The organism is Streptomyces sp. NPDC019890, from assembly GCF_044903445.1.
Taxonomy (GTDB): domain Bacteria; phylum Actinomycetota; class Actinomycetes; order Streptomycetales; family Streptomycetaceae; genus Streptomyces.
The window spans coordinates 453,136-504,326 of record NZ_JBJDQK010000006.1 but is presented as its reverse complement, the minus strand read 5'-3'; the positions used below and the strand labels follow the sequence as shown (position 1 = coordinate 504,326).

At 70.2% G+C, this 51,191-nt stretch carries 52 protein-coding genes (1 of these 52 running past the window's edge); 30 read left to right on the top strand and 22 right to left on the bottom strand.

Annotated features, from left to right (window positions below; all coding sequences use genetic code 11):
* Positions 1-56: 56 nt before the first annotated feature.
* A complete protein-coding gene (locus ACI2LP_RS19940) occupies positions 57-380 on the top strand; it encodes a hypothetical protein (protein WP_404725798.1) in 324 nt (107 codons plus the stop codon).
* A gap of 38 nt (positions 381-418) precedes the next feature.
* Positions 419-688, top strand: a complete 270-nt coding sequence (locus ACI2LP_RS19935; protein WP_404725797.1) for a hypothetical protein — start codon at positions 419-421, stop codon at positions 686-688.
* Positions 689-955: 267 nt separating this feature from the next.
* Here ACI2LP_RS19935 and ACI2LP_RS19930 read toward each other — a convergent pair whose 3' ends face one another.
* Positions 956-1,360, bottom strand: coding sequence for a hypothetical protein (locus ACI2LP_RS19930; protein ID WP_404725796.1), 405 nt, complete (start codon positions 1,358-1,360; stop codon positions 956-958).
* A gap of 829 nt (positions 1,361-2,189) precedes the next feature.
* Here ACI2LP_RS19930 and ACI2LP_RS19925 point away from each other — a divergent pair.
* Positions 2,190-2,906: a hypothetical protein gene (locus ACI2LP_RS19925; protein ID WP_404725795.1), complete on the top strand. Its 717-nt coding sequence runs from the start codon at positions 2,190-2,192 to the stop codon at positions 2,904-2,906.
* A gap of 25 nt (positions 2,907-2,931) precedes the next feature.
* Here the strand turns inward: ACI2LP_RS19925 and ACI2LP_RS19920 are convergent, their stop codons facing one another.
* Together ACI2LP_RS19920 and ACI2LP_RS19915 are read right to left on the bottom strand one after the other, a co-directional pair.
* Positions 2,932-3,705 carry a serine hydrolase gene (locus ACI2LP_RS19920; RefSeq protein ID WP_404725794.1) on the bottom strand — a complete coding sequence of 258 codons (774 nt, stop codon included), beginning with the start codon at positions 3,703-3,705 and terminating at the stop codon, positions 2,932-2,934.
* 597 nt (positions 3,706-4,302) lie between these two features.
* Entirely contained in the window at positions 4,303-4,713 is a 411-nt protein-coding gene (locus ACI2LP_RS19915) for a winged helix-turn-helix transcriptional regulator (protein WP_404725793.1), read from the bottom strand.
* 99 nt (positions 4,714-4,812) lie between these two features.
* Between ACI2LP_RS19915 and ACI2LP_RS19910 the strand changes: the two genes are divergently transcribed.
* The 4 genes from ACI2LP_RS19910 to ACI2LP_RS19895 all read left to right on the top strand — a co-directional run bounded on the left by ACI2LP_RS19910 (position 4,813) and on the right by ACI2LP_RS19895 (position 9,134).
* Positions 4,813-5,697: an alpha/beta fold hydrolase gene (locus ACI2LP_RS19910; RefSeq protein WP_404725792.1), complete on the top strand. Its 885-nt coding sequence runs from the start codon at positions 4,813-4,815 to the stop codon at positions 5,695-5,697.
* 69 nt (positions 5,698-5,766) lie between these two features.
* Positions 5,767-6,762 carry an alcohol dehydrogenase catalytic domain-containing protein gene (locus ACI2LP_RS19905; RefSeq protein WP_404725823.1) on the top strand — a complete coding sequence of 332 codons (996 nt, stop codon included), beginning with the start codon at positions 5,767-5,769 and terminating at the stop codon, positions 6,760-6,762.
* A gap of 185 nt (positions 6,763-6,947) precedes the next feature.
* Entirely contained in the window at positions 6,948-7,319 is a 372-nt protein-coding gene (locus tag ACI2LP_RS19900) for an SH3 domain-containing protein (protein WP_404725791.1), read from the top strand.
* Between the two features lie 213 nt (positions 7,320-7,532).
* On the top strand, positions 7,533-9,134 hold the full coding sequence (locus tag ACI2LP_RS19895) for a hypothetical protein (protein ID WP_404725790.1): 1,602 nt from the start codon (positions 7,533-7,535) through the stop codon (positions 9,132-9,134).
* 51 nt (positions 9,135-9,185) lie between these two features.
* On the opposite strand, the gene ACI2LP_RS19890 is transcribed toward ACI2LP_RS19895, so the two are convergent.
* Positions 9,186-9,686 (bottom strand): DUF1453 domain-containing protein, encoded by a 501-nt coding sequence (locus ACI2LP_RS19890; RefSeq protein WP_404725789.1) that lies wholly within the window; start codon positions 9,684-9,686, stop codon positions 9,186-9,188.
* A gap of 80 nt (positions 9,687-9,766) precedes the next feature.
* Between ACI2LP_RS19890 and ACI2LP_RS19885 the strand changes: the two genes are divergently transcribed.
* Together ACI2LP_RS19885 and ACI2LP_RS19880 are read left to right on the top strand one after the other, a co-directional pair.
* Positions 9,767-10,393: a TetR/AcrR family transcriptional regulator gene (locus tag ACI2LP_RS19885; protein ID WP_404725788.1), complete on the top strand. Its 627-nt coding sequence runs from the start codon at positions 9,767-9,769 to the stop codon at positions 10,391-10,393.
* Positions 10,394-10,440: 47 nt separating this feature from the next.
* On the top strand, positions 10,441-10,812 hold the full coding sequence (locus ACI2LP_RS19880) for a VOC family protein (RefSeq protein WP_404725787.1): 372 nt from the start codon (positions 10,441-10,443) through the stop codon (positions 10,810-10,812).
* 9 nt (positions 10,813-10,821) lie between these two features.
* Here the strand turns inward: ACI2LP_RS19880 and ACI2LP_RS19875 are convergent, their stop codons facing one another.
* Both ACI2LP_RS19875 and ACI2LP_RS19870 read right to left on the bottom strand, forming a co-directional pair.
* A complete protein-coding gene (locus tag ACI2LP_RS19875; protein WP_404725786.1) occupies positions 10,822-11,178 on the bottom strand; it encodes a DUF1330 domain-containing protein in 357 nt (118 codons plus the stop codon).
* A gap of 202 nt (positions 11,179-11,380) precedes the next feature.
* The gene (locus ACI2LP_RS19870; RefSeq protein WP_404725785.1) at positions 11,381-12,424 is read right to left on the bottom strand and encodes an NAD(P)-dependent alcohol dehydrogenase; all 1,044 of its coding nucleotides are present in this window, start codon (positions 12,422-12,424) and stop codon (positions 11,381-11,383) included.
* 117 nt (positions 12,425-12,541) lie between these two features.
* On the opposite strand from ACI2LP_RS19870, the gene ACI2LP_RS19865 reads away from it, so the two are divergent.
* Positions 12,542-13,399, top strand: a complete 858-nt coding sequence (locus ACI2LP_RS19865; protein WP_404725784.1) for a helix-turn-helix transcriptional regulator — start codon at positions 12,542-12,544, stop codon at positions 13,397-13,399.
* A 136-nt stretch (positions 13,400-13,535) separates the two neighbouring features.
* On the opposite strand, the gene ACI2LP_RS19860 is transcribed toward ACI2LP_RS19865, so the two are convergent.
* The gene (locus ACI2LP_RS19860) at positions 13,536-14,798 is read right to left on the bottom strand and encodes an Ig-like domain-containing protein (RefSeq protein ID WP_404725783.1); all 1,263 of its coding nucleotides are present in this window, start codon (positions 14,796-14,798) and stop codon (positions 13,536-13,538) included.
* 171 nt (positions 14,799-14,969) lie between these two features.
* Positions 14,970-15,287 carry a hypothetical protein gene (locus ACI2LP_RS19855; RefSeq protein WP_404725782.1) on the bottom strand — a complete coding sequence of 106 codons (318 nt, stop codon included), beginning with the start codon at positions 15,285-15,287 and terminating at the stop codon, positions 14,970-14,972.
* Positions 15,288-15,395: 108 nt separating this feature from the next.
* Between ACI2LP_RS19855 and ACI2LP_RS19850 the strand changes: the two genes are divergently transcribed.
* Positions 15,396-15,671, top strand: a complete 276-nt coding sequence (locus ACI2LP_RS19850) for a hypothetical protein (RefSeq protein WP_404725781.1) — start codon at positions 15,396-15,398, stop codon at positions 15,669-15,671.
* A 43-nt stretch (positions 15,672-15,714) separates the two neighbouring features.
* Here ACI2LP_RS19850 and hutH read toward each other — a convergent pair whose 3' ends face one another.
* From hutH to ACI2LP_RS19825, 5 genes are all read right to left on the bottom strand, one after another.
* Positions 15,715-17,256: a histidine ammonia-lyase gene (hutH, locus tag ACI2LP_RS19845; RefSeq protein WP_404725822.1), complete on the bottom strand. Its 1,542-nt coding sequence runs from the start codon at positions 17,254-17,256 to the stop codon at positions 15,715-15,717.
* A 131-nt stretch (positions 17,257-17,387) separates the two neighbouring features.
* Complete coding sequence (locus ACI2LP_RS19840) at positions 17,388-18,638, bottom strand: diguanylate cyclase domain-containing protein (RefSeq protein ID WP_404725780.1); 1,251 nt, start codon at positions 18,636-18,638, stop codon at positions 17,388-17,390.
* A gap of 62 nt (positions 18,639-18,700) precedes the next feature.
* The gene (locus ACI2LP_RS19835) at positions 18,701-19,495 is read right to left on the bottom strand and encodes an enoyl-CoA hydratase/isomerase family protein (protein WP_404725779.1); all 795 of its coding nucleotides are present in this window, start codon (positions 19,493-19,495) and stop codon (positions 18,701-18,703) included.
* Positions 19,496-19,601: 106 nt separating this feature from the next.
* Positions 19,602-20,921: an adenylate/guanylate cyclase domain-containing protein gene (locus tag ACI2LP_RS19830; protein WP_404725778.1), complete on the bottom strand. Its 1,320-nt coding sequence runs from the start codon at positions 20,919-20,921 to the stop codon at positions 19,602-19,604.
* A gap of 116 nt (positions 20,922-21,037) precedes the next feature.
* Positions 21,038-21,898 carry a biotin--[acetyl-CoA-carboxylase] ligase gene (locus ACI2LP_RS19825; RefSeq protein WP_404725777.1) on the bottom strand — a complete coding sequence of 287 codons (861 nt, stop codon included), beginning with the start codon at positions 21,896-21,898 and terminating at the stop codon, positions 21,038-21,040.
* A gap of 127 nt (positions 21,899-22,025) precedes the next feature.
* Between ACI2LP_RS19825 and ACI2LP_RS19820 the strand changes: the two genes are divergently transcribed.
* The 5 genes from ACI2LP_RS19820 to ACI2LP_RS19800 all read left to right on the top strand — a co-directional run bounded on the left by ACI2LP_RS19820 (position 22,026) and on the right by ACI2LP_RS19800 (position 25,391).
* Entirely contained in the window at positions 22,026-23,606 is a 1,581-nt protein-coding gene (locus tag ACI2LP_RS19820; protein ID WP_404725776.1) for an acyl-CoA carboxylase subunit beta, read from the top strand.
* 32 nt (positions 23,607-23,638) lie between these two features.
* The gene (locus tag ACI2LP_RS19815; RefSeq protein WP_404725775.1) at positions 23,639-23,845 is read left to right on the top strand and encodes an acyl-CoA carboxylase epsilon subunit; all 207 of its coding nucleotides are present in this window, start codon (positions 23,639-23,641) and stop codon (positions 23,843-23,845) included.
* A 152-nt stretch (positions 23,846-23,997) separates the two neighbouring features.
* On the top strand, positions 23,998-24,126 hold the full coding sequence (gene mmpB / locus ACI2LP_RS19810; RefSeq protein WP_404725774.1) for a morphogenic membrane protein MmpB: 129 nt from the start codon (positions 23,998-24,000) through the stop codon (positions 24,124-24,126).
* A 20-nt stretch (positions 24,127-24,146) separates the two neighbouring features.
* Complete coding sequence (locus ACI2LP_RS19805) at positions 24,147-24,758, top strand: Maf family protein (protein ID WP_404725773.1); 612 nt, start codon at positions 24,147-24,149, stop codon at positions 24,756-24,758.
* Between the two features lie 120 nt (positions 24,759-24,878).
* Positions 24,879-25,391, top strand: a complete 513-nt coding sequence (locus ACI2LP_RS19800) for a hypothetical protein (RefSeq protein WP_404725772.1) — start codon at positions 24,879-24,881, stop codon at positions 25,389-25,391.
* 112 nt (positions 25,392-25,503) lie between these two features.
* On the opposite strand, the gene ACI2LP_RS19795 is transcribed toward ACI2LP_RS19800, so the two are convergent.
* Positions 25,504-25,965, bottom strand: a complete 462-nt coding sequence (locus tag ACI2LP_RS19795; RefSeq protein ID WP_404725771.1) for a hypothetical protein — start codon at positions 25,963-25,965, stop codon at positions 25,504-25,506.
* A gap of 356 nt (positions 25,966-26,321) precedes the next feature.
* On the opposite strand from ACI2LP_RS19795, the gene ACI2LP_RS19790 reads away from it, so the two are divergent.
* Positions 26,322-28,076, top strand: coding sequence for an acetyl/propionyl/methylcrotonyl-CoA carboxylase subunit alpha (locus ACI2LP_RS19790; RefSeq protein ID WP_404725770.1), 1,755 nt, complete (start codon positions 26,322-26,324; stop codon positions 28,074-28,076).
* Positions 28,077-28,212: 136 nt separating this feature from the next.
* Here ACI2LP_RS19790 and ACI2LP_RS19785 read toward each other — a convergent pair whose 3' ends face one another.
* Positions 28,213-29,640 (bottom strand): MFS transporter, encoded by a 1,428-nt coding sequence (locus tag ACI2LP_RS19785; RefSeq protein WP_404725769.1) that lies wholly within the window; start codon positions 29,638-29,640, stop codon positions 28,213-28,215.
* A gap of 129 nt (positions 29,641-29,769) precedes the next feature.
* Between ACI2LP_RS19785 and ACI2LP_RS19780 the strand changes: the two genes are divergently transcribed.
* Positions 29,770-30,387: a TetR/AcrR family transcriptional regulator gene (locus tag ACI2LP_RS19780; protein ID WP_404725821.1), complete on the top strand. Its 618-nt coding sequence runs from the start codon at positions 29,770-29,772 to the stop codon at positions 30,385-30,387.
* Between the two features lie 97 nt (positions 30,388-30,484).
* Here ACI2LP_RS19780 and ACI2LP_RS19775 read toward each other — a convergent pair whose 3' ends face one another.
* The 4 genes from ACI2LP_RS19775 to ACI2LP_RS19760 all read right to left on the bottom strand — a co-directional run bounded on the left by ACI2LP_RS19775 (position 30,485) and on the right by ACI2LP_RS19760 (position 35,608).
* A complete protein-coding gene (locus tag ACI2LP_RS19775) occupies positions 30,485-30,913 on the bottom strand; it encodes a hypothetical protein (RefSeq protein ID WP_404725768.1) in 429 nt (142 codons plus the stop codon).
* A 19-nt stretch (positions 30,914-30,932) separates the two neighbouring features.
* Complete coding sequence (locus tag ACI2LP_RS19770; RefSeq protein WP_404725767.1) at positions 30,933-32,747, bottom strand: hypothetical protein; 1,815 nt, start codon at positions 32,745-32,747, stop codon at positions 30,933-30,935.
* Positions 32,748-33,049: 302 nt separating this feature from the next.
* Entirely contained in the window at positions 33,050-34,015 is a 966-nt protein-coding gene (locus tag ACI2LP_RS19765) for a DeoR/GlpR family DNA-binding transcription regulator (protein ID WP_404725766.1), read from the bottom strand.
* Between the two features lie 153 nt (positions 34,016-34,168).
* Positions 34,169-35,608 carry an NAD(P)H-quinone dehydrogenase gene (locus ACI2LP_RS19760; RefSeq protein ID WP_404725765.1) on the bottom strand — a complete coding sequence of 480 codons (1,440 nt, stop codon included), beginning with the start codon at positions 35,606-35,608 and terminating at the stop codon, positions 34,169-34,171.
* Positions 35,609-35,772: 164 nt separating this feature from the next.
* Between ACI2LP_RS19760 and ACI2LP_RS19755 the strand changes: the two genes are divergently transcribed.
* From ACI2LP_RS19755 to ACI2LP_RS19740, 4 genes are all read left to right on the top strand, one after another.
* A complete protein-coding gene (locus ACI2LP_RS19755; RefSeq protein ID WP_142214025.1) occupies positions 35,773-36,210 on the top strand; it encodes a gamma-glutamylcyclotransferase in 438 nt (145 codons plus the stop codon).
* Between the two features lie 194 nt (positions 36,211-36,404).
* A complete protein-coding gene (locus ACI2LP_RS19750) occupies positions 36,405-37,235 on the top strand; it encodes a purine-nucleoside phosphorylase (protein ID WP_404725764.1) in 831 nt (276 codons plus the stop codon).
* Between the two features lie 566 nt (positions 37,236-37,801).
* The gene (locus ACI2LP_RS19745) at positions 37,802-39,484 is read left to right on the top strand and encodes a phospho-sugar mutase (RefSeq protein ID WP_404725763.1); all 1,683 of its coding nucleotides are present in this window, start codon (positions 37,802-37,804) and stop codon (positions 39,482-39,484) included.
* 110 nt (positions 39,485-39,594) lie between these two features.
* Positions 39,595-40,803 (top strand): hypothetical protein, encoded by a 1,209-nt coding sequence (locus ACI2LP_RS19740; RefSeq protein ID WP_404725762.1) that lies wholly within the window; start codon positions 39,595-39,597, stop codon positions 40,801-40,803.
* Between the two features lie 90 nt (positions 40,804-40,893).
* Here ACI2LP_RS19740 and ACI2LP_RS19735 read toward each other — a convergent pair whose 3' ends face one another.
* Positions 40,894-41,529 carry a PH domain-containing protein gene (locus tag ACI2LP_RS19735; RefSeq protein ID WP_404725761.1) on the bottom strand — a complete coding sequence of 212 codons (636 nt, stop codon included), beginning with the start codon at positions 41,527-41,529 and terminating at the stop codon, positions 40,894-40,896.
* 339 nt (positions 41,530-41,868) lie between these two features.
* Here ACI2LP_RS19735 and deoC point away from each other — a divergent pair, with 339 nt between their 5' ends.
* The 3 genes from deoC to ACI2LP_RS19720 are packed head-to-tail and all read left to right on the top strand — an operon-like array spanning position 41,869 to position 45,156.
* Positions 41,869-42,816 carry a deoxyribose-phosphate aldolase gene (deoC, locus tag ACI2LP_RS19730; RefSeq protein WP_404725820.1) on the top strand — a complete coding sequence of 316 codons (948 nt, stop codon included), beginning with the start codon at positions 41,869-41,871 and terminating at the stop codon, positions 42,814-42,816.
* The gene (locus tag ACI2LP_RS19725) at positions 42,816-44,252 is read left to right on the top strand and encodes an aldehyde dehydrogenase family protein (RefSeq protein ID WP_404725819.1); all 1,437 of its coding nucleotides are present in this window, start codon (positions 42,816-42,818) and stop codon (positions 44,250-44,252) included. The genes deoC and ACI2LP_RS19725 overlap by 1 nt, the downstream gene beginning before the upstream one ends.
* A complete protein-coding gene (locus ACI2LP_RS19720) occupies positions 44,245-45,156 on the top strand; it encodes an aldehyde dehydrogenase family protein (RefSeq protein WP_404725760.1) in 912 nt (303 codons plus the stop codon). Before ACI2LP_RS19725 ends, ACI2LP_RS19720 begins: the two co-directional genes overlap by 8 nt.
* Positions 45,157-45,290: 134 nt before the next feature.
* Here ACI2LP_RS19720 and ACI2LP_RS19715 read toward each other — a convergent pair whose 3' ends face one another.
* On the bottom strand, positions 45,291-45,680 hold the full coding sequence (locus tag ACI2LP_RS19715) for a hypothetical protein (protein WP_404725759.1): 390 nt from the start codon (positions 45,678-45,680) through the stop codon (positions 45,291-45,293).
* A 55-nt stretch (positions 45,681-45,735) separates the two neighbouring features.
* Here ACI2LP_RS19715 and ACI2LP_RS19710 point away from each other — a divergent pair, with 55 nt between their 5' ends.
* Positions 45,736-46,440, top strand: coding sequence for a uridine kinase (locus ACI2LP_RS19710; protein ID WP_404725758.1), 705 nt, complete (start codon positions 45,736-45,738; stop codon positions 46,438-46,440).
* 606 nt (positions 46,441-47,046) lie between these two features.
* On the opposite strand, the gene ACI2LP_RS19705 is transcribed toward ACI2LP_RS19710, so the two are convergent.
* Positions 47,047-47,781 carry a SigE family RNA polymerase sigma factor gene (locus ACI2LP_RS19705; RefSeq protein WP_404725757.1) on the bottom strand — a complete coding sequence of 245 codons (735 nt, stop codon included), beginning with the start codon at positions 47,779-47,781 and terminating at the stop codon, positions 47,047-47,049.
* Between the two features lie 328 nt (positions 47,782-48,109).
* Here ACI2LP_RS19705 and afsQ1 point away from each other — a divergent pair, with 328 nt between their 5' ends.
* The 4 genes from afsQ1 to ACI2LP_RS19685 form a co-directional block, all read left to right on the top strand.
* Positions 48,110-48,787 (top strand): two-component system response regulator AfsQ1, encoded by a 678-nt coding sequence (afsQ1, locus tag ACI2LP_RS19700; protein WP_175257369.1) that lies wholly within the window; start codon positions 48,110-48,112, stop codon positions 48,785-48,787.
* 40 nt (positions 48,788-48,827) lie between these two features.
* On the top strand, positions 48,828-50,417 hold the full coding sequence (locus tag ACI2LP_RS19695; RefSeq protein ID WP_404725756.1) for an ATP-binding protein: 1,590 nt from the start codon (positions 48,828-48,830) through the stop codon (positions 50,415-50,417).
* Complete coding sequence (locus ACI2LP_RS19690; protein ID WP_404725755.1) at positions 50,414-51,040, top strand: hypothetical protein; 627 nt, start codon at positions 50,414-50,416, stop codon at positions 51,038-51,040. The genes ACI2LP_RS19695 and ACI2LP_RS19690 overlap by 4 nt, the downstream gene beginning before the upstream one ends.
* Positions 51,041-51,161: 121 nt before the next feature.
* A protein-coding gene (locus tag ACI2LP_RS19685; RefSeq protein ID WP_404725754.1) for a VanZ family protein crosses the window boundary here: on the top strand, positions 51,162-51,191 show its beginning. 549 nt of this gene lie beyond the right edge of the window; the window shows 30 of its 579 coding nt (coding positions 1-30); it begins with the start codon at positions 51,162-51,164; its stop codon lies beyond the right edge, outside the window.

The following is a 51,191-nucleotide window of genomic DNA, read 5'->3' as shown; positions in this document are numbered from 1 at the left end:
CCGTTGCGTGGAGACACGCACGGCGGGTTCGGCGAGCGGCACGGAGAAACGGACCGGTGGCAACACCGGCACCGCGCTCCGTGCCGACTCAACCCCATCGCTTCGACTTGATCTACCAGTACGACTACACGGCCTCGCTGTCCGATCAAACCGGCGGCTGGATCGGGTCGTGGGGGCCCATCGTGGAGACCTTCCAGACCTCTTACAGCAACACGAACAATTTCGGGGCGCTCAGCACCATGCTGATCACCCGGGACAGCGGCGGGGCCTGGGGTTCGTGGCAGCTGCTCAATTCCACCCAGAGCTACATCCGAACCGACAACGTAGGGTTCAGTCAGGTCTTTCTCGACCCGAACTACGCCTTTGCCGTCGACAGTTGACCCGGCGGTCAGCGGCCAAGGAAGGGACTGGTGCATCCATGTCCGAGCCGCCCGTTCCCCCGAATGACCGACCAGCCGCCCCGGACTCGGACGAGTCTGCACCGATTGCGGACATGCGGGAGAAGTTCGCACGCGAATCCGACCGAGTGGCGCGTGACCCAGAGGCAGAGCGGGCCTTCCTCCAAAACAAGATCGAAATCATCCGTTCCCACCCCACACTGTCCGCGGCCGAGAAGGAGGAAGCCGTCGCTCCCCTGCTGCAGCAACTGCGGCAACTGGACGACGAGACCGGCCGAAAGCACACCTGACACCCTCTGAAAGACAACGGTCGGCGAACATGTGCCAGCGAGGACCGGCGCCGACTGGGGCGGCAGTGGATCGTCCGCACCTGGACGCCAAAGGGCCCCGGACCATGATCGGTCCGGGGCCCTTTCGCTTGTGCCCACGGCGGGATTCGAACCTGCGAAACCCGCTTTAGGAGTTCGATCAGACGAGTGCCCGGTTCCTGGCCAACCAGGCTACGAGACATAAGGGACGAGCGTCAGTCTCAGGTTGAATTGCTGGGATCGCCCGTCTCAGGGTGTATCGGGGACAGAGACGATGAAGGTCTTACTCTTCTGCGATGAATAGTCCGTGTGGACGCCCGCGGTCACCTTGTAGGAGGCCACGACCTCCAGGACATCCCCCTCGTTTGCTGCCCAGACGCCGGGGAAGCTCACCCTTATCTCCTGATTGCGCGAGTTACTCGTTGCGTTGAGCACTTCTCCAAAATTCTGACTGCCCAGAATTGTGCTCTGACTGAGGTTGCGTACGGACACGGACGCATCGTGTCGCCGCACCACCCCCATGAGACTTGAGCCGATCTCGACGTTTGCGATCACGTCGAATGGATCGCCCAGATTGACCGTGTCGGTCGCGAAGAACTGCCCCTGGTCCACAGCATAGAGAAGCTTGAGGTTGGCATCCCATGTTCCTGGCACTTAATTCCCCCCACGTTTCTGGTCTGAACTTCGGCCAAGCATTGGGCATGACGTGGGGGACGACAAGAGGAGCGTGACGGTGTGCGGTAGTGCAAAGTATGTTCGCGTGCGCCCCGGCTCGCCCGGGGCACACGCACAGAAAAAACGTAACTGTTCAGCTCAGGCTGGTGGCCGGCAGCTAGAGCTTGGCAGTGAAAAGTTCACGGAGTGGTTTAAAGGGGCTGATGGGATGCTCCTTGGAGGTCGCGACCGTTGTCCTGATGGGCATCGGCCCGGCTCGGTCCTGCATGGGTGTCACAGTGGCGCGCGCCACTGCCGTGAACCGGGCTGAATGAGACGGAAACTGCGACGTGCCGGGCCGTGCTGGACTGGGCATCGCACAGGGCCAGTAGTGGAATCGGGCCCTTGTGCTTGGGAGCGGGAAGCTCAAGTCGCGGACCAGAGACGGCGGTAGAAGTCGGTCCGGTACGGGTCGGGGGTGATTCCGTAGGCGTCGAGGAGGGTGTCCTCCCAGCCGTGGCCGTAGTTCCACTCGTGCTACCAGCGCACGCACGGCCGTTCCGGGATCTGCCTTCCAACGGGGAGTGACGGCACTCTCGCCGGGAAGCTCATGGGTGACGAGCTCCATCCTGGTCTGAACGGGAGGTCGGTGCAGCGGCTTTGAGCGGGAGTTGCCAGGGGGCGAGAGATCGGGTCCCGTGCGCTGGCCGTGGATCGCGCGGTCCCGCTACGGGCTTGCCCCGGCGCCGCATCCAAGGGGTGAGCAGTCAGTTGCGCTGAGTTCCTCGAGTTCAGGACAGGACGGCCGAGAACCTGTCAAAGTGGTGCGATGCTGCTCGGGAGCTTGGGGGGTGAGGCGATCGCCGTGTTGGTCGGCGCCATCGCCTCGACACTGTCACCGTTCTTCTCGCACTGGCGTGAGCGACGGCTGCGGGACGAGACACAGGAAGAAGCAGATCGTCTGGAGTCGGCGATTTTCTTCACCGCCGACGACGGCGAGTCAGACGCCAAGACCGTCGCACCCAAAGATCCGTCGCAACAGCGATTCGCCAAGCTGTTGGTGCAGTACTACGCGCATGGTCTTGTACAGGCGCGGCGCAGTTTCAGTGTGAGCCTGACGTACTCAGCTCTGGGTGGCCTGGTACTGATCACAGGTGTTGGGCTGGCCATCTTCAGGGCTGAGACGACCGGTGACATGTACGCCTCGGTCACAGCCAGTGTCGCTGGGCTGCTCACCAGCTGCATCAGCATCCTCTTTCATCGACGGGCTGACGCAGCACTCAAGCATCTGGAGAAGCAGGGGGAGAAGCTCCAGCAGGACATGAAGGCAGAGCGCGACGCGGGCCAAGCGGTTCGTCTGTTGGAAGAGGTCGATGACCTCGCGCTCAGAGCCCATCTCCAAGCGGCCCTCATTCTGAAGTTCTCCGCCGCGCAGCTGCCCGAGCTGGACAGTGTCCTGAAGTGGGCAGCCCCGTTGCCGCAGTCGCAGACCTCCAATGGAGCTGTGCCGCATCAACAACCGGAAAGCCCGGCGCCACAACGCTGACCACGCCAAGGTTCACCTGGCTCCTTCACAGGCGGCCGGGATGGCCGGCAGCCCGGGGCGTTTGGTCCGGGTACAGGTCATGGTGGATGGCCTTTGCCACGCCCTCAACCGTAGCCATGCCGTAGTCCCACCCCACCTCCGGCGATTCGCCTTCAGGGACCCTGTTGTTCTCGGTGAGGACCACGAGGCCATAGTCGTAGGCATGGCCGGTGAACGCGCTCATGCTGTTGACCTTCCAATCTCCGCGGTCCCAGGGGTTCTTGAGCCTGGCCCGGGAACGCTGAAGCCACCCGTTCTTGACCTGTACGGCAGCGTCCGAGGGAGCCCCGGCGGGCGTTCCCCACCGCTGATCCTCCTGCACGTCACGCATAAGGCCCAGGATGTAGTTGCGCTCTTCGGCCTTCAGGACCGTGCTGTCCTTGGCGGTGAGCAGCTCAAGCAGTTTGGCCTGGTCCCTTGCGGTGACCTGAGTCAGGCCCATGTAGCCTGCTTCGTCGAGAAAGGTGTTCTTCATTCCGGCCTTGTCCAGGAAATCCTGGATGGTTTTGGGGCCCAGGCTGTCCCACAAGGCGTACGTAGCGTCGTTGTCCGAGCTCACGATCATCTGACTGGCCAGGTCCCGCTCATCCTCGGACAGGTCGACACCTCTCTCCAGGAGCAGAGCCCCCAAAATAATCGGCTTGACCATGCTCGCAGAGTCGTAGTGCTTGTCCGCGCCGTACGTGCAGGAGGTATGGGTGGTTCGGTCATACAGCACCACCGAGGCTTGACTTGCGCGGTTTTCGAGCGACTTCGCCATGTCCCGAGTGAGAGAATTTGCCAGTCCGGGGTTTTCGGACGCGCACTCAATTGGCCCGCCGTTGAGTCGCTTGGATGTGAATTTTATGTTCCGCATCTCGTGCGAGGCGGTTGCCGTGGAAGCAGGAGCGACGGCCGAGGTGGAGACCGCGACGACAACTACTCCTAAAGCCATCTTTGAAGCGATCCTGCTGAGCGTCAATTCCCTTCCCTTTCCCTATTGGACGCGGCAGTAGATCCGGCCCGATCTGATCCACAGCAAGGTTTGGTAGGTCTCGGTCTGGCAATTCGGCGCAGTTCGGCGCCTGTGGACCGACGTTACAAGCTTGGAATGGCCCCGACCTGTCGGGTAAGCCGATAGGCCTACCGGCAGGCCTCCATGGCAGCCGATGAGGTGAAACCAGGTCCTCCGGTTGGGCCGGGCCCGGTTTGGCGTGCGGGTCTGGGCGGTCCTGAGCCTGCCGAAGAAGCAGCGGGCGGCCGTCCTCACCTCGCTGGGCAACATCAAGGAAGCCACCGAACACGAGCATCTGCATGGCACCGGCATGGTCTGAGGCCTTCGCACGGCGGCGGCGCGCCGTGCCCGAAGATGCCCCGCTCAGCCGTCGGCTGCGCCGTGCTCCTCACTGAGTTCGTTGGCCCGGTCGATTTCCGCCATGTGCTCCTCGGCCCATGCCCGGACCGTGGCGAGCGCCACCTCCAACGACAGTCCGAGGTCGGTGAGTTGGTAATAGACGCGCGGCGGAACGGTCGGCTCCACCCGGCGGGTGATCAGGCCGTCACGGCTCAGGCTCCGCAGCGTCACGGAGAGCATCTTCTGCGAGACGCCGGGCATCCTGCGCTGGAGCTCGGCAAAGCGCACCTCGTCCGGGGCAGCCTGGGCCAGCGCTTTGACGGCCATCGACGTCCACTTCGTACCGATCCGGTCCAGCAGCTGACGGGTCGGGCACTGCGGGTCGAAAAGATCACCGCGCGCACTGCCGGAGGCACGTCCGGCCTGGGAAGTCACCTCGAGTTCACCACCTGTGGCGAAAGTACGGTCTTGGCACCCCCACCCTAGTTTCCTAGCGTTTCCTTGTCACCATTGGTAACTGCCGAGGAGGCGTCATTGTCCGGCCCCGCATCCCTGTTCTCAGAAGGTCGCCCCGCCGGAGTCGAGCTGCGCCGTATCCCGACCAACGGCGTTGAGCTCAACGTGGCGATCGCCGGTGACGGACCCGCCGTGCTGCTGCTGCACGGATTCCCGCACACCTGGCAGGTCTGGGGCGAAGTCATCGGCAGGCTCGCCGAGCGGCACCGGGTCATCGCACCGGACATGCGAGGGTTCGGCGCCAGCACCCGGGCGACGGACGGCTACGACGCCGGCAGCCTCGCCATCGACGCCGAAGGCCTCCTGGACGCGCTCGGGGAGACCTCCGCAGCGGTGGTGGGCATCGACGCGGGCTCCCCGCCGGCCTTCCTGCTCGCCATGCGGCGGCCCGGCCTCGTCCGGCGGCTGGTCGTCATGGAGTCACTGCTGGGCAGGCTGCCCGGGGCGGAGGTGTTCCTTGCCGACGGAGCACCGTGGTGGTTCGGCTTCCACGCCGAGCCGGGCCTCGCGGAGTCCGTTCTGGGCGGTCACGAAGCGGAGTACGTCAGCTGGTTCCTCGACTCCGGGACCCGCGGCCGGGGCGTGCGCCCCGAGATTCTCGACGCCTTCGTCAGCGCCTACACCGGTAGCGAGGCTCTGCGCTGCGCCTTCTCGTACTACCGCGCGCTGCGCACCAGTGCCCAGCAGATCCGTGATGCGGTCGAATCGGCCCGGCTCACGGTTCCCACCATGGCAATCGGCGCCCACCCCGTCGGGGCCGCACTCGAAAAGCAGCTGCGGCCCGTCACCGACGACCTCGTCGGTCATATCGTCGAGGACTGTGGCCACATCATCCCGCTGGACCGCCCCGAGGCGCTGCTCGGTCTGTTGGAGCCGTTCCTCATTGCGGACCTGCGGTCATGACTGCGTGCATGACTGCGTGCATGACTGCGTGCATGACTGAAGGAGACTGAGAACGCCGTGGACAGAACGATGCGGGCAGTCGTGCTCGACAAGCCGGGGCCCGTGGACCAACTGCACATCCGCCGGCTCCCCATCCCCGAGCCGCCCCCGGGCTGGGTGCGGATCAAGATCGAGGCGTTCGGCCTCAACCGCTCCGAGCTGCACACCCGCCTCGGCCTGGCCGAAGGGGTGACTTTTCCCCGTGTCCTCGGCATCGAGGCGACCGGAACCGTCGACGCCGACCCGGACGGTGAACTGCGTCCCGGACAGCAGGTCGTGGCCATGATGGGCGGCATGGGCCGGACCTTCGACGGCGGCTACGCGGAGTACACCGTGGTGCCGCGCTCCCAGGTCATTCCCTTCCGCTCCGAACTGCCCTGGGAGACCCTCGGCGCAGTCCCGGAGACGCTGCAGACCGCGTACGGATCGCTGACCACGGGCCTGGACCTGCAACCGGGCCAGTCGCTGCTGATCCGCGGCGGAACCTCCGCGCTCGGCCTGGCCGCCGCGACCCTGGCCAAGGAAATCGGGGCGACCGTCCTGGCCACCACCCGCAGCGCGAGCCGCACCGGCGCCCTCGCCGACCACGGCATCGACCACCCGCTGGTCGACGACGGCAGCATCGCCGCCCAGGTGCGCGAGATCGTTCCCGGGGGCGTGCATGCGGCCCTCGAGCTCGTCGGCACGCCCACGCTGCCGGACACTCTGGCCGCCACTCGTGTCCACGGCACCGTCTGTTTCACCGGCATGCTGTCCAACCAGTGGATCGTGCCGGACTTCTACCCGATCGGCTACATCCCGACGGGCGTACGGCTCACCGGCTACTCGGGCGATGCCGCCGACCTGCCCGCCGACGTACTCCAGCGCCACCTCGACCGCATCGCCGACGGAGACACGCCCCTCGGCCCCACCCATGTGTACGCACTGGACGAGATCAGGACCGCCCACGAGGACCTCGAGCAGGGCCGTCGCTTCGGCAAACTCGTCGTCCGCCTTGGCGCGGTGGAGGTGAGCGGGCAGGGATGACCAGGGCGGGCCACGACGCTTGGCCTGATCTCCTCAATGGCCGTGTGCCGTACGGCGGTTGACGTACCTCGACAGGTCCATACGGTAGGGTACGGTCGTCCATTCTTCAGCGTACGAGAGTGTCGCGGCCGCAAAGTGATGCATCGTCATTCACCTGTCGGACGCGGGACATACGGGGAGTTTTCATGAACAGGACCAGGATCTGGACCGCAGTTGCGCTGCCGCTCGTCACGGTGTCGGGTCTCCTCGCCACCGCACCGGTCGCGTCAGCCGCGACGGCCGGGGCCTCCGCATGCACCACCAACTACTTCTGGCAGAACAAGGACTCCGACACCGGCCGTGCGATCCGGGCCGTCGTCGCACCGGTGCGGGAGCTTCCTGCCAGTTGCGGGGACAAGATCGCGGAGGTCAACTCGGACTTCAAGCTCCAGTACCACTGCTACATCACCAACTCGTCCGGCAATCAGTGGACCCACGTCCGGATCGACGGCACGTCGGTCAACGGCTGGGTGTACAGCCTGAATCTGGATGACGGCGGTTCCAAGAAGCACTGCTGACACGGAGCTCGAGGGGCGCCCCGGGGTGTCCCTCGAGTGCCCGGCCTCCCGACCGCCTCCATGCCGGGCGGATGCCGCCGATCAAGGCGGGAAGCGCCTGAGCGACCGGCTGGACCGGCTGGACCAGCCCGACCCCGGCGGCGTGATCAGCTGTGCGGGAGACGCCGGACTAGGGTTTGTGCCGTGGGGATCAGCGAGCGGTCTCACACCGCATTGACAGACGCAGTCGAGCGGGACGCGCCACCGTGGTGGCGCGTCCCGCTCGTCGCGACGGCCGTCGTCGTGCCGCTGTACGTCCTGTGGGCCCTCTGGCTGGCGACCGGCGGCGGCGATCTGGCCGCGCAGCTCGCCTGGGCGGGCTTCATGGAGCGGCACCCGGCCTCCGCGTACAACCTCTCCTGGTACGGCGGCACCCACACCGCCAACTACAGCCTGCTGACTCCGCCGCTGATGGCCGTCTTCGGCGTACGCGCCGTCTCGGTGGCCGCCGGGCTCGCCGGGACCTGGGTGCTGGCCCTTCTGTTCGTACGCAGCGGGGTGCGGCGCCCGGTGTGGCCCGCCGTGCTCGGTGCGGTCGCGCTCTGGTGCAACGTCGCCTCCGGGCGTACGACCTTCGCGCTCGGCGTCGCGATCGGGCTGCTCGCCGTGCTGTACGTACGCCGGACCGCGCTCGCGGCGGCCTTCGCCATGCTCGCGACGATGGCCAGTCCCGTCGCCGGGTTGTTCCTGGTGGTGGCAGGGGCGGCGTATCTGCTGGACCGTCAGTGGCGCAGCGGCGCGGCACTCGTACTGCCGCCGTTCGTGGTGGTCGGGGCGGTGACACTGTTCTTCCCCTTCCAGGGCGAACAGCCCATGGCGCCCGGCAAGCTGTGGATGCCGCTGCTCGCGTCCGCCGCGGTGGCCGTCGCGGCGCCGCGTGAGTGGCGGGTGGTGCGGTACGGAGCCGGGGTGTACGGCTTCGGGGTCGTCCTGACGTATCTCATCGCCTCGCCCATCGGCACGAACGTCGAGCGTCTGGTCGGTCTCGTGGGGCCACCGGTGCTGCTCGCCGCAGTGCTCGCGGGCGGCCTCGGCGGGCGCGGCCGGCTCCGCGGAGCCGGCAGGCTCGGCAGGCTCCTGCCCGCGGTGCTCGCGATCGCGCTCGCCGTGAACACGTACTGGCTGATCGACAAGACCGAGGACGATCTGGTCGTCTCGGGCGGCGTCCCCGCATGGGCCGCGCACACGGATGGTGTCGTACGGGAGCTCGAGCGGCTCGGCGCCGACCGCACGCGGGTCGAGGTCGTCCCCGCACGCAACCATCGCGAAGCGACCGTCCTCGCGCCGCACATCGCCATGGCCCGCGGCTGGAACCGCCAGCTCGACGTGGAGCGGGGGCGGCTCTTCTACGACGGGTCGCTGACCCCGACGACGTACCGGCAGTGGCTGGACCGCTGGGCGGTCGGCTTTGTGGTGCTGCACCACGGGCGCCCGGACGGGCCCGCCGAGGGCGAGGCGGCGATCGTCAGGAGCGCCCCCGACTGGCTGAAGCCGGTGTGGCAGGACGAGGGCTGGACGGTCTACCGGGTGCGGGACGCGGTTCCGCTCGTGTCGGCGCCGGGCACGGTGGTGCGCGGCGGCGACGCGGAGCTGGTGGTACGGATGCCGGCGGCGGGGTCCGTGACGGTGCGGGTGCGGTACTCGCCGTGGCTGCGGGCGCAGGGGGCTTGTCTGCGGCAGAAGGGCGAGTGGACGCGGCTGACGGTGCGCAGGGCGGGCGAGTACCGGCTGGACTCGCCCTACCGGCTGCCGCGCTCGGCCGGCTCCGACTGCTGACAGCCGATTGAAGCCGGAGCCGGAGCTGGAGCTGGAGCTCAGGCGGACGCCTCAGCGCCCGGAGTATTTGTCGAGCAGGCTCGGCTTCTCGGGGGCGAAGGGAACTCCGCTCGCCAGGCCACGCGCGCCGACAACCAGCGCCTCACCGAGGAAGCCGACGCCGACGGACAGGTTGATCGGCCGCGCTTCCTCGTGCATGCCCATCCGCACCGCGAGGAAGCCGAAGCACGCCATCACCACCAGGGACCCGACGATGACGAGGAACGTCCTGCCCGTGTAGCGCTGAAAGAGAATCCCGTCCTTGGGGTAGACCTGGATGGTTGCTCCGCGCACCGCGCCGAGCCCCACACCGACTACCGCTCCGCCGATCACCCAGCCGAGGTCCGTCCCGGACAGTCCCTCGACTTCAGTGAGTGCCCAGATCCCGAGTCCAGTGAGTACCAGGGGTGGTGCGAACAAGTCGCGGGCGTTGAGCGGCTCGCCCCTCAGCCGCCTGACCACCACTGCGACTGCCACGACGGCGATGATCGTGACGAGTAACCAGACATTCACTACTGCTCCCCCTCTGTTCCGGCCTGCCCGCATCTCCAGCGAACGCGGTTAATTTAGCGCGACCGTGCTATAAAAACCATATGCCAAAGGTTGTCGTAGCCGAAACCCGACGTCAGGACGTTGCGCAGGCAGTGCTGCGCATCGTGGGCCGGGACGGGCTGGAGAGCGCTTCACTGCGCAACGTCGCCCAGGAGGCGGGGTTGGCCATCGGGTCTGTGCGGCACTACTTCGCCAACCAGACCGAGCTGATGATTTTTACGATGGAGGAGCTGCGGCGGCGCATCGACAACCGCATCCGCAGCCATGCCGAGCAGCTCCTCGACCCGGACGCCGGCATCGACCGCCGGGCCCGCACCGAGGAACTGCTCGCCGAATTCCTCCCCCTCGACGAGACACGCCGCGAAGAAGCCGTGCTCTGGACGGCGTTCATCACCGCCGCATGCACCCGCCCCGAATTCCGGCCGTGCGCCCGCAGGATGTACGACGAGATGCGCGAGCTGATCGCTCGGGTGCTGTACGAGGCCCAGCAGTCCGGCGGCATTCCCGCCGACCTCGACATCGAGCTGGAGACGCTGCGGCTGGCCGCGCTTCTGGACGGTCTGGCGTTTGGCGGAATGCCGTACCCGGGCGGTGTCGCCCCCAATGCCGCGCGCGACATCCTCCGTCGGCACCTTCAGTCCCTCACGGTTCCCGCCCAGCGCAGTTGATCAGTGCCGGACCGCCGATTGTCAGTGGCGTGTGTCACGCTCGGCCCATGATTGATCACATCTCGGTACAAGTGGCGGACCCGGCGGCCAGTGCCGCCTTCTACGACCGCGTGCTCGCCGCGCTCGGCGGCAGGCGGATGCTCGACTTCGGCCAGGTGATCGGCTACGGCACGACGAAGCCGACGTTCTGGATCGGACCGGTGACGACGGAGGGGCGGGCGCGCGAGGCGCACATAGCCTTCTCGGCGGCCGACCGCGCGAGCGTAAGGGCCTTCTTCGCGGCGGCCGTCGAGACAGGCGCGGAAGTGCTGCACGAGCCACGGCTGTGGCCCGAGTACCACCCGGACTACTACGGCGCGTTCGTCAGGGATCCGGACGGCAACAACGTGGAGGCGGTCTGCCATGCGCCGGAATCGTGACCACGGCGGTCATGCTGCCGCGGCCTGCGCCTGCCTGAGGCGGTCCGCGGTCGCCGACGCCCGGTAGCCGTCCGGCACCCCGTCGATCAGCAGCACATCGCCCGCCATGTGCCGGGTGCGGAGGGTGATGAGCTCCTGGTAGGCCGGGGAGTCGTACCACCCGCGGGCGGCATCCATCGTCGGGAAGGCGATGATCACGAGCGCCTGGGGCCACCCGCCTTCGCGCACCTCACGCTCGGGGGCACCGTGGACGAGGAACGCGCCGCCGAAGGGGTCGAGGGTCGCCTGGATGCGCTCCATGTAGTCGAAGATCTCGTCGTCGAGGCGGGCCGGGGGCCGCAGGTTGCCGATCGCGTACGCGCTCATGAGGACCTCCTCGTGCTGCCGGTGGGATGTCCTCGATCCTGCCGGGGTGCGCGCACCCGGTCGATTACCGCCGAGGTAATCGCCCGCGGTCCGCGGTCCTGGCCCGCGAGCCGCGATGCCCCGGCTGCAGCGGATCCGCGCGAGCTGATCCGCCGCAACCGGGGCACCCGGAACGACGAGGACGACCAGATCGTCGCCGCGTCTAGATCGTCGCCGCGTCGATCACAAAGCGGTAGCGGACGTCGCTCGCCAGCACCCGCTCGTACGCATCATTGATCTCATCCGCGCGGATCAGCTCGATCTCCGCACCCAGGCCGTGCTCGGCGCAGAAGTCGAGCATCTCCTGGGTCTCACGGATGCCGCCGATGCCCGATCCCGCGAGGGACCTGCGACCGCCGATCAGCGAGAAGAGGTTCAGCGAGACGGGCTCCTCGGGCGCGCCGACGTTCACCAGCGCGCCGTCCGTCTTGAGCAGCGAGAGGTACCTGTCGAAGGGCAGCGGCGCCGACACCGTGGAGACGATCAGGTCGAAGCTGCCGGCCAGCTTCTCGAAGGTCGTCTCGTCGCTGGTCGCGTAGTAGTGGTCGGCGCCCAGCTTCAGCCCGTCCTCCTGCTTGCGCAGCGACTGGCTGAGCACCGTCACCTCGGCGCCCAGCGCATGGGCGATCTTGACGCCCATGTGGCCGAGGCCGCCCAGACCGACGATGGCGACGTTCTTGCCGGGGCCCGCCTGCCAGTGGGCCAGCGGCGAGTAGAGGGTGATGCCGGCGCACAGCAGCGGGGCCGCGACATCCAGCGACAGGCCGTCGGGGATGCGCAGGGTGAAGGCCTCGTCGACGACGATGTGGGTGGAGTAGCCGCCGTAGGTCGGCTCGCCGTTCTTGTCGAGTGCGTTGTATGTGCCGACGTTTCCGCCGGTGCAGTACTGCTCCAGGCCGGCCTTGCAGTTGTCGCACTCACGGCAGGAGTCGACCATGCAGCCGACGCCCACCCGGTCGCCGACCGCGAACTTGGTCACGCCCGGGCCGGCCTCGGCAACGATGCCCGCGATCTCGTGGCCCGGCACCATCGGGAAGATGCCTTCTACCCAGCCGTCGTGTGCCTGGTGGATGTCGGAGTGGCAGATGCCGGCGTACTTGATCTCGATGAGTACGTCGTGCTCGCCGACGGAGCGGCGCGGGATGGTGGTTCGCTCCAGCGGCGCCTTGGCAGCGGGAGCGGCGTATGCGGAAACGGTGGTGGTCATGTCTACGAGCGTGCCGCCCGGCGCACCACCTACCCAGCCCTCTGTTGTGCCTACGTCCCGCGTGCGTACCACTGGCAGGGTCAGGCTTGTCAGGCTCGCGGCCGTAATACTGGCTGTATGGACCAGCGCGCCGAACTCAGCGAATTCCTCCGCTCCCGCCGCGCCCGGCTGCAGCCGGGGGACGTCGGCCTGCCCCAGCTGGGCCGCCACCGCCGCGTCCCCGGGCTCCGCCGTGAGGAGCTAGCCCAGCTCGCCGGGGTGTCCGTCGCGTACTACACGCGGCTGGAACAGGGCAACGGCCGCAATGTGTCCACCGAGGTGCTCGACTCGATAGCGCGGGCGCTGCGGCTGACCGACGCCGAGCGCGACCATCTGACCCACCTGGCCAAGCCGAAGCAGAAGAAGCACCGGCGGATGGGGCGACCGCAACAGGTGAGGCCCGCGATCCAGCATCTGATCGATGCGATGGACGGGGTGCCCGCGTACGTCCTGGGGCGGCGGCTGGACATCCTGGCCTGGAACCGGATGGCCCGCGCCCTCCTCGGCGACATCGCTGCGCTGCCACCGCAGGAGCGGAACATGGCGAAGCTCGTCTTCCTCGACCCCAACGCACGTGATCTGTACGTCGACTGGGACGCGAAGGCGACCGAGGTCGTCAGCGTGCTGCGGATGTACGCGGGTTGCTCGGCCGACGACCCGCAGCTGCCCGGGCTTATCGGCGAACTGTCGGTCAGGAGCGAGGAGTTCGGCAGGCTCTGGGCCGCGCACACGGTCACGGAGAAGGGCCATGGCGCGAAGCGGCTGCACCATCCGCTGGTGGGCGAGATGACGCTGTCGTACGAGACGCTGACGCTGCCCGACGAGCACGACGTGTCACTGGTCACCTATCACGCGGAGCCCGGCAGCCGGTCGGCCGAATCGCTGCGGCTGCTGGCGGGATGGGGCGTCGACGAGGTGACCGACGCGAATGCTTGACGCACGAGCCGATCACCCCGCCGATCAACCCACTGAGTGACCCGCCGATCGACCCGCTGAGTGACCTGGAGTTGAGCGGACAGACGAGGGCGGCGGCACCCCAGGGGTGCCGCCGCCCTCCTGCGTACGCAGTGGCTCAGACCGCGGAGCCGGCCTTCCACGCGCTCCAGCTCATGTTCCAGCCGTTCAGGCCGTTGTCGGGCTGGATGGTCCGGTCCTGGGAGTTCTTCACGATGACGACATCGCCGACCATCGAGTTGTCGAACATCCAGGCGGCGGGCTGGCCCGGGTCGCCCGCGCCCTTCACGTCGTTCAGGCCGACACAGCCGTGGCTGGTGTTGGCGCTGCCGAAGATCGAGTCGGCGCCCCAGTAGTTGCCGTGGATGAACGTGCCCGACGTGGACAGCCGCATCGCGTGCGGGACGTCCTTGATGTCGTACTCGCCCTTGCCGTCCTTCTTCTTGAAGCCGACCGTCGAGCCGTCCATACGGGTCTCCTTGAACTTCTCGGAGATCACCATCTGGCCGTTGTACGTCGGGTTGTCCGGGCCGCCGGCGGAGATCGGGATGGTCTTGATCGTCTTGCCGTCCTGGGTGACCGTCATCGTCTTGGCCGACGCGTCGACGGTCGAGACCTGGTTACGGCCGATCTTGAAGGTGACCGTCTTCTGCTGGACACCGAAGACGCCGTTCGCGCCCTCGACCCCGTCGAGCTTCAGCTTGAGGGTGACGGTCGAGCCCTCCTGCCAGTACTGGTCGGGGCGGAAGTCGAGGCGCTGCCCGTTGAACCAGTGGCCGACGACCTCCTGGCCGCTGCTCGACGACACGGTGATCCCGGACTGGACGGCCTTCTTGTTGGTGATCACCTTGTTGAAGTTGATCGACACCGGCATGCCGACGCCAACGGTGGAACCGTCCTCCGGCGTGAAGTTGCCGATGAAGCTGTTCGCGGGCGAGACCGTGGTGAAGGAGGAGTTCTCGTGGGCCTCCCGGCCATCGGAGTCCTTCGCCGTGGCGGAGATCTTGTACGTGGCGGAGCGGTCCAGTTGCTCGTCCGGCTGCCAGCTCTTGCCGTCGCCGGCCAGTGTGCCCTTGACGATCTTGCCACCGGCGGCGGTCATGGTCACCTGCGTGAGCGTGCCGTCGCTGACGGTGACCTTGGTGCCGTTGTTGATGCTGGCGTTGGTGGCGCCGTTCTTCGGCGAGATGGTTATTCGGGCCTTCGAGGCGTCCTTGGCGGCCGCCTCGTCGACCTGGGCCTGCGACTTCTTCGAGCCGTCAGCGCTGCCGCCCTTGTCCCCGCCGCTGCAGGCCGATATCACCAGCACGCCGCCGAGCACCGCGGACGCGGCCATCAGGCCCCTGCGCCGCTTGCTGTCCGTCATCACACGCTTCTCCATCGTCGCCGATTCCCCTGACCCACTGCATGGACAAACACCTGTTTCGGGATGTCCGGTTCCACATCTCCATTCGATGTGGGCAACACCACTCATCGACAATCACCGACGCAGCCGTGGCCTCACCGGTTGCAGCGCGCCTCGAACACGCCACGCATGTGGCCGGGCTCCGGTTCAGACTCCATCTTCCTCATCGAGGTCCCAGTCCTCCGCATCGGGGTCGTACTCGATCTGCTCGCTGCTCCAGGAGGCCTGCGCGAGGTCCACCCCCGGCACCTCGCTGACCATGTCGAAGGGGTCGACGAGATACGCGATCGCCTCGGCGGCGTCCTCCCGGACCGCCGACTTGGCGTGTGCCCGCTCCTCGTCCGGCATGAACTCGTCGGATGCGATGCGTTCGAGCGCGGCGCCGGTCAGTGCGTCGGGGTCCTCCACCTGGAGCACCAATTCCACTCGCAGCCGTACATATCGTGATGTCTCAGAAGTGGTCATACGAGGGAGGGTAGAGCGCTGCATCCCGCGGCTTTCCCACGACCCGCTGCGTTCACTAGCATCAGCGCACCCGGCCAATTCGAGGATGCCTCAAGGGGGATCGAGTCCGTGTCCGTCGCACGTCGACCGCTTCTTACCGCCACCGCCGCAGGGACTGTGCTGTGTGCGCTGTGGTTCGTACCCTCGGCAAACGCCACGTCCGAGCGGGAAGCGGTGCAGAGACAGCAGGTTGACGCGAGTACGACGGCGCAGGATCTGGCGCTGGCCGACACGGGCACGTTCGACACCACGCCGTATTTCATCGGCGGGATGACGTTTCTGGGCGTAGGCGTGGGGTTTGTGTCGTACGCGGTCCGCCGCCGCGACGGAGCGTCGCTCTTCTGACCGGGGCCGCGCCGACTGGGGGCGAGGCCCCCAGTCGCGGGAGTCAGGCCAGCGGGCCCGTCACCGGCTCCACCGCTGCGATCAGCCTGCCGTCCCGTACGAACGCATCCGCCGCCTCCAGGTCCGGCGCGAGGAAGCGGTCCGGGCCCGGGCCCTCGACGCCCGCCGCGCGCAGCGCCGCGATGGCGGCCTGCGAGGCGGGCGCGGGGGTCAGATGGCGCCGCAGCTCGATGGCGCGGGTCGCCGCGTAGAGCTCCACGGCGAGGATCCGGTTCAGATTGCCGACGGCGGTACGCAGCTTGCGCGCGGCCGACCAGCCCATCGAGACATGGTCCTCCTGCATCGCCGACGACGGGATCGAGTCGGCGGAGGCAGGCACGGCGAGCCGCTTCATCTCGCTGACCAGGGCGGCCTGGGTGTACTGGGCGATCATCAGGCCCGAGTCCACGCCGGCGTCGTCGGCGAGGAACGGCGGCAGGCCGTGCGAACGGTTCTTGTCGAGCAGCCGGTCCGTACGCCGCTCGGCGATGGAGCCGAGGTCCGCGGCGGCGATGGCCAGGAAGTCCAGGACGTACGCCACGGGCGCGCCGTGGAAGTTGCCGTTGGACTCCACCCTGCCGTCGGGCAGCACGACCGGGTTGTCGACGGCGGAGGCGAGCTCGCGGCCGGCGACCAGGCGGGCGTGGTCGAGGGTGTCCCGGCCGGCGCCCGCGACCTGCGGGGCGCAGCGCACCGAGTACGCGTCCTGGACGCGGGGGGCCTCCTCCTCCTGGAAGTGGCCGACGAGGCCGGAGCCCTTGAGGACGGCGCTCATGTTCGCCGCGGCGACGCCCTGGCCGGGGTGCGGACGGATGGCGTGCAGCTCGGGGGCGAGCACCTTGTCGGTGCCGAGCAGCGCCTCCAGGGAGAGGGCTGCGGTGATGTCTGCGGTGGTGTAGAGGCGCTGGAGGTCGGCGAGGGCCATGACCAGCATGCCGAGCATGCCGTCCGTGCCGTTGAGGAGGGCGAGCCCCTCCTTCTCGCGGAGCTCGACGGGCGCGATGCCGTGCTCGGCGAGCAGCTCGCCGGCGGGCTTCACGACGCCGTCGGGACCCTCGGCGTCGCCCTCGCCCATGAGGGTGAGCGCGCAGTGGGAGAGCGGCGCGAGGTCGCCGGAGCAGCCGAGGGAGCCGTACTCGTGGACGACCGGCGTGATGCCGGCGTTCAGTACGTCCGCCATGGTCTGGGCGACCTCGGGGCGTACGCCGGTGTGGCCGGAGGCCACGGTCTTCAGGCGCAGGAACATCAGCGCGCGGACGACCTCGCGCTCGACGCGCGGGCCCATGCCGGCGGCGTGCGAGCGGACGATGTTGCGCTGCAGCTGGGCGCGGAGCTCGGCGCTGATGTGCCGGCTGGCGAGTGCGCCGAATCCGGTGGAGACCCCGTACACGGGCTCGGGCTTGGCGGCCAGCGCGTCCACGATCCCGCGGGCCGCGGCGAGGGCGGCGACGGCCTCGGCGGAGAGCTCGATGCGGGCGCCTTCGCGGGCCACGGCGATGACGTCTTCGGCGGTGGTACCAGACGTCCCCACCACGACAGTGTGCATATCCATATTCAGCAGCGTACGGACTGAATCGCAACCTGTCACTAGTGGCGGCCGGGTTGAACCCTTACACGCTCACGGCTGCCGCCGGGCGGGCTCAGGGCTCGCTCCAGAGCCCAGGCTCACTCCCCGACTCAGGGCTCGCTCCAGGGCTCGGGGGCCTCGTGCGCATCCTCCGGCCGTGCGGCGCGGAAGCTGCGGCGCTCGTGGGGCGGGCGCGGCGGGGCGTCGGCGAGTCGCAGCACCGTGCCGTCGCGGCCCGCGACCACGGGCTTCGGCGAGCGGGCCGCCTTCGCCCGGTACTGAGCCGCGTCCGCGAGCCGGAACAGCCGACGGGACGAGCGGACCTGCCCGATCGGGTCGCCGGTGGACGCGATGCCGCACGCCACGCCCTCACCCAGCTCCAACTCGTTCGCGCGGACGCAGAGTTCGTCCGCGACGCGGACCACCTCGTCCGCGGCGGGGCCGACCGTGACGAGGCAGAACTCGTCGCCGCCGAGGCGGGCCGCGAGCGTGCCGGGCAGCATGGCGCCGCAGAGCGAGAGGACCGAGCCGAAGCGTTCGAGCAGCCGGTCACCGACGGCGTGGCCGTGGGTGTCGTTGACCTGCTTGAGGCCGTTGATGTCGCAGACCACCAGGCTGACGACCGAGCCGTCCGTGCGGTGGCGCTCCAGGGCCTCGTCGAGCCTCATGTCGACGGCGCGACGGTTGGCGAGGCCGGTGAGCGGGTCCGTGAAGGCGAGCCTGCGGACCTCTTCGAGGCGTTCGGTCTGGGCGATCCCGGCGGCCACCACGGAGGCGAGGACGGTCGCGAAGTCCGCGTCGTCCCGGTCGAAGACGGGGGCACCGGGCGGCCTGGCGACATACAGCTCGCCCCAGGCCCGGCCGTGCAGCACGATCGGCGCGACGACGCAGCAGCCACGGTGGCGGCGGCGCAGGGCCGCCACCCTCCCCCACAGCACTTCGCGCGCGGGCGGCGGCCCCTGGTGGTGACGGCCGTGTCTGTCGGAGACCGAGCCGTCGGAGACCGGGCCGTCAGGCATCGGGCCGTCGGAGACCGGGCCGTCGGCGGTCTCCACCCAGGCGTCCGGTTCGCCGCCGCCGGCCCACTGCTCGTGCAGAAACTCGGCGATCTCGGGGAAGCGGTTGACGGGGTAGGTCTCCGACTCCGGGAACTCCTCCTCACCCGCGGCCCGTTCACCGGCGTTCACGAGCACCTTGAGGCGGCCGAGCTCGCGCTCCCACACCGAGAGCGCGGCAAAGGACCCGGTGAGCGCGTCGCACGCGCCGAGCGCCGCTGCCCGCCAGAACTCGCGCGGGGTGTGCGCGGCAGCCATTGCCTGCGCCAGCGCCACTACGGCTCGCAACCGCCGATCCTCAGCCATCACCCCAGCTTAGGGAGGTTTGCCCGAATTTGATCAGTTGTACTGGCCCGGCTTCTGCGGGGTCACTCGCCGGGCCACTGCGGCTTCCGCTTCTCGTTGAAGGCGGCGACGCCCTCGGCCCGGTCCCCGGAGAAGGCGACCGAGCGCCAGGCGGCGTCCTCGACCTCCAGGCCGGCCCGCAGATCGAGGCCCTGTCCGAGCCGCAGCGCACGCTTGGCCGCGCGCAGGCCGACGGGGGAGTTCGCGGCGATACGGGCGGCGAGGGCGAGCGCGTCGGTCCTGGCGTCGTCGGCCAGCTGGTCGACGAGCCCCAACTCCCGCGCCTCGGCCGCCTCCACGCGTCGGGCGGTGAAGACGAGCTCGGCGGCGCGGGCGGCCCCGACCCGGCGCGGCAGCAACTGCGTGCCGCCGCCGCCGGGAATGACGCCGACGGACACCTCGGGCAGCCCCACCACGGCGGTCTGGTCGGCGACGATGAGATCGCAGGCGAGAGCCAGCTCGAACCCGCCGCCGAGCGCGTACCCGTGCACGGCCGCGACGGTCGGCATGGGCAGCTCGAGCACCCCGGTGTAGGCGGCCCGCGCGGTGGGCCGCTGCCGCACCAAGTCGGCGTCGGAGAAGGAGTTCCGCTCCTTCAGATCGGCGCCGACGCAGAAGGCGCGCTCGTGGCTGGAGGTGAGCACGGTGACGCGTACGTCCCGGTCCGCACCGAGCGCGGCACAGGCGGCGGCGATGGAACGGGCCATCTCGGTCGAGACGGCGTTCATGGCCTTGGGCCGGTCGAGGACGAGCTCGGCGACGTGCTCGTGGCGGCGTACGACGACGAATTCGCCGAACCGCTGCTCGGACTCGGACATGACGGCACCCTCCCGGTTAACGACGGTTCACCGGATCATAGGCGCGGGCGTGCCCGGGGGTCTCGCCCGCCCTTGGCCCCGGTGCCGCAGAGTCCGGGCGCAGGGGTCAGCGCCGGCGGGACAGCAGCCAGGGCTCGACCACGCCCAGGCCGCGCACCGGGCGTTGCCACATCGGTTGGAGCGCGCAGCGGTACGTGGGGGGCTCCTCGCCCTCCTTCTCCGCCGTGGCGGCGTCTTCCGCCGCCTGCGCCTCCGAGGCCGGGGCGTCTCCCGTCCGGATCAGCTCCTCGGCGAACGCGCCGTCCACCAGCACCGCGTCCTTGGGCGCTATCGACGTCAGACGGCTCGCCAGGTTCACCGTCGTGCCGAAGACGTCGCCCATCCGCGTCGTCACCGTCCCGAAAGCGATGCCGACGCGCAGCGCCGGCATCGTCTCGTCGTGCGTCATCGTCTCTATCAGCCGCAGCGCGATCTCCGCCGCCGTGCCCGCGTCGTCCGCCGCGTACAGCACCTCGTCGCCGAGGGTCTTGATCAGCCGTCCGCCGTGCGCCGCGACCAGGTCCGCCGAGGTGGTCTCGAACGCCTCGACCAGCTCGCCCAGTTCCTCCTCCTCCAGCCGGCGCGTCAGCCGGGTAAAGCCCACCAGGTCCGCGAAGCCGACCGCGAGCCGGCGGTCGACCATCTCCTCGTCGTCCGCCGCCTGGACCACCCGCCCGGTCGCCGCCGCGAGCTGGCGCCGCCAGACGTAGACCAGGAATTCCTCCAGCTCCGGCAGGAGCAGTTCCACCAGGGGGTACGTGACTTCCGTACGCGTCATCCCGGGCTCGGGCGGCTCGGTCAGACCCTCCAGGAAGGAGTCGATCTGCCATTCCGCGAGCCGGGCGGTCGTCTGGCCGGTCGAGCGGGCCACCTGGACGGCCATCGGCTCGCTCAGCAGGCCCGCCTCGACGAGACCGGCCAGTCGCCGCAGCGCAAGCACATCGGCCTCGGTCAGCGCCTTCGCCTGGCCGATGTCCGCGAATCCCATGGCCCGCCAGAAGCGGGAGGCGAGCTCCATCGAGACCCCGGCCGTCCGTGCGGCCTGAAACGGCGTGTAGCGCCGGTCCGCGCCGAGGATCAGCTGCTCGAGCCGGATCGCGAGCGGGTCGTCGGTCGGCTCCGCGGTGTGGTCGACCTCGTGGTGCGGCGTCGGGTGGACGGACGACGACGTGCCCCCCGACGAACCACCGGACCCTGAACCACCGGACCCCGAGGCGCCCGATCCCGAGGCGCCCGACGGACCGCCCGACCCCGAGGCGCCCCCCGAGGCCCCGGAAGCCTCCGACGAATCAAACGCCCCGGCCGACCCGGACGCGTCCGACCCATTCGACGAGGAGTCCGACGGCGGCTCCGCGCCCGCGCCGGAAGTGGTGTCGTCGACGGTCACCAGCCGCCTCCTGCCCGTTCCGTGCGCATGCCCTGCCGATCTGTCGCTCGATCGCCTCAACGATACGGCAGGTGTGCCCTAGCTCACGTCCCGGTCGCCCACCCGGTTCGCCGGGTTCAGCCGGCCGGCCGCAGGTGCACGATGTCGCCCGCGCTGATCGCCTGCCGCCCGCCGCCCTCCGTGCTCAGCACCAGACGTCCGTCGCCGTCGATCGCCACCGCCTCGCCGATCACCGAGCGCTCACCGGGCAGCTCGGCACGTACCGGCCGGCCCAGCGTCGCGCAGCCCGCCGCGTACGCCTCCTGAACCCCCGAGAGCCCCGGGTCGCCGCCCGCCCCGCGCCAGTCCCCGTACCACTGCTCCAGCGAGCGCAGCACGGCCCGCAGCAGCGGGTCGCGGTCGGTGGAGATCGCGTTCGCCAGGGCGAGCGAGCCGGCTCCCGGAACAGGGAGTTCGTCGGCACGCAGCGTGACATTGAGACCGATGCCGACGACGACCGCATCGTCGCCCGCACGCTCGGCGAGGATCCCGCCGGTCTTGCGCTCCTCGCCGTTCACCTTTACCAGCAGGTCATTGGGCCATTTGAGGGACATGTCGACGCCCGCGGCCCGCGCAAGACCGGTCGCGCAGGCCACTCCGGCGAGCAGCGGCAGCCAGCCCCAGCGCTCTGTCGGGACGTTCTTTCCCGGCCGCAGCAGTACGGACAGGAACAGCCCCGAGCGCGCGGGCGACGTCCAGCTGCGGTCCAGCCGCCCCCGCCCCGCGGTCTGCTCCTCGGCGACCAGCACCGCCCCCTCGCCCTCCAGGGACGCGGCGCGGGCCGCCAGATCGGAATTGGTGGAGCCCGTCGAGGGCACGATGTCGAGTGAGGTCCACAGTCCACCGGGCTGCAGCAGGGCGTGGCGCAGCGCGGACTCGTTCAGTGGCGGCCGTTCCAGGTCGTTCCAGCGGCTCGCGGGCGCATTCTCAGGCGTCATGCAAGCCAGGTTAGGTGTGGCAAACGCCGCACTGCCGAGCGCCATGCGCGCCGATACGCTACGTGTCAGTAGCCATTCGGTTGACGTTGACCAGGACAGGTTGACCAGGACAGGGAGCCGCATCCCGATGTCGGAGTCCGAGATTGACATCCACACCACCGCGGGCAAGCTCGCGGACCTGCAGCGCCGCATCGACGAGGCGACGCATGCCGGCTCCGCGCGGGCGGTGGAGAAGCAGCACGCGAAGGGCAAACTGACTGCCCGGGAGCGGGTCGAGCTGCTGCTGGACGAGGGTTCGTTCGTGGAGCTCGACGAATTCGCCAGGCACCGGTCCACGAATTTCGGCCTTGAGCAGACCCGGCCGTACGGCGATGGCGTGGTCACCGGGTACGGCACGGTGGACGGCCGCCCCGTCGCCGTCTTCTCGCAGGACTTCACGGTCTTCGGCGGCGCGCTCGGCGAGGTCTACGGCCAGAAGATCGTCAAGGTCATGGACTTCGCCCTGAAGACGGGCTGCCCGATGATCGGCATCAACGACTCCGGCGGCGCCCGTATCCAGGAGGGCGTCATGGCCCTCGGCATGTACGGCGAGATCTTCCGCCGCAACACCCACGCCTCCGGAGTGATCCCGCAGATCTCCCTGATCGTGGGTCCCTGCGCGGGCGGCGCGGTCTACTCCCCCGCGATCACCGACTTCACGGTGATGGTCGACCAGACCTCCCACATGTTCATCACGGGTCCGGACGTCATCAAGACGGTGACCGGCGAGGACGTCGGCTTCGAGGAACTCGGCGGAGCCCGTACGCACAACACCACCTCGGGCGTCGCGCACCACATGGCGGGCGACGAGAAGGACGCCATCGAGTACATCAAGTCGCTGCTGTCGTACCTGCCGTCGAACAACCTCTCCGAGGCGCCGGCCTTCCCCGAGGAGGCCGATCTGGCGACGACCGACGAGGACCTGGAGCTCGACACCCTCATCCCGGACTCCGCGAACCAGCCGTACGACATCCACACAGTCATCGAGCATGTGCTGGACGACGGCGAGTTCCTGGAGACCCAGGCCCTGTTCGCGCCGAACCTCGTCACCGGCTTCGGGCGGGTGGAGGGCCACCCGGTCGGCATAGTCGCCAACCAGCCGATGCAGTTCGCGGGCTGTCTCGACATCAACGCGAGCGAGAAGGCCGCGCGCTTCGTCCGCACCTGCGACGCCTTCAACGTCCCCGTGCTGACCTTCGTCGACGTGCCCGGCTTCCTGCCCGGCGTCGACCAGGAGTACGGCGGCATCATCCGCCGCGGCGCAAAGTTGATCTACGCCTACGCCGAGGCCACGGTCCCGCTGATCACGGTGATCACCCGGAAGGCCTTCGGCGGCGCGTACGACGTCATGGGCTCCAAGCACCTGGGCGCGGACCTGAACCTCGCCTGGCCGACCGCGCAGATCGCGGTGATGGGGGCGCAGGGCGCGGTGAACATCCTGCACCGCCGCACCATCGCGGCCGCGGAGGACGTCGAGGCGACGCGCGCGGAGCTGATCCAGGACTACGAGGACACGCTCCTCAACCCGTACACCGCGGCCGAGCGCGGCTATGTCGACTCGGTGATCATGCCCTCGGACACGCGGGCGCACATCGTGAGGGGTCTGCGCCAGCTGCGTACGAAGCGGGAGAGCCTGCCGCCGAAGAAGCACGGCAACATCCCCCTCTAGGACGCCAAGGGACTTCAGGAAGGGGCCTGACGATGATCAGGGTCGTACGAGGAAACCCGACCCCGGAGGAGCTTGCCGCCGCACTGGCGGTGGTCCGGGCGCGCGCCGCGGCGTCGGCCTCCCCGGTGGAGGGGTCAGTACCACCGCCCGAGGAGTGGTCGGACCCGGCGCGCATAGCAAGGACCCGCAGGCCACTGCCGGGTCCGCGGGCGTGGGCGCGCAGCTACTGGCCGGTGTAGCCGACGCGTGTGGCTTCGCCCTCATACCCCCACACGCCCTTCGGGCGTGCGCGGGGTTTGGGGCGAAGCCCCAGAAATTGGCCCACTGTCACCCCCGCGGTTGAGTACCCGTACTCAGGCGCACGCCCCGCCCCCGCAGCACTATCGAAGGCATGCTGTGGTCCGACCCGGAGAACGAGCCCCCCGAGGAACTGCGTGAGACGCAGGCGATGATGCGCCGCGTGGGCCTCGTGCTGGCGCTGGCGATGGTGCTTGGGATGTTCGTGGTCGGCCTCCGCTGATCGCCACCTACGATGGTCCTATGACCGATCAGCGTCGCCGACTCGTCCTCGCCTCCGCCTCCCCCGCACGTCTCAACCTGCTGCGGCAGGCCGGACTCGCCCCCGATGTGATCGTCAGCGGCGTCGACGAGGACGCCGTCTCCGCGCCCACTCCGGCCGAGCTGGCGCTGGCACTCGCGGAGGCCAAGGCGTCCGTCGTGGCCGCCCGGGCCGATGTGATCAGGAGCCGGGCGCTCGTCATCGGCTGCGACTCCGTACTCGACCTCGACGGCCGCGCGTTCGGCAAGCCGGCCGACGAGGAGGAGGCCATCGCCCGCTGGAAGTCGATGCGCGGCCGCGCGGGCACCCTGCAGACGGGCCACTGCGTCTACGACACCGCCACCGGCCACTACGCCTCGGCGACCGCGTCCACCGTCGTGCGCTTCGGCCACCCGTCCGACGCCGAGATCGCCAGCTACGTGGCCAGCGGCGAACCGCTGCATGTGGCGGGCGCGTTCACCCTGGACGGCCGCTCGGCACCCTTCATCGAAGGCATCGACGGCGACCACGGCAACGTCATCGGCCTCTCACTGCCGATGCTGCGCAAGCTGCTGGCCGAACTGGGGCACTCGATCACCGATCTGTGGGCCTGAGACTCCGCCGGATCGGTGCCGGTGCGACAGGCCGAGCAACTCGCCCGGGTCCGCCGGGCATTGAACGTTCGTCACGGGGACTTGAGACGGCCGTACGTTCGGTGATGCAGGATGAGCCGCATGCGACTGACCTCCACGGCTCCTGAGACGGTCCGGCTGGCAACGGACACCGGCCAGAACGGCGTTGCGGTCCTGGGGATCATCGTCCTCGGACTGCTCGTCCTGATCACGCTCTGCGCGTATCTGTTCCCGACGTTCATCGCCCGTCGCGGCTTTGCCGCCCCGACGCTCCCGGGAACGCTGCGGGACATGGCGGTGGTGTGCGTGACGGTCGCGCTGGCGCTCTACGTGTTCGGGCTCATGTGCTGCATCCGGCTGGAGAACGAGTCCTACACCTGCGCAACCGAGCGGTACGGGAACTCCTCAGGGAACGCCGGCGCGAATCTGGAGCGGATGCAGGACAGTCTCTTCCCGGTCAGCTCGACCTGTAACTGGTCCGACGGGTACACCCACGACTTCGTGCCCGCTTTCGTGAATCCGGCGATCGCTGTGCTGCTGTTCCTCGCGGTGATCGCGGCGGGTGTCGCCATCGGGCACGCAGGGGCTGCGCGGGACTTGGCCCGGCGGGGTTGATGCCTGCCGACGCGATGCGTTCGGCGTGGCGCGTGAGGCTGCGCAAGAGACGCCTCAGCCCGACGCCTCCTCGCCCACCGGACGGTTCACCGCGTCCGCCCCGGACGCCTCCTCACGCGGGCGCAGCACCGTTCGTGGGCGCCGCGCCGTCCGTGGCCGCCGGGGCGTCCTCCACCGGTGGCCGCTCCCTGCCGTACGCCACCAGCGTCAGCACGATCAGGCCCAGCACCACCATCATGAAGGCGAAGGCGTCCCAGCCGACCAGGCCCACCGTCAGCGCGCCCAGCACGCCGTGGGTGATGGCGCAGCTGATCAACAGGATCCGCGCGACGCGGCCCGGGGCCCGGTCGCGCAGACCGGCCAGCAGGGCCACCACGCCGCACGCCGCGAGGTAGAGGCCGAACACGCCGCCCATCACCCAGGTCCCCGTGACCATCGCGTCCGGGTCCAGGTCGGCGAGCGACATGTCCTGCTTGTCGACGAACGTGGCGAGAATGCCGTTGATCACCACGATGCCGACGGCCTCCACCAGCAGAACAATCGCGGCCACCACGGCCACCGGCCTGCGCGCCACGGCGCCCCCAACCCTCAGTTACCGGAAGTACGTACGACATCGCGAACGCTACTAACGGGTAAACCTCTGGACAAGGGTCTTGGCACGCCCGGTCTCACGGCAAAGAATCGTTGGGCCATTCGTAGGGACTCCACAAAGAAACCCGTTCGGCGGCTGGTCTCTCGAACAGAGACCTGTGCCACACCGTAGGTCTACTGTGCGAGGGGGAAACCCGTCGTACCGTGGTGCGACAAGGGATTTCGCGACTTGCGCGAGCCTCGAATCACGCTCCGTGTGGGCAAGCTCACCAATGGGGACGGGTCGTAAGGCCGTGTCGGCAGTCCCTAAACTCAGCTTGTTTCAAGGAGGGAGCCATCGTGCGCAAGGTGCTCATCGCCAACCGTGGCGAAATCGCTGTCCGCGTTGCCCGTGCTTGCCGGGACGCCCAGATCGCGAGCGTAGCCGTCTACGCCGATCCGGACCGGGACGCTCTGCATGTCCGCGCGGCCGACGAAGCGTTCGCCCTGGGCGGTGACACCCCGGCCACCAGCTATCTGGACATGGCCAAGGTGCTCCAGGCCGCAAAGGACTCCGGCGCGGATGCCATCCACCCCGGATACGGCTTCCTCTCGGAGAACGCCGAATTCGCCCAGGCCGTTCTCGACGCGGGCCTGACCTGGATCGGCCCGCCCCCGCAGGCCATCCGCGACCTGGGTGACAAGGTCGCCGCCCGCCACATCGCCCAGCGCGCCGGCGCCCCGCTGGTGGCCGGCACCCCCGACCCGGTCTCCGGTGCGGACGAGGTCGTCGCCTTCGCCGAGGAGCACGGCCTGCCGATCGCGATCAAGGCAGCGTTCGGCGGCGGCGGTCGCGGCCTCAAGGTCGCCCGCACCCTCGAAGAGGTGCCGGAGCTGTACGACTCCGCGGTGCGCGAGGCCGTCGCCGCGTTCGGCCGAGGCGAGTGCTTCGTCGAGCGCTACCTCGACAAGCCGCGCCACGTGGAGACGCAGTGCCTGGCCGACTCCCACGGCAATGTCGTGGTCGTCTCCACGCGTGACTGCTCGCTGCAGCGCCGCCACCAGAAGCTGGTGGAGGAGGCCCCGGCCCCCTTCCTGTCCGAGGCCCAGAACGCGGAGCTGTACGCCGCCTCCAAGGCCATCCTCAAGGAGGCCGGCTACGTCGGCGCCGGCACCGTCGAATTCCTCGTCGGTGTCGACGGCACGATCTCGTTCCTCGAGGTCAACACCCGCCTCCAGGTCGAGCACCCGGTCACCGAAGAGGTCACCGGCATCGACCTGGTCCGCGAGATGTTCCGCATCGCCGACGGCGAGGAACTCGGCTACGACGACCCCGCGATCCGCGGCCACGCCTTCGAATTCCGCATCAACGGCGAGGACCCCGGCCGCAACTTCCTCCCCGCCCCCGGCACCGTCGCCGTCTTCAACCCACCCAGCGGCCCCGGCGTCCGCCTGGACGCGGGCGTGGAGTCCGGCAGCGTGATCGGCCCGGCCTGGGACTCGCTGCTCGCCAAGCTGATCGTCACCGGCGCCACCCGCCGGCAGGCGCTGCAGCGCGCCTCCCGGGCGCTGGCGGAGTTCCAGGTGGAGGGCATGGCCACCGCCATCCCCTTCCACCGCGCGGTCGTCACCGACCCGGCCTTCACCGCCGACCCGTTCACGGTGCACACCCGGTGGATCGAGACCGAGTTCGTCAACGAGATCAAGCCGTTCGCCGCACCCACCGAGGCGGAGACGGAGGACGAGCCGGGCCGCGAGACCGTCATCGTCGAGGTCGGCGGCAAGCGGCTCGAGGTCTCGCTGCCCTCCTCGCTCGGCATGACGCTGGCCCGCACCGGCCTGGCCGCCGGCGCCAAGCCCAAGCGCCGCGCCGCCAAGAAGTCCGCCTCCGCGGCCTCCGGCGACACCCTCGCCTCCCCGATGCAGGGCACCATCGTCAAGGTCGCCGTCGAGGAAGGCCAGGAGGTCAACGAGGGCGACCTCGTCGTCGTCCTGGAAGCCATGAAGATGGAACAGCCGCTGAACGCGCACCGCTCCGGCACCATCAAGGGGCTGGCGGCAGAGGTCGGCGCCTCCATCTCCTCCGGCGCGGCCATCTGCGAGATCAAGGACTGACGTCCTGCCAGTACGTGTGTGGGGCCTGCCCGGTACGTCAACGGGCAGGCCCCACACGTACGTTCAGGCCCATTCGGCACGTATGGGGTCGGGCCCATTCGGCACGTATGGGATCGGGCCCGGTCGGCGCCAATGGTCAGGCGCGGTCGGCCGGGGTCCGGGACAGCAGGAGCAGGACCAGCGCGACCGCCATGAAGGCCGCGGCCGCCAGCAGCCCCACAGAGAAGCCCTCCGCCATCGCGTCCGGGCCCGAGCCGCCCGCGCCGCGCACGGCGCTTCCGTACACCGTCACCAGCGCCGAGAGCCCCAGCGCGCCGCCGACCTGCTGCATGGTCTGCATCAGGCCTGACGCGGCGCCCGCCTGGTCGGGGCGGATGCCGCTCAGGATGAGGACGCTCAGCGGCATGAAGACCAGTCCGACGCCGAAACCGTTCACGGCGAGCGGGACGAAGAGCGTGGTCCAGTAGCCGCTGCCGGTGGAGAGGGTGGACTGCCGCAGCACACCCGCGACGGCGAGCGCGAGTCCCGTCCCCGCGACCTTCTTCAGGCCGTGGCGGGCAAGCAGCTTCCCGGCGAAGGCCGAGGCGACGAAGATGCCGACGGCGAGCGGCAGGAAGGCGACTCCGGCGCGCAACGGGCTGTAGTCGCGCACGAATTGGAAGTACTGGGTGTCGAAGTAGAAGACCCCGAACATCGCGGCGGGCACCAGCAGCATCCCGGCGTACGCGATGACTCGATTGCGTTGGGCGAAGAGTTCGAGCGGTACGACGGGTTGCCGGACCCGGCGCTCCACGAGGAGGAAGACGGGCAGCAGCACGGCCGCGGCGGCGAAGGCCCAGGCGACCTGCCCGTCGCCCCAGCCGTGGTCGGCGGCGCGGATGAAGGCGTAGACGAGGGCGGTCACGGCGGCGGTGCCGGTGAGCGCGCCGACGAGGTCGAAGCGGGCGCGATGGCACTCGGTCTCGGCGATGCCGAGCGGGATGAGCGCGGCGACGGCGAGACCGACGGGCACGTTGATGAACAGCGTCCAGCGCCAGGAGCCCGCCTCGGTGAGGATGCCGCCGAGGATCATGCCGATCGCGGAGCCCGCGGCGGCCATACCGGTGAACAGGCTGAGCGCGCGGTCGCGTTCGCGCCCCTCGCCGAAGGTGGTCGCGACCAGGGCGAGGGTGGACGGAGCCGTGAGCGCGGCGGCGGCGCCCTGTACGGCACGGGCGAAGAGCAGCCAGCCGGCGCTGTCGACGAGACCGCCGAGGAGCGAGGCTGCGGTGAAGGCGAGTAGGCCAATGACGAGGGCGCGGCGGCGGCCGATGAGGTCGCCGATCCGGCCGCCGATGAGGAGGAGACCGCCGAAGGCGAGGGTGTAGGCGTTGAGCACCCAGGACAGCCCGGCGGAGCTGAAGCCGAGTTCCTCGCCGATGTCGGGCAGGGCGATGTTCACGACGGTCGCGTCGAGCATCAGCATCATCTGGCAGGTCAGGATCAGGGTGAGCGCGAGGGCGGGCCGGTGACGGGGGCGGGGGCGGGCGGAGTGCTCGGATGCGACGACGTCGGCGGTGGGCATGGCGGTGGTGCCTCCAGGGGACGACAATATGCGGAGGGTTCCTCCGATTAAGATACGGAGGACTCCTCCGGTTCCGCAATGGCATCCTGGACACTGGACGTCGGGGGCGGACTCAGGGAGGACGGCGCGATGGCGACGAGTACGTCGACCGGTACGGGCACAAGTACGGGTACGGCCGCGGGCTCGGCACGGCCGATGCGCGCCGATGCGCGCCGCAACTACGAACGGCTGCTGACCGAAGCCCGTGTCGTCTTCGCCGAACACGGCACCGATGCATCGCTCGAGGAGATCGCACGCCGCTCGGGTGTGGGTATCGGCACGCTGTACCGGCACTTCCCCAACCGCCACGCGATGATGAGCGCGGTCTTCCAGGAGGCGCTGGCCTCACTGCTGCAGCGCTCCCGCGAACTGGCTTCGGCCGAGCAGCCGTGCGGGGCGCTGGTCGAGTGGCTGCGCGCCATCATCACTCATGCGGGTGAGTACCGCGGCCTGGCGCGGGCGCTCATGTCGGCTTCGCACGACGAGAGTTCGGCGCTGTCGCAGTGCAGCGTGCCGATGCGGGAGGCGGGCGAGCGGCTGCTGGTGCGGGCGCAGGAGAGCGGGGCGGTGCGGGGGGATGTGTCGATCGGGGATCTGATGCAGCTGACGAACGCGATTGCGTTGGCGGCGGAGGAGGAGCCGGGGGATCCGGAGTTGGCGGACCGGTTGCTGATGCTGACGCTGCGGGGGTTGAAGGCGGCGGAGTAGGGGGCGCGGGTGTGCCGCTGCGCGGGGCCCCGGCGTCCCGGACCCGCGCGCCTACGCCGAGTCCTCAGCCGACAGCTTGGCGCTGCCATCGTCGGCCTCAGTCGTTGTGTGGGTCCGGCCGCACCAGGTGCACAGACTGATCGCCGTGCTGGTTCATGATCACCGTGCCCTGGCCCTCGGCCCTGCCGTGCTGCTGGTAGGACGCAGCGGCGCGCGGGGGCGGAGGGAGGGCGGCGATCACGGCCTGCAGGTCCTCGGCCGTGTCCGGGTGTTCGTCCAGCAGGTCCTGGAGGCGGATGCGCCACGCGTGGCGGGCTTCCGACAGGTCACGGTCGCTGCCCGCTGTCTGCGCGATCTGCCGGAGCGCGTCGAGCCGGCGGGCCGCGGCCTCGCTCCGGTCGGGGTCCCCTCGGCCCAGCAGCCGGACGAAGTGGTCGCGGGTGGTCTGCAAGGCGTCTGTGGTGGCCGCGCTGACGAGGCCCGCGGCGCCGGCCGCGGCCAGCGCGGCCAGCCAGTCGGGAGTCATGGTGCGTCCTCCTGGTGTCTCAGCCGGAATGCCGGGCGGTCCAGTCACCCTCCGCGTGGTTGCAGTCGGTGCTGAAGGTGCCGTTCATGACCGTCCCGTCCACCGTTCCGGTGAAGCTGATCCGTACGGCGCTGTCCACGGTGCCGAAGGTGATGCGCCGACCGTCGAGAGTGCCGCTGACGGCACCGTCAAGGGCACAGCCCGTGCCGAAAACGGCGAGGTCGCCGATGATCTGACTGCCGTTCAGGTTCAGTTTCGCGGTGAACGTCCCGCTGGCGAAACTCACACTCCACTGCCCCGCCCATTCGCCGTCGATCGCGGACGCCGGGTGGCTTCCCGATTCGGGAGACGGTGGGGTCGCCGTCCAGGGCGGCGCGGACGGTGCGACGGCGAGGCCGAAGTCCCAGTACCGGGCTGAGACGGGATAGCTGCCCGGCGCCACGGATTTGGCGGTGAGGTTCAGCAGGCGGCCGCGGTCGTCGATCCGTGCGGTGAAGGGCACGGCCGGGTTGCCGGCCTCGGCCGGTGCCGAGGCATGTGTGGGAGAGGTGCCCGTCGGCTCCGGCCCGGCCTGCGAGGCCTTGTCGGTTGGAGCGGTGCCGTTCTGGGCTTGGGCCAGTGTTCCCGAGAAGGCGCAGCCCGTGCGCTTCGCGGTGGTCACCGATGCCAGCAGCTGGGCAGCCGCCGTCGGATCGGCCGCGTCGGTGAAGGCGCCGTCGGCCCGGACCAGCCGGCTGTCCGCTCCCTGCGGAGCCGCGGCGCCGGCGGGCAGGCTCACCTTCCCCTGTTTGATCGTGCCCGCCACGGTCGTGCCGCCGCCCACCGTCTGTGTGAACCACGCCGTGCGGGTCCGCGGATCTGCCGCCCCGGCCACCTGGTGGCGGCCTCGGGCGACCGTGAAGCGAAAGCTCGTAAGTCCTGTGCGGCGCGCGGCTTCCGCCAGCACGGCCGGGGCGGAACGACCGCCGACCGCGGCCCCGCACGAGGCCCGATCGCTGCTGCGGGTGACCACGAAGCTGACGGTGGTGACCGCGACCACCACGACCGACACGACGGCGATCACCACGGGCACGCTGACGCCGGCGGCTCCGCCGCCGAGGACTCCCGCGACCTTGCCCAGCAGGCCGGCTCCGGATTTGACCGCAGCCGCGGCGCCGTGCGCGGAGGCCCCGGCGGTCGACGCCGCAGGTACACCCTGCGGCGCAACCGCCGTCGGCAGTTGCGCCGGGTCGGCCAGCGGGCCCTGCGGGAGCTGGCCCGCGGCTGCCTTTTCCGCGGCGTCCGACGCGAAGTGCCGGGCGGCGGCGGTGCCGGTCACCGCCGCCCCCGTGATGGCGGTCGTGGTCACCGCGGCTGTGGCGCCGCGCCTCATCCGCGGGGGCCGTGGCGTATTGCCGAGCACCACCTGGTAGTAGATGTTGCCGTTCTGGACGGCGTTCACCGTGCCGTGGCCCGTGGCCGTGGCGACCTGCGTGGCCGCACCGTCCGACGGGAGCAGCAGCGACCGTATCGTCTCGGTGAAGTGGCGAGCCTGTTCCGCCCGCGTCGGATCACCCGCCAGCGCCGCGGCTATCTGTTCCTGCCAGCCCGGCACCGACTCGATCAGAAAGGTGTTCAGGTCCTCGCCATCGCGGCGCAGAGCCTCCGCCGCCCATGCCTGGACCCTCTCGGCCGCCGCCCCACCCTCACCGGGCAGGAGCGCGGCCACCTTCTCACACGCCACCGGCCACGCCTGTGTACCGATCGCCGCAGCCAGATGCTCGGCCGCATCAACAGCAGGATCCGGAGACTCTCCGACCGCTTCGTCCGTGCCTTCGTCCACGCCTTCGGCCATGACCGTTGCCTCCCCCGATCAGTCACGCCTCTGACACCGGGAACGTAGCAGCCGCGCAACACGGCACGCAGGGCTCCGTGCGCCAACCACACGACCGACCGCGGTGAAGGCGCGCACCAGGGGCGCGCGCCAGGCGCCAAAGGCGCCCCGTTGCGGCACCACCCGCCCACTGCGGCACCACCCGCCTACCGCGGCCCAAGCCCCCAATGGCCCCGCCATGGAGGCGGATCGCCGCTGACGGCCGCACCACGACACCCGGCGCCGGGGCCCCGCACGCGCACGCCCGCGGTCGCCCGAACGCCTCAGCGGCGACGGAGGTCCGCCACCCTGGCCGAACGTTCCGGCGGCGGAGGCGTGTCCGCAAGCGCGCCCGTCGCGGTGCGCAGTTGGGGGCCGGCGCCGCCACCGCGCGTGCGGCGTTGGCCCGGGAGCGGCACATCCCGGCGAGGCCCTCGCCCCGTCGGGACGCCGTCACCGCCGGCGGCCTCGGGACCCGCAACCGCGATCTGGACCCCTTGGTCCGCCAGCGCCTGCAGCTCCGTACCCGCCCGTTCGTCATGCGTCGGCGGCTCGTCCGTGACCAGCCGTGTGATCACATCCGTCGGCACCGTCTGGAACATCGTGTCGGTGCCGAGCTTGGTGTGGTCCGCGAGGACCACGACCTCCCCCGCCGCCTGGACCAGCGCGCGGTCCACGCTCGCGGAGAGCATGTTGGACGTGGACAGGCCACGTTCGGCCGTCAGACCACTGCCGGAGAGGAACGCGCGGGAGACCCGCAGGCCTTGCAGGGACTGCTCCGCCCCGCTGCCCACCAGCGCGTAGTTGGAGCCGCGCAGCGTCCCTCCCGTCATGACGACTTCGACCCGATTCGCATGGGCCAGCGCCTGCGCCACCAGCAGGGAGTTGGTGACAACGGTCAGCCCGGGGACGCGCGCAAGCCGGCGAGCCAGCTCCTGCGTGGTCGTCCCCGCGCCGACCACGATGGCCTCGCCCTCTTCGACGAGGCCCGCGGCGAGATCGGCGATGGCCGTCTTCTCCGCAGTCGCGGACAGGGATTTCTGCGGAAAGCCGGACTCCCGCGTAAAACCGCCCGGCAGTACCGCACCGCCGTGCCGGCGGTCGAGGAGTCCTTCTGCCTCCAGTGCCCGCACGTCCCGCCGTACGGTCACTTCGGAGGTCTGGACGACGCGGGCGAGCTCACGGAGCGACACGGCCCCGTTGGCGCGCACCATTTCGAGGATCAATTGGCGACGTTCTGCAGCGAACACGAAACTGACAGTAACCTGACCGGCCGAAGGTTTCAGCACTATGCGCCGAATAACCCAAGAAGTGCACAGCAGCGACCGCCAAGTGGTATGGGCGGCCCCGAAGTTGATCAGTCGGTGCGCGAAGTGCCCGGGTTCTTCGGGTTTACGCCTGCATCACGCCTCGCCCGCGGTCTTCCGGGTGTGCAGCTGCCGCGCCACCTCGGCGATCGACCCCGACAGAGACGGGTACACGGTGAAAGCGTTTGCGATCTGTTCCACCGTCAGATTGTTGTCGACCGCGATCGAGATGGGATGGATCAGCTCACTGGCACGCGGTGAGACGACCACGCCGCCGACCACGATTCCGGTACCCGGACGGCAGAAAATCTTGACGAAGCCGTCCCGGATGCCCTGCATCTTCGCGCGCGGGTTGCGCAGCAGCGGCAGCTTCACGGACCGGGCGTCGATCTTGCCCGCGTCCACGTCCGCCTGGCTGTAGCCGACCGTGGCGATCTCGGGGTCGGTGAAGACGTTCGACGAGACGGTCTTCAGGTTCAGCGGCTGCACCGCGTCGCCCAGGAAGTGGTACATCGCGATACGGCCCTGCATGGCCGCGACGGAGGCGAGCGCGAAGACTCCGGTGACGTCACCGGCGGCGTACACACCGGGCGCGGTCGTGCGGGAGACCTTGTCGGTCCAGATGTGGCCCGAGTCCTTGAGCCGGACCCCGGCCTCCTCCAGGCCCATCCCCGCGGAGTTCGGGATCGCGCCGACCGCCATCAGACAGTGCGAGCCGGAGATGACCCGGCCGTCGGAGAGCGTGACCTCGACACGGTCGCCCACGCGCTTGGCGGACTCGGCGCGGGAGCGGGCCATGACGTTCATGCCGCGGCGGCGGAAGACGTCCTCGAGGACGGCCGCGGCGTCCGGGTCCTCGCCGGGCAGCACGCGGTCGCGGGACGAGACGAGGGTGACCCGGGAGCCGAGCGCCTGGTACGCGCCGGCGAACTCGGCGCCGGTGACGCCGGAGCCGACCACGATGAGCTCCTCGGGGAGCTCGTCCAGGTCGTACACCTGCGTCCAGTTGAGAATGCGCTCACCGTCGGGGAGCGCATCCGGGATCTCGCGCGGGTGACCGCCGGTCGCGATCAGCACCGCGTCCGCGGTCAGCCGCTCCTCGGTGCCGTCGGCCGCCCGCACGACCACCGTGCGCGAGCCGTCCATCGCCTGCTGGCCCTCCAGCCGCCCGCGGCCGCGCAGCACCCGCGCGCCGGCCCGGGTGACGGAGGCCGTGATGTCGTGGGACTGGGCGAGCGCGAGGCGCTTCACGCGTCGGTTGACCTTGCCGAGATCGACGCCGACGACGCGCGCGGCCTGCTCGAGCGGCGGGGTGTCGTCGGCGACGATGATGCCGAGCTCTTCGTAGGAGGAGTCGAAGGTGGTCATCACCTCTGCGGTGGCGATGAGGGTCTTCGACGGTACGCAGTCGGTCAGCACCGAGGCGCCGCCGAGGCCGTCGCAGTCGACGACGGTCACCTCCGCGCCGAGCTGGGCGCCCACCAGCGCCGCCTCGTATCCGCCGGGTCCGCCGCCGATGATCACGATCCGGGTCACTGGGGTTACGCCTCGCGCTCTCGTTCGCTCTGCCGGGGGTCGGGGCGTGGCCCCGCGGGACTGCAGTACGTCCTCCATTGTCCCGCACGGTTCACGTGCCATTGCCCCGGGTCCCTCCAATGGTGAACGGCACTCACCCGCGCCCCTCCCGTACCCTCGATCCCATGTCGCTCTACGCCGCGTACGCCGGCAACCTCGACGCGCGGCTGATGTCCCGCCGCGCTCCGCACTCCCCGCTGCGCGGCACCGGCTGGCTGAACGGCTGGCGGCTGACGTTCGGCGGCGAGCAGATGGGCTGGGAGGGGGCGCTGGCCACGATCGTGGAGGCGCCGCGCTCGCAGGTCTTCGTGGCCCTGTACGACATCGCGCCGATGGACGAGGACTCGATGGACCGCTGGGAGGGTGTCGGCCTGGACATCTACCGGCGGATGCGGGTCCGCGTGGACACGCTGGACGGCGAGGAGCCGGCCTGGGTGTATGTGCTGAACGGGTACGAGGGCGGGCTGCCGTCGGCGCGGTATCTGGGGGAGCTGGCGGACGCGGCGGATTCGGCGGGGGCGCCGCACGACTATGTGATGGAGCTGCGCAAGCGGCCGTGCTAGGCGTGCGCCCTGTGTTCTGACCTGCGTCCCGGCCGCGTTCTGTTCTGTGTTCTGTTCTGAGTTCCGAGCAGTGCTCCGAGCAGTGTTCTGTCGTGTGTTCGTCGGTCCTTTGTCGGAAACAACAAGACAACGATCCGAAGACCGTGAGCTGCGTCATCTACGCGCGTAGGGATTCACCGGTTACCCTCGTCCGCGTGAACGCATCTGTGAATCCGGACCTCAACGGCGTTACCGCCGACCCCCACGCCGCGGCCGACGCCGCCGCCGCGCGCCTGCGTGAGCTGACCGGCGCCGAGACGCACGACGTAGCCCTGGTGATGGGCTCCGGCTGGGCGCCGGCCGTCGACGCGCTCGGTGCGCCCGAGGCCGAGTTCCCGGTCACCGAACTGCCCGGCTTTCCGCCGCCGGCGGTCGAGGGCCACGGCGGCACGATCCGCTCGTACCGGATCGGCGCGAAGCGGGCGCTGGTCTTTCTGGGCCGTACGCACTACTACGAGGGACGGGGCGTCGCGGCCGTCGCGCACGGGGTGCGCACCGCGGTCGCAGCGGGCTGCAAGACGGTCGTCCTGACGAACGGCTGCGGCGGTCTGCGCGAGGGCATGCGTCCCGGGCAGCCGGTGCTGATCAGCGACCACATCAACCTGACGGCGACGTCGCCGATCGTCGGGGCGAACTTCGTGGACCTGACGGACCTGTACTCGCCGCGGCTGCGTGCGCTGTGCAAGGAGATCGACGCGTCGCTGGAGGAGGGCGTGTACGTCCAGTTCCCCGGCCCGCACTACGAGACGCCGGCGGAGATCAACATGGTCCGCGTGCTGGGCGGCGACCTGGTGGGCATGTCCACGGTCCTGGAGGCGATCGCGGCCCGTGAGGCGGGCGCGGAGGTGCTGGGCATCTCGCTGGTGACGAACCTGGCGGCGGGGCTGACGGGTGAGCCGCTGAACCACGAGGAAGTGCTGCAGGCGGGCCGGGATTCGGCGGCCCGGATGGGCGCGCTGCTGACGCGGGTCCTGGACCGGATCTGACGGTTCGCCCCGCGGGGTGCGGGGCGCTGCGGCGCGCGCGGGACCGCGGAAGGGCGGTTCCGAGGGCGCCGGCCGCCCGGTGCGGGTGGTGCTGGCGCCGAAGGTTCGCCCGCGAAGCCACCCACCGGGCAGCAACCACCAACGCCCCCTGGCCCACGCCCACCACGACCGCGGTGCGGGCGCCGTCGGGCTCGACTCCTCGGGGTCGGCGGCGTACGGGGGTGCGTATTGATCACTCGGTGATTGCCGCCGATCCCCTGCGGGGACGACCCTGCACCGCCCCTCCCCACGGTGGGGTGACGCGCGGCGCGGCCCGACGCTGCCGAACGGCGGGGCGCAGCACCGCCCACGCACCTCTTCCCTCACGGATTTCAGGCGCCGCGAAGCGGGCGCTTCGGGGTCGCGGGGCGTCAGCCCCCACGAACCTCCGCCGAGGGTCCGGGGCCAGCCCCGGTTCGGGATGGGGGTACCTCCCACGGCCGCCAGGCCGTACGGGGAGGGCGGGGTGGGGGAACAAGCCCCGCGCCCGAGTCACCGCACCCCGCACGCATGCTGACGCCCCGACAATGGCAGGGCGACGACGACCACACACGAGAGGCGGACCAACCGTGCAGCAGGACCTCATCGCGCGGGCCAGCGCGTGGCTGGCGGAGGACCCGGACAGTGAGACCCGGGACGAGCTCGGGAAGCTCATCGACGCGCACGATCTCGACAAGCTCGCCGCGCGGTTCAGCGGGACGCTGCAGTTCGGGACGGCCGGGCTGCGCGGAGAGCTCGGGGCCGGGCCCATGCGGATGAACCGGGCCGTCGTCATCCGGGCCGCTGCCGGGCTCGCCGCGTACCTCAAGGCGAAGGGCCAGACCGACGGCCTCGTCGTCATCGGGTACGACGCCCGCTACAAGTCCGCCGACTTCGCGCGCGACACCGCCGCGGTCATGGTCGGCGCCGGGCTCCGCGCCGCCGTGCTGCCCCGCCCGCTGCCCACCCCCGTACTCGCCTTCGCCATAAGGGAACTGGGCGCCGTCGCCGGCGTCGAGGTCACCGCCAGCCACAACCCGCCGCGCGACAACGGCTACAAGGTCTACCTCGGCGACGGCTCCCAGATCGTGCCGCCCGCCGACTCCGAGATCGCCGCCGAGATCGAGGCGATCCGCAGCCTGAACGACGTTCCCCGCGCCGAGTCGGGCTGGGACACCCTCGGCGACGAGGTCCTGGACGCCTATCTGGCCCGTACGGACGCCGTGCTGACTGCCGGTTCCCCCCGCACCGCCCGTGTCGTCTACACGGCCATGCACGGCGTCGGCAAGGACGTGCTGACCGCCGCCTTCGCCCGGGCCGGCTTCCCCGCCCCCGCGCTCGTACAGGAGCAGGCCGAGCCCGACCCGGCGTTCCCGACCGTCGCGTTCCCCAACCCGGAAGAACCGGGCGCCATGGATCTCGCCTTCGCGAAGGCCCGCGAGGTCCAGCCGGACATCGTGATCGCGAACGACCCGGACGCCGACCGGTGCGCGGTCGCGGTCCCGGACAACGGCGACTGGCGCATGCTCCGGGGGGACGAGGTCGGCGCGCTGCTCGCCGCCCACCTCGTGCACAAGGGCGCACGGGGCACCTTCGCCGAGTCCATCGTGTCCTCGTCCCTGCTCGGGCGGATCGCCGACGCGGCGGGTCTGCCGTACGAGGAGACGCTGACCGGCTTCAAGTGGATCGCCCGCGTGGAGGACCTGCGGTACGGCTACGAGGAGGCGCTCGGCTACTGCGTCGACCCCGAGGGCGTACGCGACAAGGACGGCATCACCGCCGCCCTGCTCGTCGCCGAGCTCACCTCGGAGCTGAAGGAACAGGACCGCACCCTCACGGATCTGCTCGACGACCTCGCCGTCGCGCACGGCCTGCACGCCACGGACCAGTTGTCGGTGCGCGTCGAGGACCTGAGCATCATCGCGGACGCCATGCGCACGCTGCGCGAGCAGCCGCCGACCGTGCTGGCCGGGCTGCGCGTGGTCTCCGCCGAGGACCTGAACCGGGGAACGGACAAGCTCCCGCCCACGGACGGCCTGCGGTACCACCTCGACGACGAGTTCAAGGCCCGCGTCATCGTCCGCCCGAGCGGCACCGAGCCCAAGCTCAAGTGCTACCTGGAGGTCGTGGTGCCGGTCGCGGACGCGAGCGAGCTCGGGACCGCGCGGGAGCGAGCCACGGAGATCCTGGACGGCATCAAGCGGGATCTGGCGTCCGCGGCGGGGATCTGACCGCCCGTACGGGTGAATCTCGTACGGAGTTGAGCAGCGGCACCCGCTCCTTGTGACCGTCCGGGCAATGGTGACCCGGTAGCGCATGCCGAGTCACAGGAGCAGCCGCCGTGTCCCCCACCGCGACCGTTCGAGCCGCTGTCCCCGCCTCCCGTCGGCCTCCGGCCACGGGAGGCGGCGGCCCGGCGGGCGCAGCGGACCGTCTCCGGCGGGCGCTGCGGCGGGCCGCGCCCGCGCTGCTCGGCTATCTCGCGGTACGGCTCTGCGGGCTGCTGGCCCTCGCCAGATGGGCGCATGTCCAGGGACACGGCGTCTGGCCGACGCTGGCCACGTCCTGGGACTCGGGCTGGTACCTGGGCATCGCCGACCACGGCTATGCCGACGCCCTCGGCACCCGCCCCAACGACAACAACCTCGCCTTCTTCCCGCTCTATCCGCTGCTGGTGAAGGCCGTCGCCGCTCTCACGCCCGGCTCGCGCGCGAGTGTCGGGCTGCTGCTCGCGGTCGGTTTCTCGTTCGTCGCCGCGTGGGGCGTCTTCGCGGTGGGCGACCGGCTGTACGGGCGGCGGGTGGGCATCCTGCTCACCGTGCTCTGGGGCGTGCTGCCCGTCGCGCTGGTCCAGTGGATGGGCTACACCGAGTCGATGTTCACCGCGCTCGCGGCGTGGTCGCTGTACGCGGCGCTCACCGGGCGCTGGCTGTGGGCGGGTTCGCTCGCGGCGCTGGCCGGGCTGACCAGGCCGACGGGCATCGCGCTCGCGGCGGCGGTGTCGGTGGCCGCGCTGTCGGCCTGCCGCGGACGCCGCCCCGGCGGCCGGCGGGCGGCTCTCGTGGGGGCGATGATCGCGCCCACGGGGTGGCTGGCGTACGTCGCCTGGGTGGGCCTGCGCGTGGGGCGCGTGGACGGCTACTTCGCCGTACAGAAGCTGTGGCGGAACGAGTGGGACGGCGGGGCGTCCACGCTGCGCTATCTGCGGCAGTACCTGGTCTATATGACCAAGCCGCAGCTGTTCCTGGTGATCGTCTCGGTCGTGCTGATCGTGTCGGTCGGGCTGTATCTGCTGTGTGTCGCCGAGCGCCAGCCGCTCGCGCTGCTGGTCTTCACCGGCGTGCTGCTGCTCGTCGTGCTGGGCAGCGGCGGCGTCTACTTCCCGCGCGCCCGCTTTCTGATGCCGGGCTTCCCACTGCTGATGCCGCTCGCCCGGTCGCTGGCGAGAGCGCGCCGTACGGCGGTCCTGGCGGGTGTACTCGCCACGGCGACGCTGTCGTCGGCCTGGCTGGGGGCGTACATGCTGCTGGTCTGGAAGGGCCCGCCGTGATCTGCCCTGATCACCGGGGGGCGGAGTCTGTGCATGCGCGCCGCGCCCCGAGGGACCGAACCGCCGCTCCGACCGACCGTCGGCCGACCGTCAGCCGATCGCCAGCAGCACCGCGAGCAGCACCGCCCCCGCCACCGCCGGCGCCACGACCTCGTACGCCCAGCGGATCTGCGGCTCACCCTGCGCGCCCGGCCGCGCCGCGTTGTGCTCCTTCAGCTCCCGCAGGTCCACGATCGCCTGGTCCGTCGGCGCCACCCGGGCCTTGGAATCGGTGACATCCGCCGACACCGACGTGCGCCCGTGCGGGTCGTCGTGCGCCCGCCGCATCTGCTGGCGCGAGGCCCGCTTGCGCTGCCGCAGCGAGACCGGGATCGCCCACAGCTGGTACTTCGTACCGTCCTGCGTGAAGATCTCGCTGGAGTACCCGGCCCGCACATCCGCGACGGCGGCCCAGGGCAGCGTGATCGTCCGGAACGGATTCCGGATGCGCAGCCGGTCGTCGCCGGCGAAGACCGCGGGACGCAGCGTGAAGGCGATCACGAGCGGGACGGCCAGCAGCGCAGCAGCGAGGGCCACCCACGGCGTCCGCCCCTCGCCCCGGACGATCGCGTCCCCGGTGAGCCAGGCGACGAGCGCGAGCAGCAGGACGCCGCCCACCATTCCGAGGGGCGAGCGGAAGACCCGGTCGGCGTAGGTGGGCTCGGCGGGCGGCTGGGGGGTCGTCATGCCTCCGATTCTGCCGTACGTCCGGCGGGGGGCCGCCGACGAGGTCCTGTCCGGTCGATCAGGCCGGATCAGTGAGCGGGGTCTGGTGCGTGCAGACGCCGGCGGAGGATGGGGGTCCCCCCGCCGAAGGCCGGGGAAGAGCCCACGCGGTGGGGCACCTCCCGTGCCCGAAGGGCTACCGGGAAGTGCGTGCCAGGGCGGGCGAGCCCGTCAGGATCGGCCGGACAGGGCCTCATGCCGCCCGCGACCGGCAGGTCTCGATCCGGGGCACAATGGACGGGCTCCTGCCCCACCCCCTGTACAGGCCGCTACGCGCGTAGATATGCTCATCTGGTGACCATGCCCACCATCCCCACCGCATTCGCTGACGTGACCGCGTCCGACAGCACACTGCGGCGCTACCTCCATGGCCTGTCCGGCGTCGACGCCGTCGGTCTGGAGGCCCGCGCCGCAGGGCTCGGTACGCGCTCGATCAAGACCACGGCCAAGGCGTACGCCATTGATCTGGCCATCTCGATGATCGACCTGACGACGCTCGAAGGCGCGGACACCCCGGGCAAGGTCCGGGCGCTCGCCGCCAAGGCCGTCCATCCCGACCCGACCGACCGCAGCACCCCGTCGACCGCCGCGGTCTGCGTGTACCCCGACATGGCCGCCGTCGCCGTCGAGGCCCTCAAGGGCTCCGGCGTCAAGGTCGCCTCCGTCGCCACCGCCTTCCCGGCCGGCCGTGCCGCCCTCGACGTGAAGCTCGCGGACACCCGCGACGCCGTCGCCGCCGGGGCCGACGAGATCGACATGGTGATCGACCGCGGGGCCTTCCTCGCCGGGCACTACCTGAAGGTCTACGAGGAGATCCGCGCCGTGAAGGAGGCCGCGGGCCACGCCCGGCTGAAGGTCATCTTCGAGACCGGCGAGCTCTCGACGTACGACAACATCCGCCGCGCCTCCTGGCTCGGCATGATCGCGGGCGCGGACTTCATCAAGACCTCGACCGGCAAGGTCGCGGTCAACGCCACCCCCGCGAACACCCTGCTCATGCTGGAGGCCGTACGCGACTTCCGGGAGCAGACTGGAGTGCAGGTGGGCGTGAAGCCCGCGGGCGGCATCCGCACCAGCAAGGACGCGATCAAGTTCCTCGTCCTGGTCAACGAGACCGTCGGCGAGGACTGGCTGGACAACCACTGGTTCCGCTTCGGCGCGTCGAGTCTGCTGAACGACCTGCTGATGCAGCGTCAGAAGCTGGCGACCGGCCGCTACTCCGGCCCCGACTACGTGACGGTGGACTGATCACCATGGCTTTTGAGTACGCACCCGCTCCCGAATCGCGGTCGATCGTCGACATCGCACCGTCGTACGGCCTCTTCATCGACGGCGAGTTCACCGACTCCGCCGACGGCAAGGTCTTCAAGACCGTCTCGCCGTCCACCGAGGAGGTCCTGGCCGAGGTCGCCCAGGCGGGCACCGAGGACGTGGACCGAGCCGTGAAGGCGGCCCGCAAGGCGTTCGAGAAGTGGTCGGCGCTGCCCGGCTCGGAGCGCTCCAAGTACCTCTTCCGCATCGCGCGGATCATCCAGGAGCGCTCGCGCGAGCTCGCCGTCCTGGAGACCCTCGACAACGGCAAGCCGATCAAGGAGACCCGCGACGCGGATCTGCCGCTCGTCGCCGCGCACTTCTTCTACTACGCGGGCTGGGCCGACAAGCTCGACCACGCGGGATACGGTCCGAACCCGCGGCCGCTCGGCGTGGCCGGCCAGGTCATCCCCTGGAACTTCCCGCTGCTGATGCTCGCGTGGAAGATCGCCCCGGCGCTCGCCACCGGCAACACCGTGGTGCTGAAGCCCGCCGAGACCACGCCGCTGAGTGCGCTGTTCTTCGCGGACGTCTGCCGCCAGGCGGGCCTGCCGAAGGGCGTCGTCAACATCCTTCCCGGATACGGCGAGACGGGCGCCGCGCTCGTCGAGCACCCGGATGTCAACAAGGTCGCCTTCACCGGCTCGACCGCGGTCGGCAAGGCCATCGCCCGCCAGATCGCGGGCACGGACAAGAAGGTCACCCTGGAGCTGGGCGGCAAGGGCGCCAACATCGTCTTCGACGACGCTCCCATCGACCAGGCCGTCGAGGGCATCGTCGGCGGCATCTTCTTCAACCAGGGCCAGGTCTGCTGCGCGGGCTCCCGCCTCCTCGTCCAGGAGTCCATCCAGGACGAGCTGCTGGACTCGCTGAAGCGCCGGCTGTCCACGCTCCGCCTCGGCGACCCGCTGGACAAGAACACCGACATCGGCGCGATCAACTCCGCCGAGCAGCTGGCCCGAATCACGTCGCTGACCGAGACGGGCGAGGCGGAGGGCGCCGAGCGCTGGTCCGCCCCGTGCGAGCTGCCGAGCTCCGGCTACTGGTTCGCCCCGACGCTCTTCACGAATGTCACCCAGGCGCACACCATCGCGCGCGACGAGATCTTCGGCCCGGTGCTGTCCGTGCTGACGTTCCGTACGCCGGACGAGGCCGTCGCCAAGGCCAACAACAGCCAGTACGGCCTCTCGGCGGGCATCTGGACGGAGAAGGGCTCCCGCATCCTCGCCGTCGCGAGCAAGCTCCGGGCCGGCGTCGTCTGGGCCAACACGTTCAACAAGTTCGACCCGACCTCGCCCTTCGGCGGCTACAAGGAGTCGGGCTTCGGCCGCGAGGGCGGCCGTCACGGTCTGGAGGCCTACCTCGATGTCTGACGGACGACTGAGCGTCTTCAAGACCTACAAGCTGTACGTCGGGGGCAAGTTCCCCCGCTCCGAGAGCGGCCGGGTGTACGAGGTGACGGCGAAAACATCGGCCACTGGCGCGGCGGGCAAGGGCAAGTGGCTGGCCAACGCCCCGCTCTCGTCCCGCAAGGACGCGCGTGACGCCGTCGTCGCGGCCCGCAAGGCCTTCGGCGGCTGGTCGGGCGCGACCGCGTACAACCGGGGCCAGATCCTCTACCGCATCGCGGAGATGCTGGAGGGCCGGCGCGAGCAGTTCGTGCGCGAGGTCGCCGACGCCGAGGGTCTGTCGAAGTCCAAGGCCGCCGCGGTCGTGGAGGCCGCGATCGACCGCTGGGTCTGGTACGCGGGCTGGACGGACAAGATCGGCCAGATCGTGGGCGGGGCGAACCCGGTCGCGGGCCCGTTCTTCAACCTGTCGACCCCCGAGCCGACGGGCGTGGTGACCGTGCTGGCACCCCAGGAGTCGTCCTTCCTGGGCCTGGTGTCGGTGCTCGCCCCGGTGATCGCGACCGGTAACACGGCGATTGTGGTCGCGAGCGAGAAGGCCCCGCTGCCCGCGCTCTCCCTGGGCGAGGTGTTGGCCACGTCCGACCTGCCCGGCGGTGTGGTCAACGTCCTGTCGGGCCGGACTGCCGAGATCGCGACCCCGCTGGCCTCGCACCAGGACGTCAACGCCATCGACCTCACCGGTGCCGATGACGTACTGGCGAAGGAACTGGAGATCGCGGCGGCGGACAATCTCAAGCGCGTGCTTCGTCCACAGGCTGTGGATTTCTCGGCCGATCCCGGCACGCACCGCCTGACGGCCTTCCTGGAGACGAAGACGGTCTGGCATCCGACGGGCTCGCTCGGCGCGTCCGGTTCGGCGTACTGACCGCCCTGCGTACCGGCGGTTCCGCGTACCGTCGGTTTCGCGTACTCACCGGGCAGCGGCCCGGCCCATGACCGAGCCCCCTGCCGTCCCGTCCGGCGGCAGGGGGCTCTTTCGCGTCCGGACTCGGACCGGCCTCAGAAGGGCAGCAGCCGCGACGCGCCGCCCACGACCGGCAGGTCCTTGGCCGCGGCACCGTCCGCGAGGGGGCCGGTGACCGCCGCAGTGGAGACCGGCTTGAAGTCGGCGACCTGTGTGCCGACCGAGTTGTCGAGCGGGTCGACGCCGGTGTTGGCCAGGGGGTTGAGCCGGAGGCTCGTGAGCTGCCCGGCACCGGCCAGCGAGTTCGTGACCACGCCCGTCGCCCCCTGGGCCTGCCCTTCGAGCGTGTCGAGGCCCACGGGTGCGGTCGTGGGCGCGGCGTGGGCGGCACCGCCCGCGCCGAGGGCCGCGGCCACCGTCGCGACGGTCAGGCCCGCTCGCAGCAGGGCGAGCCGCGCGGGCTGGGGAGCTTTGTGACGTGCCATGGGGATTCCCGCCTGAAGGAGTAATCGGTCGAGCACGCAGCGTATTTGAGGTGTGATGCTCAATACCAACCCCAGCCCCGGCGGGTCCCCTTCACGAGTCAATGCCTCACACTGGTGTCCCGTGAGCTCTTCCCCCATTCCCATCCGTGTTGTTCTGCTTTCGGGTCCCTCCGGTTCCGGAAAGTCGTCCCTCGCCGAGCGCTCGGGTCTGCCGGTGCTGCGCCTGGACGACTTCTACAAGGAGGGCGACGACCCGACGCTGCCGCTGGTGGTGGGCAGTTCGGACATCGACTGGGACTCGCCGGGGTCGTGGGACGCGGACGCGGCGGTGGCGGCGATCGAGGAGCTGTGCCGTACGGGACGTACGACCGTCCCGGTGTACGACATCGCCACGAGCTCGCGCGTCGACCGGGAGGCGTTCGGGATCGGCCGCACGCCGCTGTTCGTGGCGGAGGGGATCTTCGCGGCGGACATCGTGGGCCGCTGCGAAGAACTCGGCGTACTGGCGGACGCGCTGTGCCTGCGCGGCCGCCCGTCGACGACGTTCCGCCGCCGGCTGGCGCGGGACCTGCGCGAGGGCCGCAAGTCGGTGGGCTTCCTGCTCCGCCGCGGCTGGCGCCTGATGCGCGCGGAACGGGGCATCGTGGCCCGCCAGACGGAACTTGGTGCGCATCCGTGCGGCAAGGAGGAGGCGCTGGGCCGCCTCGCCTCGGCGGCAGCGGGCCACAGCCGTACGCCTGCGGCGCGCACCCCGGCCTGACGGCCGGGGTCTTTCCTCATCCGCCCGCCCTTGAGATGTGGGGGTACGGGGTACCCCCACCCCCCGGCGGCTGTGGCAGCTTCGCGCCGCGACAAGCCCGGAGCGGATGCCCACAACGGCGCCCTCGGCAAGCGCCGATGGCGGCAGCATCCGCCGCGAGCACGGCGGCAGCGCCGCTGCGGCCGGGTCCCCCCGGAGCCGGCGGGCGTGCGCGAACGGCCGGGATTCGGTTCGCCGCACGGCTGTGAGAGCCGCTGGCTCTCCCCCCGCCCGCACAGGAACGCGGGGTTACCCCCACGCCCCGGCGAGGGCGGCAGCTTCCCACCGCGACAGGCCCGGAGCGGATGCCCGCAACCGCGCCCTCGGCGCGGCTTCACACGCCGCGCCGCGCGAGATCCGCGGCACGCAGCGACAAGCGGCGTCGCCGCGGGTCGTGCGGCCTCAGGACAAAAGAAAGCGCGGGGCCGGACAAGACCCCCCGGCCTGTCCGGTCCCGCGTTGTTTCCCCCGTGGTCCCCGTTGGTCCCCCGTGACCCCCGTGGCCCCCCGACGCCGCCGTCTCCCCCGAAACAGCGGCCCCCGTTCCCCCGTTCCCCCCAGGTGCCCTCAGGCCACCAGCTCGCCGAAGGACTCTTCCTCGTCACGGCCGAAGCTGAGGACCTCGTCCTCACGCAGCCGGCGGAGCGACCGCCAGATGCTCGACTTCACCGTGCCGACACTGATGTCCAGGATCTCCGCGATCTCCGGGTCGGTCCGGCCCTCGTAGTAGCGAAGGACCAGCATCGTCCGCTGGAGTTCGGGCAGCCTGGCCAGCGCCTGCCAGAGCACCGCGCGCAGCTCCGTACCCCGCATCGCGTCGGTGTCGCTCGCCGTCTCCGGCAGCTCCTCCGTCGGGTACTCGTTGAGCTTGCGCCGGCGCCAGGCGCTGATGTGCAGGTTGGTCATCGTGCGGCGCAGATAGCCCCCGACGGCCGCCTTGTCACTGATCCTGTCCCAGGCCCGGTACGTCGAGAAGAGGGCGCTCTGCAGCAGATCCTCCGCCTCGAACCGGTCCCCGGTCAGGTGGTACGCGGTCGCGTACAGGGAGGCGCGGCGCTCCTGCACGTAGGCGGTGAACTCCGCCTCCGACAGGTTTGTCCGCTCCCCAGTTGCCTCCCCGTATGCGGCTCCGCTTCCCCCGACAGTCGCGTCAACCACCGTCATGTACGACGGCTTGTGCTGACGCCCGGCGCCGCGAACGCACCCCCGCCCGTTCACGGCGCCGGACTTCTCCGTGCTCCTCACGACGTCGTGGAGACGCGTGACAACTGCGCTTGAGTTGGTGCTGTGCAGTGCGTTCATCTCGCGCCCCCCGTCGAGTGGAGTCTGTTTCCGTCCGTGTGCCAAAAGACTGCCCGGGCAGTTTCATCGCGGTGTCCGTCGACTGTCACAGGCCTGTCACAGGGCCCACCGGGGTCTCGCAGAGGGCAGAGCAGAGGCCGAGCGGAAACCGTCGCGGAGGCCGAGCGAGGGCCGCTCGGAGGCCACTCGGAAGCCGCTCGGAAGCCGTCCAGTACCCCTTTTCCCACCGCCCCAGAAAGCGCTCGTTACGCCTCTCACAAGCGGAGGAGTCGTGTGGGAGCGACCCAACGGTCGAACTCCGGCGGCCCCATGGGCCAGAATGACCTCCGTGCCTTTCCTGTTGCTGATCGAGGACGACGACGCCATCCGCACGGCCCTCGAACTCTCCCTGTCACGCCAGGGCCACCGTGTGGCCACCGCGGCGACGGGCGAGGACGGCCTGAAACTGCTGCGCGAGCAGCGGCCGGACCTGATCGTGCTGGATGTGATGCTGCCCGGGATCGACGGTTTCGAGGTGTGTCGGCGCATCAGGCGCACCGACCAGCTGCCGATCATTCTGCTGACCGCACGCAGCGACGACATCGATGTGGTCGTCGGTCTTGAGTCGGGCGCCGACGACTATGTCGTCAAGCCCGTGCAGGGCCGTGTGCTGGACGCCCGGATCCGCGCCGTGCTGCGGCGCGGTGAGCGCGAGTCCACCGACTCCGCGACCTTCGGCTCGCTGGTGATCGACCGCTCCGCGATGACGGTCACCAAGAACGGCGAGGACCTGCAGCTCACGCCGACCGAGCTGCGGCTGCTCCTCGAACTGAGCCGCAGGCCCGGTCAGGCCCTGTCGCGGCAGCAGCTGCTGCGTCTGGTGTGGGAGCACGACTACCTCGGCGACTCACGACTGGTGGACGCCTGCGTACAGCGGCTGCGGGCGAAGGTCGAGGACGTTCCGTCGTCGCCGACCCTGATCCGTACGGTGCGCGGCGTGGGCTATCGGCTGGACGTCCCGCAGTGAGACAGGTGCACGCCCTGACCCCCAGAAACGGAACCCCTAGGTGAGCAGTGCCGCAAAGCGCGCGATACTCGCCGGACTTCGGTGGACCAGCCTGCGCCTCCGTCTTGTCGTCGTCTTCGCCCTCGTCGCGCTGACCGCCGCCGTGTCCGCGTCGGGCATCGCGTACTGGCTCAACCGGGAAGCGGTGCTCACCCGTACACAGGACGCCACGCTCCGGGACTTCCGCCAGGAGATGCAGAACCGGGCCGCCGCGCTGCCGCCGCGGCCGACGCAGAACGAACTGCAGAAGACCGCCGAGCAGATGGCCGACGCCGGCTCCGGCTACAGCGTGCTGCTCATCGGCGAGCGCGCCGAGGGCAAGCCGATCGTCGGTGCGTCCAACCCGGACAACTTCACGCTCAAGGACGTGCCGGCGAAGCTGCAGGAGGCGGTGAACGAGCGGCAGGGCGTGGGCGCGGGCAACTCCGTCCCGTACCACCTCTACTGGCAGCGCACCCAGCGCCGCGGCAAGCCCTACCTGGTCGGCGGCACCCGGATCGTCGGCGGCGGGCCGACCGGCTACGTCTTCAAGTCGCTGGACCAGGAGCGGCAGGACCTCAACTCGCTGGCCTGGTCGCTGGCGATCGCCACGGCGCTGGCGCTGGTCGGCTCCGCGCTGCTCGCACAGGCCGCGGCCACCACCGTGCTCAGGCCGGTGCACCGGCTCGGCGAGGCGGCCCGGCGGCTCGGCGAGGGCAAGCTCGACACCCGGCTGCGGGTCTCGGGCACGGACGAACTGGCCGAGCTCGCACGGACGTTCAACAAGACCGCGGAGTCGCTGGAGAAGAAGGTCGCGGACATGAGCGCGCGGGAGGAGTCCAGCCGCCGCTTCGTCGCCGACATGTCGCACGAGCTGCGCACCCCGCTGACCGCGCTCACCGCCGTCACCGAGGTGCTGGAGGAGGAGGCCGACAGCCTCGACCCGATGATCGCGCCCGCCGTGAACCTGGTGGTGAGCGAGACCCGGCGGCTCGGTGATCTCGTCGAGAACCTGATGGAGGTCACCCGCTTCGACGCGGGCACGGCCAGGCTCGTCCTGGACACGGTCGACGTCGCCGACCAGGTCACCGCCTGCATCGACGCGCGCGCCTGGCTGGACGCGGTGGAGCTGGATGCCGAGCGCGGAATCATGGCGCGGCTCGATCCGCGCCGGCTCGATGTGATCCTGGCCAATCTGATCGGCAACGCACTCAAGCACGGCGGTTCGCCGGTACGGGTGTCGGTGCGGCCGGTCGACCATGAGCTGCTGATCGAGGTACGGGACCACGGGCCCGGCATCCCCGAGGACGTGCTGCCGCATGTCTTCGACCGCTTCTACAAGGCGAGCGCCTCGCGGCCGCGCTCCGAGGGCAGCGGTCTTGGGCTCTCGATCGCGATGGAGAACGCCCATATCCACGGCGGCGACATCACCGCGGCCAACTCGGCGGACGGCGACGGCGCGGTGTTCGTGCTGACGCTGCCGCGCGACGCGTCGTCCCTGAATGGCGACGAGTCGTCGCTGAACGACTACGACGGGCACGGCGACGCGGACGCCGGCGCCGGCGCTGCTGAGGACCGCGGGGACGACCGGGGAGAGGAAGGCGCGCAGTGACGCCGAAGGGCCGTATTCGGCGGGCGGCGGCCGCACTCGCCGTACTCATGACCACCACCGCGCTCGGCGGCTGCGGGATCAGGACCACACAGGTGCCGGTCGACGCCGGTCCCGCGCCCTCGCGCGTGCCGTGCGAGGTGACCTCGCAGGACCTCACTCCCGAGGCACAGCCGAAGGGCGTCCCGGTCCGCGTCTATCTGGTCTGCGCGTCCCAGCTGGAGTCCGTGGACCGTACGGCCAGGGTCTCGGAGAAGGCCGTCGACAGCCGCACACGGCTGGCCCAGGCGCTCATCGACGAGCTGGCGAGGGAGCCGTCGTCGCCCGAGCACGAGGCGGGCTTCGCCACCTACGTACGAGGTCCGCTGGTGCTGAGCGGGCCACGCACGGGCGATCCCGCGGGCACGCTGCGGCTGAGTCGCCAGCCGGAGGATCTGCCGCCGGCGGCGCTCGCCCAGATCGTGTGCACCTTCGCCGAGAGCCGGGCGGCGGCGACGGACGGTTCGGTGGTGCTGGGCGGGCCCGGGGAGTACGCGCCGCGCGGGTACCGGTGCTCGGCCGAGACCAAGGAGCGCCCCGAGGAGCCGGTGCCGACACTCGGCGCGCTCCCTTCGCCTTCTTCGTAGGACCGCTCGCCTTCTGATTCTTCCTGGGACCGCTCGCCTTCTGAGGCTCCCGGCGGGGCCACTCGGCTTCCTCTTCGCACCGCGCGGAACCGATTCGCGCGAAGCGTGCGTCTTGGGGGGCGTGCAGCGTCAAGGTCAGGGCGGCAGTGCC

Coding starts and splice junctions, on each gene's coding strand:
- ACI2LP_RS19935 (WP_404725797.1), top strand. CDS start 419: ATGTCCGAGCCGCCCGTTCCCCCGAATGACCGACCAGCCGCCCCGGAC.
- ACI2LP_RS19925 (WP_404725795.1), top strand. CDS start 2,190: ATGCTGCTCGGGAGCTTGGGGGGTGAGGCGATCGCCGTGTTGGTCGGC.
- ACI2LP_RS19920 (WP_404725794.1), bottom strand. CDS start 3,705: ATGGCGAAGTCGCTCGAAAACCGCGCAAGTCAAGCCTCGGTGGTGCTG.
- ACI2LP_RS19905 (WP_404725823.1), top strand. CDS start 5,767: ATGCGGGCAGTCGTGCTCGACAAGCCGGGGCCCGTGGACCAACTGCAC.
- ACI2LP_RS19900 (WP_404725791.1), top strand. CDS start 6,948: ATGAACAGGACCAGGATCTGGACCGCAGTTGCGCTGCCGCTCGTCACG.
- ACI2LP_RS19885 (WP_404725788.1), top strand. CDS start 9,767: ATGCCAAAGGTTGTCGTAGCCGAAACCCGACGTCAGGACGTTGCGCAG.
- ACI2LP_RS19880 (WP_404725787.1), top strand. CDS start 10,441: ATGATTGATCACATCTCGGTACAAGTGGCGGACCCGGCGGCCAGTGCC.
- ACI2LP_RS19875 (WP_404725786.1), bottom strand. CDS start 11,178: ATGAGCGCGTACGCGATCGGCAACCTGCGGCCCCCGGCCCGCCTCGAC.
- ACI2LP_RS19870 (WP_404725785.1), bottom strand. CDS start 12,424: ATGACCACCACCGTTTCCGCATACGCCGCTCCCGCTGCCAAGGCGCCG.
- ACI2LP_RS19865 (WP_404725784.1), top strand. CDS start 12,542: ATGGACCAGCGCGCCGAACTCAGCGAATTCCTCCGCTCCCGCCGCGCC.
- ACI2LP_RS19860 (WP_404725783.1), bottom strand. CDS start 14,798: ATGGAGAAGCGTGTGATGACGGACAGCAAGCGGCGCAGGGGCCTGATG.
- ACI2LP_RS19855 (WP_404725782.1), bottom strand. CDS start 15,287: ATGACCACTTCTGAGACATCACGATATGTACGGCTGCGAGTGGAATTG.
- hutH (WP_404725822.1), bottom strand. CDS start 17,256: ATGCACACTGTCGTGGTGGGGACGTCTGGTACCACCGCCGAAGACGTC.
- ACI2LP_RS19840 (WP_404725780.1), bottom strand. CDS start 18,638: ATGGCTGAGGATCGGCGGTTGCGAGCCGTAGTGGCGCTGGCGCAGGCA.
- ACI2LP_RS19835 (WP_404725779.1), bottom strand. CDS start 19,495: ATGTCCGAGTCCGAGCAGCGGTTCGGCGAATTCGTCGTCGTACGCCGC.
- ACI2LP_RS19825 (WP_404725777.1), bottom strand. CDS start 21,898: ATGACGCCTGAGAATGCGCCCGCGAGCCGCTGGAACGACCTGGAACGG.
- ACI2LP_RS19820 (WP_404725776.1), top strand. CDS start 22,026: ATGTCGGAGTCCGAGATTGACATCCACACCACCGCGGGCAAGCTCGCG.
- ACI2LP_RS19815 (WP_404725775.1), top strand. CDS start 23,639: ATGATCAGGGTCGTACGAGGAAACCCGACCCCGGAGGAGCTTGCCGCC.
- mmpB (WP_404725774.1), top strand. CDS start 23,998: ATGCTGTGGTCCGACCCGGAGAACGAGCCCCCCGAGGAACTGCGTGAG.
- ACI2LP_RS19805 (WP_404725773.1), top strand. CDS start 24,147: ATGACCGATCAGCGTCGCCGACTCGTCCTCGCCTCCGCCTCCCCCGCA.
- ACI2LP_RS19800 (WP_404725772.1), top strand. CDS start 24,879: ATGCGACTGACCTCCACGGCTCCTGAGACGGTCCGGCTGGCAACGGAC.
- ACI2LP_RS19785 (WP_404725769.1), bottom strand. CDS start 29,640: ATGCCCACCGCCGACGTCGTCGCATCCGAGCACTCCGCCCGCCCCCGC.
- ACI2LP_RS19780 (WP_404725821.1), top strand. CDS start 29,770: ATGGCGACGAGTACGTCGACCGGTACGGGCACAAGTACGGGTACGGCC.
- ACI2LP_RS19775 (WP_404725768.1), bottom strand. CDS start 30,913: ATGACTCCCGACTGGCTGGCCGCGCTGGCCGCGGCCGGCGCCGCGGGC.
- ACI2LP_RS19770 (WP_404725767.1), bottom strand. CDS start 32,747: ATGGCCGAAGGCGTGGACGAAGGCACGGACGAAGCGGTCGGAGAGTCT.
- ACI2LP_RS19755 (WP_142214025.1), top strand. CDS start 35,773: ATGTCGCTCTACGCCGCGTACGCCGGCAACCTCGACGCGCGGCTGATG.
- ACI2LP_RS19745 (WP_404725763.1), top strand. CDS start 37,802: ATGGCAGGGCGACGACGACCACACACGAGAGGCGGACCAACCGTGCAG.
- ACI2LP_RS19735 (WP_404725761.1), bottom strand. CDS start 41,529: ATGACGACCCCCCAGCCGCCCGCCGAGCCCACCTACGCCGACCGGGTC.
- deoC (WP_404725820.1), top strand. CDS start 41,869: ATGCCCACCATCCCCACCGCATTCGCTGACGTGACCGCGTCCGACAGC.
- ACI2LP_RS19720 (WP_404725760.1), top strand. CDS start 44,245: ATGTCTGACGGACGACTGAGCGTCTTCAAGACCTACAAGCTGTACGTC.
- ACI2LP_RS19715 (WP_404725759.1), bottom strand. CDS start 45,680: ATGGCACGTCACAAAGCTCCCCAGCCCGCGCGGCTCGCCCTGCTGCGA.
- ACI2LP_RS19710 (WP_404725758.1), top strand. CDS start 45,736: ATGCTCAATACCAACCCCAGCCCCGGCGGGTCCCCTTCACGAGTCAAT.
- ACI2LP_RS19705 (WP_404725757.1), bottom strand. CDS start 47,781: ATGAACGCACTGCACAGCACCAACTCAAGCGCAGTTGTCACGCGTCTC.